Below are 57,671 nucleotides of genomic sequence, written 5' to 3'. Positions count from 1 at the left end.
CGTGCGTCACGGCAATGACTGTGCCCTTGTATTGTTGAAGATGCTGTTCGAGCCATTGCACGGATTCCGCATCGAGGTGGTTCGTCGGCTCGTCGAGGAGAAGAATATCCGGCTCTTGGATCATCAGGCGACAGAGTGCCACCCGACGCTTTTCTCCACCGGACAAGGTCCCCACCTTCTGGTCGGCGGGCGGACAGCGCAATGCATCCATCGCAATATCGAGCTGATTCTCGAGCTCCCAGCCATTCGCCGCTTCGATTTTCTCTTGCAGTTGTGCCTGCTTGTCGAGCAGCTTTTCCATCGTGTCCGGGTCAGCCGAGCCAATCTGGTTGCTCACATCCTCATATTCTTTCATTAAGGCAACGAGCTCTGCTTTCCCTTCTTCAACCACTTCCTTGACCGTCTTGTTCGGATCGAGCTGCGGCTCTTGCTCTAGCAGGCCAACGCTATAGCCTTTGGACCTTGTGATCTCGCCTGTATAGTTCGGATCAACCCCGGCGATGATTTTGAGTAAGGAACTCTTGCCCGAACCGTTCAAACCCAGCACGCCGATCTTGGCCCCGTAGTAGAAGCCAAGATAGATCTCCCGCAACACCTGCCGCTTCGGCGGATAGACCTTCCCGACATTAACCAGAGAAAAAATTACCTGTTTATCGTTCGTGGCCATACACTCCTCTATTTCGCTCGTGATGTGCTGCTGAATTGAACGGAACTACCATTATCCATAACCTGGTGCAAGAGCCCGCTACAGCGAATGTAGCACGTGCATACCCGCCTCCGCTTGAGCGGCCAAACCGGCAAGGCCAGCCCGAACTTCAGATGCGTTGCCCACGGGACTGGTAAACGCCACCCGTCCACCCTGCATGCGGTCTGGGGTAGTGAATCGAAGATGAAAGCCCAATCGATCCAGTGCCGTCACCGTCGGCTGCTGCGCGTCCGGATTGCCAAAGACACGGGCTAGAAGCAACAGCGTCTCTACCTGCTCCATATTAAGCTCATGAACCAGGCTCGCCGCGTCATTCGCCAGCGGATCTACTGTTGCCCTTGCATAGTCATTCGGCGCCACCCACCCCATCGACCCAAACCCTCCGACAAAGTAAATCTCCGCTAGCGCCATGCGGAAAAACCCGAAGTCTTGGTAATCCACCCAGTACGAGGCCTGAGCATGGCGTGCCAGATAGCACGTACGAACCTCGTCACGCTCCTCTTTCGGTACCTTGGTCACCGACCCCATCAACGTCACTCTGGCTGCACCAAGAGGATCGCGCCGACTCTCCGGCGGTGTTACCAGAAGGCTGGCGCGGGGATCGCCCAGCAGGTTTTGCGTATGCATGGCCATCGTGCTGATGAGAAAGACCGGTTGCCCCTGAGCATCCAGGGCGTAGGGCATCACCGATCCAAATGGCCAGCCTGGCTGCTTGCGGGAGAGCGTCGACAGACTGCCGGTCTGCTGAAGATAGACCAACGTCCTGGCCCGCTCAGCATGGGAGGGCTCCGGAACCTCAGGCCCGTCTGAATCCGGCCCGCTATTGTGTTGTCGCAAAGAGGACATGGCTGATCTCTTCTCCGAGCAATGAACCGGGGGACACCTTACCCTGGATCAGTCGGACATTTCCACTCAGAGAGACGTCGTGGAAGGAGATTTCATTGGATGCAGATCCCTTCTTGTCGGTCTACGCAGTTTCGTGTACCGTGTCGATTCCTAAAGAACTCGTTTCGCAAGCATCTGAGGCACACACATGCCTAGCGTCTTTCTGAGCTACTCCAGAGAAGATCTGCCGTTGATCGAACAACTTGCGGCACGCCTTCGAGCTTCGTCACCCGAGGTTTCTCTCTGGCGTGATCAGGAAAAGATCTACGGAGGACAGAAATGGCCCAAGGTCTTGGGCGAAGCAATTGCCGATCAGGATGTCTTTCTGCTGGCCTGGTCGAAGCACGCGGCGTCATCCCATTTCGTTGAGCTGGAATGGAATACAGCCGTCGCGCTCAAGAAGACCATCATCCCCTGCCTGCTGGATGAGACGCCGCTGGCTCCATCGCTCAGAGCATTTCATGGGTATCCACTGCAGGATGTCGCTGGGTTAACCACTTCCCTAGCCGCTGCGCTGCCGGCTGACCAGAGCAGACGAACGCCCGTCCTTGCCAAGCTGGATGACATCACGTCGCGAAACGAGACCGTTGTGCTCGCACAGGCCAAGGCCGTCTTCGCACAGCAACAATGGACGGTTCAAGGCAATGTCTACCAAGCCGGCGGCGACATTCACATTCACAACGAGTCTGCGACCGCACGTGTGCCCGAAAAAACTAAACCCCTTGTCGAGAAATGGCAGGCCTGGTCCGGCTTAGCCGTCGCGACTCTCACCGCCGTCACGCTCCTCCTGGATCTTCCAGCGAAGTGGAGTAGGGCACCGCCGCCGGCCGTGCCTTTCGAGCAGCCGCTCGCGGGGATGGTGCTGGACGAGGTGACACATGAACCCCTCCCAGCCGTCATCGTCTCCCTGCCCGATTTTGACATGAAGAAAACGACAGGGGCCGACGGTTTCTTTAGCTTTCGCGTGACAAGCCAGAAGCAAGCACGGGTGAAGTTCACCGCCCAGAAGAATGGGTACAACAGCTACTTGAACTACGCCAACTTGGGGAACACGGATCTCCGTTTCCCACTAGAGAAGGGGAAATAGTGCGCACACGAACCTCCTTTATGGCCCTCTTTTTGATGCTGACGCTGTCCGGAGGTTTCGCACATGCCGAGAACTGGCTACAGGGCCAGGTCCTGGAACATCACGGCGGCACCAAGAAGCCAGCGGTCGGGGCCCAGATCTGGATCGTGAATGTCGGCAATCCCTATATGACGCAGTCAGATGGCGGCTATCGTGTGCTGGTTCCTGATGCCATTCGAGTCGGCCAAACCATTGCGCTGTACGTCAAGCGTAAGGGCTGGGCGATTGCTATACCCCTGGCCGGCAAAGTGCAGCTCTCCCCCGAGCTCACAAGCGACATCGTGCTGGTGCCAGAGACCTCTCCGATATTTCTCTCTGCGGCCCAATTTGACAAGCTCCTGGAGAGCCTGCCGGAGAAACTCAAGAAGCAGGTCACGCCCAATGGCAAGGAAGGTGACGTCGACCCAACGCAGGTGGTGAAGGAGTACGCGGCCACCCACAGCCTGCCGGAACAAGAGGTCAGAGCCAAGGTCGAGGAGTTGGTCAGGCAATACGAACAATCGGCCGATCGAGGGAAGCAGTGCCTTGCCGCCATCTATAACAAGCACCTCACACAGGCCGCCACGTGCCGTCAGCAGAACACGATCAACAAACTGGACTTGCTCAAACGGAAAAGCCAGGAAGTTGACGCCCTGTCCCGAACGATCCGAAAAACTGAAACCCCGCGAGAACCCCGTATCGCAGGTAGATTTATGACGGTGATCCGAGTGCCGGCCGAATCCACGCCTATTTCCTGGACTGACTCACGGCACAATCGACCAGAAGTATTCCTTTCCGGTGAGCTCCCGACCAAGACCGCTGACCCCGCTCAATTGGAAGAGGCCAAGCGCCAGCTTATCCAACTCACGGAAGACGTTGTAGAGGATTTCCGACTCGCGGGACATGCCTATTATGCAGATTACCAATTTGACCAGGCGTTGGCTGCCTATCAGGAAGGCTTGCAACACGTGTCAAAACAAGAGATGCCGACCCTCTGGGCCACTCTGATGATCGATATCGGAAACACGCAGCGACACATTGCTGTCCGGTCAGAGGAGGAGGGCCTTCATCAACACTTCCGGGCTGCAGCCGTGGCATTACGAGACGCCTGTACCGTGTACTCTAAAAAGGATTTCCCGGAGCTGTGGGCCAAGATCCAGCACAACTTGGGAAACGCGCTCCAGGAAGACGGCGAGCGCACCAGCGGACCGGAAGGCGCAAAGCTTCTCCGCGAGGCGGACGAAGCCTATCGCAAGGCCCAGTCTGTTGCTCCAAGTCAGACGCCTTAACCCATATGATTCATGCATCCTTCTCCGGCAGTCGTCGGTTTCGGTACTACGACAGGTCTTCGGAGGGTGAGCTCGCCCCTCACGACCTCGGCGTACTGTTTCAAGTACACCTTGCTCCGTCAGCCCTCTGCTTGCCCGCCCTTTAACTCTGCCCAGAGCGGTAAGTATGTCGAACCGTCTCGCAATGCGACTTCACGATGACGAAGACGAACCGCCATGAATTAAGCCTACTAGATCCCCAGCTCTTCCGACAGCCGCACTTCCGACTCGTCGATGATCTCTTCGAGGCAGGTAAAGCAGGAGAAAGGGAAACGATCGACCGGAATCACACAGACTTCTCCGACCGGCGATTCTTCCAGCGCCGGGCCACCACATTCCTTGTGAATTAAGACGAGCATCGGGCTTTTCTCATCCTTTGGCGAAATTGTTCTCTGTGCTTGAGGCCACGAAGCCGATCATTGTGCTCTGGCCACCTACCCTGATTCGCAATACCATACGAACAGCGTTTCTCATTATATCGATCACTTTGGGACCCTGCACGGATTCGTTGCAGAAAGAAGAAGTCAGAAATTAGTGATTGGCGGAGAACTCCACTTTTGATACAGTGCGGCGCCATATTGAGGCGATGGGTTTGTTCAGTCCTAGGAGGGTCAGGCCAAGAATGAGACCGACAATTGCGTGCAGGCCGCTCGGGCCGTTACTGCCTATAGAGGGATGTGTGCTAGCCATTGCTTTAATGCTGGCTTCTGGCTGTGCCGTGGCCAAAGGTTCAACAGCCTCTTCGATGGTTCAGCCCGAGCAACATGCTCAACCCATCCTGCTTGCTGACGCTTCCCCTCAAGCGACACCGCCTGCGACGAGCAGCGATTCATCTCCGGACGAGCCATTCGATCCCTTCGCCAAGTCGGATGTTGAAGGGATGGAAGAGTATGATCCCTGGGAACCGCTCAATACCAAATTCTTTGAATTCAATCGGCAACTGGATCGGTGGATCCTGAAACCGGTTGCCAAAGGCTACAACTTCGTCGTACCGAACGTTGTCCAAGTCGGTGTCAGCAATGTCTTCTACAATAGCCGTGTGACCCCCCGATTGCTGAATAATCTGTTCCAAGGGAAATTCAAGGGCGCAGGGATCGAAGCAGGACGGTTTCTCATCAATACCACCGTTGGAATCGGTGGATTTTTTGATGTGGCCCAACGATTCAATCTCACCACACCAGAAGAAGATACCGGGCAGACGCTCGGATTTTATGGAGTTAAGCCCGGCCCCTACCTGATGGTACCGCTTCTTGGGCCCTATACCGTTCGAGATCTGATTGGGTATGGCGGTGACATCGTTCTCAATCCGATTTATTGGCTCATCGTCCCCGTCATGCATAACATCGATGCCATTCCAACTGTGGTTGATGTAGAGGAGCAAGCAGCCACATATGCCATCTCGCTTGCCGCGCGTGCGACAGAAATTGTAAACGACCGCTCTCTGAACTTAGAAAAGTTTCAAGGGGTTGAAGAATCGACCCTGGATCTTTACGCCGCAGTCAGAAACGCCTACCTGCAGAAGCGAGCAAAGGCCATCCGTGAATAGTTTTGGGCTATCGGTGGCTTCCAAATAGCTTACGGTTTTGACGATCCCAATGCGTGGCTTCCACTACCTGCCAGCGTTTCTTCCATATACGATACGAAATGGAGTGTGCCTGTTGAAGGCTGTCCTGCTGTGGAGTTCACAAAGTGATTCGACAAGGCTGGCAGGAAAAAGAATTCCTGAGCTAGTCTCAACGAGATAGCTCAATAATTCTACAGACACACTAAGTACACAGAAACAGGCCCCCATCCCGGCTACTTGATAGCCTTCAGCCGAGATGGGCCACCTCGCTCCGTCGCAATAGCCTACAGGGGAAGAAGCACAGGGTACTTCTACTGGCTTTTCTTCCACACAAACAGGCCACCGACAAACAGAATGAGCATCACGATGATGAACATGATGAGAGTATCCACAACTACTCCTTTCGTTCGGACCCGTCACGCAACGAACTCAGTAGAGAACAGCATACTCCCTAAGGGAGGAGACCGATGGACATCTTCCCCTGAACTAAGCTGCAGGAGACATCAACAGGGTTTGACGTCAAACAACAACTCGGCCCGCCGCACCTTCGGGAACCAATGTCGGGCCTATTTTTATTCCGCTCATATTCCAGTGTCAAGTTAATTGTATGCACTGTTGTATCCCTCTGCAGGGAAACTTCGCTGCAAGCGCCCCTGGATAACGTCAAGATGTAAGTGCATGAAAATACAAGCTGCTCACATAACTGACTTCACTGGAGTAGGCCTTGATCAACTCAGTTGAGTACTCCAGCGGCTTCTTTTTCTCTGCATTTTATGGAGTTCAATTGGATGTCGGCCATCTCAAGCCAATCCCATCCATTCCTGCAGAAAGAGCGGATTCCAAGTCGTATTTCTATCTACATGACAAAGATACTCGAGGCAATATTCATCAAGGCTGTGGAGCCCTATGGCTTGAGAACCATATTCCCTTCACGTTTCGGGAGGACATCCGCTGCACATTCTTCCACAACCTACCTGTTGTAGTTTTCTGCGAGGCGGATAAGCACGTTGTCCTAGAAACCAGCATTGAGACTGGACCCCCTCCGTCCTGTGCAACTCCTACCAAGAGAAAGACCAAATGGTTCATCCACGCAATAGCCCACGTGGAAGTCTTGAGCCTACGTTGCCTGGAAGAATTTGGAGGGGAAGGGTTACGATCTTGCTTACTTACGACGAAGCTTTTTGCACAGAACTTTGCTGGGACGCCACCTGCGGTGGTTCACTAAGCGCTGGATAAACTTGGATCATGTAAGTCCGATCCGGATCCAATGCGACACGGACCATACCGGTCTTGTTCAGATAGTCGATGGCCAAATAGACTTGATTCCACGTAAGGTCCGGGCAGAGCCCCACGACCTCCTCCATCGAGCAGTCCTTGCCATACTCCTGCAATGCCAGATGCACTCGCTCTATGATCGCTGCTACCAGCATGGCGTCTCCTAAACAAACAGAGGTGGGCACACTAGATCCTTTGCGTACCTCCAGTACCCCCTCGATCAGCACGACTCCGCATGGTAATTGTTGCAGACCGTCTACCACGCAGTGTCGTACCAGAAAATATACTTGGCCTTTGGCGTAACTGTGAACTAGGGAAGTCACTAGTAGAATCGTGAGATCTTACTAGATGGCTATGGATTGATTCGGTATGCGCAATATCTCTGCGTAATCTTCGCGGGACCGAGATTCCGCATTGAGGAGCAGTAATGCCCATTGCATAGCCCGCATGATTCATAGCGGTTCGTTACGAAATTGCCTGGGCGTCGTATCTCGTGGAGCGTGGGGCGTGAAACGTGACGCGAGTCGCGAGAAAAGCGCGACGGATTGAGGGGTCGTCGAGACGAGTCCCGCCATTCGCGCATGTCTCGCCACGTCTCGTAAGTACGAGAGACCAGTGACGAAGGTCGCCACAGCGGATCGGCGATGGCCGCAGAAGTGTTGATGAAGAATGCGGGTTAGGAGGAGACGCTGACGAGGCCTTCGGCTATCGCGTACTTAATTAATTCGGCAGTGGAATGCAGATTGAGTTCGCCCATCATCCTGAATTTGTGAAACTCTACGGTCTTCACTGAGATATTCAGAATGGAGGCAATTGTCTTGGTCCCCTTTCCCTCAGCCACAAGCTGCAAGACCTCGCGTTGCCGCTGAGTGAGGGCACTGACTAACGGCTTGGTTGATGGACCATCCGCGGACTGAAGCGTGGCGGCCAACACGTCCTTGGTAATGAGCGGGGTCATATAGTGCTGGCCTCGCATGACGGCCTGGATGGCTTGCTTGAGTTCCACGGCTGCGGATCGCTTGATGAGATACCCTGCGGCGCCCGCTTTAAAGGCTTCCGTGGCATACGTAGGAGTCGCATGCATGGTGAGGAAGATCAACTTGCTCTCCGGTACCAGCTTGGTCAACTGACGAGCCGCATCCAGGCCATTCAGGAGCGGCATCGAGATATCAAGCAACACAATATCAGGCCGCAGCTCTTGGGCGGCCTCGACCAGCGAACGCCCATCTTCCACCATTCCCACCACCTCACCCTCGGCTTCCACCAACTTCCGAAGCCCGGCTAGGACAATCGCATGATCATCTGCCATCAAGATACGTGGTCGCTTCATGGGGTCGCCTCCTCACAAGGCACCCAGGCGCACACCTTTGTCCCTCCGTCCGGTTGAGACTGAATCTGAAAATACCCGTGCAGTTGTCGCAACCGTTCCTCCATACTGCTCAACCCCAACCCCCGTCGGAGGGCTTGGTGATCACGGAGATCAAACCCCTTACCGTTATCCGTCACAGACAACCCAACTCCTTTCGATGATCCTCGAAGCTGGACCGTCACAACCGCCGCTTGGGCGTGCTTGACCACATTTTGCACACTTTCCTGCATGACGCGGAAGAGGCAGGTCGCATGATCGAGCGAAATCGCCGTCGGCACCCCGGCGATCTTGAGAGAAATGGGTACACCTGCGCGACGGGACACTTGTTGAATATGATCCTCAACTGCGGGACAAAGTCCGGCATGCTCGAGGAGCGAGGGGTGCAACCGATATGCGAGGGTGTGCACATCATCTGACAACTGTTCCAGCTGCTCTCGGATCGGTGCAAGCGCTGGGACACACTCACCTAATAGAGAGGCCGGATGTTGTTCCAACGAGGCCACTTCCAATACCAAGGCAGCCAAGCGTTGGCTCACATCGTCGTGTAGGTCCCGCGCGATACGTTGACGCTCACGTTCTTGCGCGTTCAAGAGTTTGGAGGTCAGCTCCTCCAATTGCACTTGTTGCTGATGCAGATCCAACTGGTTACGATGCAGCGTCTCGTCCGCACTCTTGCGTTCCGTAATATCACGATTGGACTCCAAGGCGTAGTCCGTTCCACCATAGGTGACTTGCACCAGCCGGCTCTCCACAATCACCCGCCGCCCGTCTTTGGTGACATGAGACAGCTCACCGGACCACCGACCTTCTCGAACCAGACAGGCTTCCATATCTGCGATCGTCGGCGATGGGTTCGTACTGAGCACCTCATGGCTCCCGCGACCAATCACCTCATGGGATCGCCAACCATAGAGCCCTTCAGCCCCACGATTCCAGTAGACGATCCCGCCACCGATCTTCCATGCCAGGATCGCATCGCTGGAATGGTTCAACATGTCGGCCTGCTGTTTGAGCAGCTCTTCCGTCTGCTGACGCTCGGTGATGTCGACGGCCACCCCCCCGAACAAGGCCGGCTCTCCTTGGTGATCAACGATGGGAAACTTACTGACAAGGGCGTGTCGAATCCCTCCCTGTTGGATGAAGACCTCGACGGTGTGCAGCGGAACTCCGGTCTCCCGTACCGTCCGATCGTTGCGCTCATAGGGTTCGGCCACGTGTGCCGGCCACAACTCCTGATCGGTCTTTTCTTTCCAGTCTCGTCCTTCCAGCAGGGATTCTTGAAAGAGTCGATTCACATACAGATATCGACCCTGGCCATCTTTGATCCACGCAAACCCATGCAAGTGATCCATAAAAGAAGCAAACCGGCGCTCGCTGATTTTCAGCGCCTCCTCGGCCTGTTTGCGTTTCGTAATGTCGATCATCGCACTTAATGTCCGAGCCGGACGGCGCTCCGGTCCGTCCAGGTCAAACAAGGTCCAGGCTCGAAAACTGATCCACCGCACCTGGCCGTTCGGCAAAACTAGACGGTGTTCGATCGAATAGAAATCATCGCCCACCGGGGCGGAAGCCTGCGCGATCGCCGCAACCATCATGGCACGGTCTTCCGGATGAATCAGTCGAATAAACGCATCAACCGAAGCAGGGACATCAGGCCCGACCCCGTAGATTTCCCGCATGACCGGAGACCAATAGATATTCCCCGTGCGATGATCCTGATCAAGGATCCCAAAGTTGGCTAATCGAACAACCTGATCAGACCGTTCCTCTCGTTCATGGAGCGCTTTCTTGGCTTTGACCCGAGCCGTCACATCTTCCGTGGAAATGATAATCCCACCCACCTGATCACCGCGGTACCAAGGGCGAACATCCCACGTGATCCATTGGCTGGAGCCATCGCTCCAAGAGAACTGGTCTTCATCGGCACTTAACATCTCCCCTGTCAGGCCTCGCTGATGGACATCCCTCCAGCGTGAGGGAGCATCTGGCAACACATCGTAGTGCGATCGACCGAGGATCTCATTCGTCAGGCGGTAGTCTTCAATCCATCGTCGACTGGCCGCCAGATACCGCATATCGCGATCAAACATCGCAATGGCAGCCGGCGCATGCTCGATGAACAAGCGAAACCGCTCATCACTCTCCTGCAGCGCCGCATTGATTCGCTTGAGATCCGCCGTTCGTTCTCGAACACGCTGTTCTAACTCCTCAGAAGTCCGACTCAAGGCCTCTTCAGCCTTCTTACGGTCGGTAATGTCGTTACCGATCGTCAGTAGGCAGGTTTTCCCTCTAAGCATAAGCAAGTTCGCCGAGATCAGGAACTGCCGCAGTGCACCGCACCTGGTCCGCATCGACACTTCGAGATTTGTGACGGTCCCTTGGGATCGAAGACGATCGACGAGTCTGGCCCGATCTTGCGCATCCGGCCAAATCCCCAACAGCAACGTGGTCCGACCGATGACTTCCTCACGACGAAACCCGAATGTATTGAGGCCCGCGTCGTTGATCTCCAGGCAAAGCCCGGTTTCAAGTTCCGTAATACCGATTGGGTGGGGACTGAGGCGGAAGGCTTCGGCGAAGAACTCGTCTCTTGCAGGTTCGACCGTGCTTCCTTGTCGATCGCTGGTCTGGTATACCGGTGCACGTGGACCCGCTCTGACCCAACGCTTCTTCTTTGTAGCTTTTGGTGTCATCGCCAGAAATGGATTCTAGTCCAGTTACGTACCTCCCGCAAGACCATATTCCTGGCACCGACTGAGTCGGATACCGAACAGGATGCCATCTGTTCATTACCGACGAGAAACCAACGATGCTGCATGGAGTCGTGGCCCAGTGATGAATCAGGATGCAGGATGCATGAGTGCAGCGGAACCAACCTTCTGTTAGGTCCGACTACGCAACTCCGGATGGCGATAGAACCGCGTCACTCCTGCCTCATCACCAGTCGCCGAAATCGCTCGAGATGTTCGGAGCCGCTGAGCCGATGATCACCTGGAATGAGGTTCAGGTTGAGTGGAAAGCCGGGATGTCGGCGCACGAGTTCGTTGGCGAACTGTCGACTCCCGTCTGGAGCAATGACTCGATCGTCCTGACCATGCAAAATCGTGGTGTTCACACAACGAACGACGTCAAACGTCTTCGCCCAATGCTGCTCACTTTCTTCTACCCACTTCCAGGACAACGGCCAGGCTCGATGTAACGGGTCTTCATCCCACGGCATCCATCCGGCCGTGTGCCAGTCATGCAGCTGTTCGCTCGAGATGGTTTTGGCGCGCTCGCCCATCATGTTAAATGCCGGAGCGATCAAGATGAGCTCTTCGACAATGGGAAATTGCTGCGCCACGAGCCAGGCGATCCAACTCCCGAGGGAATTCCCGACGATGGTGATCGGCGGACCAGTCTTGATGGAATCTAAGACCACGCGTGCATCAGCGATCCAATCAGAGAGCGTATAATCAGTGAACTGCCCCTCGGAGTCGCCGAAGCCGCGCACATCATAGCAGCAGAATCCCCACCCGTTCTCCTGACACCATCGCGCCAACGCCTGACTCTTGTTGCCCCACCGCTTCGAGAGAAACCCGGTGATGAAGAGAATCTGTCGGGCTGTTCCAGCAATTCGATCACCTTTGATACGTTTGCCATCGGTCCCGATGAGTTCAAGCGATGTCATCGTCTTATCCCAGCCGTTTCGTAAGAAATGACCCAAGTTGCCTCACCACTTGCCCTGGAATCTCATGCCCCCCTTTAAAACTGTGCCATTCCAGGACAAGGCCGGCTCGCTGCAGCCCGTCGCGAAGACGTTCCGCTCCAATGTGTGGGAGGATGTCATCTTCAATGCCATGGCTTTGAAAGACTGATAGACCTTTGCGCTTCGGCATCAATGGATTCCAGACAGTCTGCGCCAGCAAATTGCCGGACAGCTGGACCAGGCCCGTGAATGGATAGTCGGTATGGAGGACGGCATCGCAGGTGAGCATCGCCCCTTGTGAAAATCCACCCATGACTGCGTGCTTGTAATCGATCGGAAACTGCCTAGGGAGCTCTTTCAAAAATGCCTGGACACGCTCCCGTGCTAAGGCCAGACCCTGCGGAACCTCCACAGATAAATCTCGAATGCGGCCCGCAGCACGATCCGCTTGAATACGTGCAAAGTCGATAATCCACCAGGCCCGCGAATCGCCGAACCCCATATTAAGAGAGAGGGGAGCTTCGGGAAAGAGCCACCGGGTCCCACGGGGAACTTCGATCACATCTGCAAGCGGAACCAAGTCGTCGCCCGGTGCACCAAAGCCATGGAGCAGGATGACGACCGGACCATTGCCTCCGCCTCTTCCGTCCGAACCGCCGGTGAGTCGAACCTTCAATCCCCCGAGCAAGACTTCGTGCATGCAATCCCCTAAGTGAGATACAGATATTGCAATAACGCCACCAGGCCGTACAACGAAGATTCAACCACCGGCTGTTGATAGAGCGGTACGAACGCACCCTGTTCATTGTCTTCCACTTCGCTGATCACGTGCTGAATCTGCTTCACGCGAATATCGTGATCTTTCCCAACCCCCAAAGTCTGAACGATTTGCCGATTGAGCCCGGCCAGCATAGCCGCCTTCGCCTGACTGGCCGATTGATAGAGAAGGAATGCTCCGAGCAGCGCGACCAAGACATTGACCGACCAGGACAGCAGCAAGAGGAGGGGATAGTTCCAGATGTCGAAATACTCGTTGCGCGCAGCGATCACGATCAAGAGCGCAATAAAAGGATAGCGGATCAGTCGATTGATCACCTCGGTCCGCTGCGCAATAAGGTCGACGACGGCAAGGTACTTCAACTTCTCAAACTCGGCTTTCTGTGCTTCTCCCAATCCATAGTTGCGGAGATATTCTTCCTGGACTTGTTGGGACCACCCGCCCGTCGAACTCACCACCCACCCAATCCAGCGACGGCATAACATCACCGCATCGAACACTGCCAAGTTCAGCAGCACCACGATGGCGACACTGGCGAGCGTCATAAATGAGTCGACGTGGCAACTCAGGTATCCGCGGCAGGGATGGATATATTCCTCATCCAGCACGAAATGCCCGATGGCCCACATCGCTGCCATGTAGAGGATGAACAGCAGAAGTGCACGGACCGTTCCCTGGCTCAGCTGACTCGCTTCACGATAGCGTCCCCAGGCCTGATCGACCTTCATGAAGGCGACCGTGGCAAGCGGATGGTAGACCCGCTGGAGATTCGTCCAAAACGTCTTGGGTGAAAGCCGCTGACGCCTCGACGCGTCTTCGAACTGAAACTTTTCGTCGATCTGATCACCGTTCTTCTTGAGATCCCGGGCGCCCTTCACAAACAGAAGGACAGACAGCACGACCACCACGAATCGCAGCAACTCGCTCGGCCAGATACTGACGCCGGCCGTCCAAGAAAACGGCTCTCCTTCGTCATGCCCAGCCAATAGCGCATCGGCTCCGCCGGCTAAGACAAAGACTGCAAACAGCGCGACGAGCACGACGGCCGTGATGCTCAATACACGTGGGTACCGCACGATGCCGGACCAGAGGCGCTGATTGCTCCAGGCCACCACGATGAAGAGCGCAAACCCCACGACCGTCCCCGCCGCCACCGCAGCGTTGTTGAATCCGACACCTTGCCGTAGCTGACCATAATCATCCGTATAGGCCAGGTCAGGTCGTAACGGATGAATCGTACGGACCCCTTCTTTAGTGACGAGGCTCAAGTCGACGGCGCCGTTCCTTCCCACCTCGAACAATCTCGAAGGAACTCCGGCATCGTACACTCGGCTCTCAGGCGTCAGTGCCGCATGGTAGGTCGTCACACAGGGGCCGTTCGGCATCTCAGGCTGCCCACGGCGACACCTGACGTGGCCGACGGCCTGCAGAGTCGCGAAATAGGTCGACGTCTGATAATTGCTCCGGAAAGGCGGGACGTCGCGCTGCAAGCCTCCATCCAGCTGCAATCCAAACGGCGAGGCAATAACCATGTTGCGGGTCCATTTGTACTCGCTCGGATGCAGGTGTCGGGCATCCAGACCGACCGTAAAGAAAATGGCGTGCGGGAATGCAGGGCGAAGAGCTTTGATGATCAGGAGCGAATCATACGGATCGGTGCCAAAGATCCCGATGGCTCGAGCCCCTTCACCTTCATCCTGGATGCGATTCACCAACGCCCGTACATAGTCCACCTGACTGGTGCCTTCCGGACGTTCACGCTGGTTCTCTTTCGTGCCGTCGGCACGTGCTGTTTTGTTTTTGTCTTCCCCCGGTACTTCGCCGTCCAGTCCGCTCAGGTAGCTGTACCGCTGAACGTTGAGACGTAACGACTCATAGTCGGCTTGCCGTCGAATTTGGAGGTCGACGGCATGGGGAATATCGGAACACCACTGTTTGATCGTTACCGGAACATCAATCGTCCCCAGATCCTGTTCGGGAAAGCTTGAAATTTTCTTGCACGCAGCCGCTCGAAACTCGATCGGGAGCGTCCTCCCATAGAACGAATCCCATTCCCCGATTAGGATGACAGCATCCCAACCGAGGCGAACCTGTCGCCGCTCTAATTCCTCGACCAGTGATTCGAATAACTGGTCATCGGACCCGATGTCGTAGGCCAGCCGAATGTTCGCGCTTGTGAGTCGCCGGATAAATTCCTGCTCGCACGCGGTGTAGGAGTCACAGGCCGAACCTGTCCCGCCGATCGACTTGAGTCCGTAGGCCAGAAGCCCCTTCATCGCACTACTCCACGGGGAGTACAGCTCGATCCAGCCGTCAGCGTTTGGCCAGACACCGATTCCCATATGGGGCTTGCCATATGACTCTCCCGCCTCGTCTAAGAGCGCCCGAAATGCGGAGGAGCTATGCGGTCCGAGGATCTTAAAGGTGACAGACCGTTGGAGCTGCGGATTCAAGCGAACCAACTTGCGCGTATCGTCGGTGAGCAGACACTCGCTTTTCTTCTCAGCTTCTCGACAAACGAGCGACTGAGAGAAGGAGGTCAGGCCGGCAAAAAATCCTTGACTGAGTGCTTCATCAGGAAACCAAACGACCAGCACACTGTGGGAGCGCTGCGATTCCTCGTCACACAGCCTGGTTCGTCTAAGTCGGTACCACTCATACGGCAGTGCCGGGAGAGGGCTCTGGGAGTCCCATTCGACAAACGAGAGCTGCCCCTCCTGTTCCGGCGCATAACAGGACACTCCCAGAGCCGTTCCAACCGCATACCGATCTCGGATCCGCGACTCGGTGCTTTCGACATAGGGACCTCCACTGGTCGTCACCAGGAGGACCGTCACACGCTGGCCCTCCTTAACCCGCTCCGTAATAGAATGCCGAAGTGACCTGAGCCGTTGTGTGAGCGGAGACGGCGGAGTAGTGGCCGGTCGGTTCCCCTTTATTTCCCGAAGGCCTCGTTGAACCGCTGCGACAGGGTCTTCCCACAAACGCGCGCGTACCGTTTGCTCTTCAATCGTAGCCTTCATGTCCAGTCCCGTGCCGACCGGACGTGAACTACGCAGCGGTTCCTTGACTAGCATGGCTCCCGCCAGCGCCAACACCAAGGTCAAGGCACCTGCCACGGCAATTTTTGAATCACTTTGTTTCTTAGCCATCTCGCTTCTCAGAGAGGTGACGCGTCACAGAGATATTCGCGCAGAAGTCACGCGTGACACTCTACAACAGACCGTTGAGAGAGTGAAGCTGAGGTTCCCTGAAGTGCGACTGAACGGTTGAGAAGAGAGGCCATTGCCAGATTGATAGTTGCCGTCGTCTGTTGGTAGAGCTGCGAAGAAACCGCTGATTCGCTGCCTCAATCGTCTGCTCTCTTGAACAGCCGGCGAGTCTATGCCTGCCCAAGCGGTACGGTTTAGAGGACATCGCCTCGCGTCTCTCGCGATACCATATTCCTGTTTATCGCACGCTCCGCTCAGTGCTGAATCGCACAAGTCCGCTTTTCAGCTAGCAGGCTGTTGACAAAGTCCACCAGCGGCGTTCTCGCCTCGCTCAGAGGCTCAACGTACGGCAGAGAGTACGATTCGCCGCTTCGCTCGCTGCGGCCTTGCTGGATGGCCTTTCTGAACAGCCTGTGCGGTATTCTCCAGACGTTCGTGACCTCAGGCAGGGCTCCATTTCCGAGCTCGTTCTTGGGTTTGTCAACACACTGCTAGCAACACTCTATTGCAAATATTCACCTGAAAGTTGTCGGCGGCCACTACGCCCTATTGGGCAATTATCCGCACATCTCGCTCATTTCTAAGCTCATAACGCGATGCGCAGGGTGGGCGGTGCCATAGCAAGGTATCGGTTTTGCTTTCCCAAGCTAAGCAAGGCAGGAAACCGATTTCGAAATCGGCTCCACTCCTCTCCCAACCACTGAGGTATATCCTGATGGGTAACTCGACTGTTCCTCAAGCCAGCCCCGACAGCATCGCGATCCGCAACTTGCCCATACAACAACGAATCGACTGGCTGATGGAACATGCCCGTCGCTATGCCCAGGTATACCAAAGTCCAGAATCCTTTCTCGCACGCGAACGGTACAGTGCAAAGCACGACACCGCCATCATCGCGCTCAAGTGTATGGACGGGCGCCTCAATCTGTCCGTAGCCACCAATACCCCGCCCGGTATCATCCAGCCGATCCGCAATCTTGGCGGACGTTTCGACATGGGGTGGCCCCATTTTGGAGAGGTCATGACGGACCAGATCCAGCAGATGGTCCGACATGGTCGCCGGACACTGATCCTCATGAATTACCACTACTCCAAGGGCGATCAACATCGTGGCTGTGCCGGCTGGGGATACAACACCGATGCCGCCCGAGACCATGCGCTTCGGACCAAACGACAAGTAGAGGAGGTCTTTGGCTCGGCACACAGCACCGTGTACCCGCTAGTGTGTGGATTCGAGACCGACGAAGACGCCCTGGTTCTTCACGGAAGTAATCATCGTGACACCTTGGACCTTTCAACCGTTTCCGCTCAAGATCTCGCTTCCCTGCCTGCCTCGTTGTCCCGGCTGTATCCGGACATGCCCGAAGAGATGCAGGAAGATCTCTTGCCGCTCGTGCAGGGCAACATCGCCCATATCGAGGAAGTTAGAAAAAATGATCGGACTCTGGAGATCGTCCATCACGAATGGATGATCGGCATCGGACGAGGGTTTCATTGGCTCCACATGCCGAACCTGGCATTGATCATCGGGCCGCACAGCCCGGAACTGGCCGATCCTCTCAGCAAGGCCGGTGGCATTATCGCGGCCAACATGCGAGATGACCGCATCCCCGACGACGGCTTTCTGCTATTGTCCGTCGCCCCCTACCAAGAGGTCGGTGTCGACCGGGCACGTGCCACGCTCAAGAGCCGTTTCATGGCTGAATTCGCCGCTCACATCATCCGCTCTGACCATGCCAAGATCGCAGACAAGATCAACATACGCAAAGCGGTCCTCTCCTGGCATACACGCGCGCTGGAGCTGATTGTGTGAGCAAATCAACTCTAACAAAAAGATTGACCCATCGCGCAAACATTTGGCAGAAGTGAACTGATGCAAGACGGATAACAGGTCACCATAATCGGGGTGGTCAATGATGCACAAAGATTCTTGGTCTTGGACTCGCCGGGCATTTATGAAAACTTCCGTCGCTGGTGCACTGCTCGCCGGCTACAAGTTATTGTGGCCGTCGGCCACACAGGCCGGCAGCCTTCTCACCACAACCCAACGCGCAGACCACGAAGTCATCCACAATGTTGAGACGGATCCGTTTGGTGTGGCGGGGCTAGGAGAGGGTGGCGTGAGGAAATCACGACTCGGATTCGAACTCTGTCCTGGTCCCAGTGACCCCAGCAGCGAACGCTGACTTTGAAAAGTCTGCCCCCGGCTCTTCAGTCATATCCGCTCAACCGCGACCTACAGCCATATCATCCGTAATACGGAGCCTACCAGTGGTTCCTCGCAATACCGCCTGGTGAAGGCCGAGGTCTTTCATCGTTCACGCCACACCTAATGGCTAGCCCTGTATTGAAAACCCTGCGCCTCCTTCTGGAAAAATCGGTACGTTCGGTGGACGACCGAATCTGGATGCCCGCAGGCTGATTCAGGAGGAACAACTGACAGCCAAATGCTTGCCCCAATTCGGCGGAGGAAGGGCATAGGACTCCATGCCCTGCTGATCCTTGAAGGGATCTTGCAACAGGGTGAAGAGCCGGTCGATCTCGGAGAAGTCCTTGTTCTGTGCTTTCTCAATCGCGATCTGCGCAAGATAATTCCGCAACACATACTTAGGGTTGACACGATTCATTCGATTCCACCGTTCGTCATCGCGGCTGCGCTCACTCCTCAGTCGGTCCCGATAGCGCACCGCCCACTCGTCAAACCGATCACGATTGAGAAAATGTTCGCGCAAGCCGTCATTCGTCATACCTTCCGAAGAAGCAAACGTACCCAATTCGCGAAGCACGATCGTGTAATCGGCATGACTGCCCTGGAGCAGACCCAGAAAGTCTTGAATGAGGTCATGGTCTTCTGCTCGCATCTCGACCAATCCCAATTTCGCTCGCATGAGCTTCTGGTATTCCTGCTCAAACAATGACTGATAGGTCTCAAGGCCCGCTTTGAGCGCGTCTTTCTCCGCCAATGGCAACAGGGCTTGCGCCAAGCAGCTCAGATTCCAGAGCCCGATGTAGGGTTGCTGATTGAAGGCGTAGCGACCGTTATGATCCGAATGGTTACAGATGAAACCTGCGTCGTAGTCATCCATGAATCCATACGGCCCGTAGTCCATCGTGAGACCGAGAATCGACATATTGTCGGTGTTCATCACCCCATGAGCCCAACCCACGGCTTGCCATTGCGCGAGCAATCGGGCGGTGCGCTCGACCACCTCAGTAAAGAATTTCGCATACTTCTCATTGACGTCGCGGAGATGGGGGAAGTGCTGGTCGATCACATAGTCGGCAAGAATTTTCAGATGGTCATACTGCTTTCGGTAGTAGAAGATCTCGAATGTGCCGAAGCGGACGTGCGACGGCGCCATGCGGACCAGCATCGCGCCGGTTTCAATCTGTTCGCGATACACCTTGTCATCACTACCGACGAGACAGAGCGCCAGTGTCGTTGGAATCCCAAGGCCACGCATCGCCGCGCAACAGAGATATTCACGGATTGTCGAACGCAGTACGGCCCGGCCGTCCCCATCGCGTGAAAACGGCGTTAGCCCCGCTCCTTTGAGATGGAGATCCCACCGCTCCCCTTGCTCGTTCGTTGCTTCACCAAGGAGAATCGCTCGGCCGTCCCCGAGTTGCGGAACATAGACGCCGAATTGATGACCGGAATACAGCATCGCGAGCGGCTCCATGCCGGGCGCGAGTGCATTCCCCCCGAACAGCTCCGCGAACGCCGGCCGAGTCAATTGCCCTGGATCAAGATCGATCAACTCGGCGGCAGATCGATTGGCATGGACCAAATAGGGAGGTGCACTAAAGGAAGTCGGGTTCAATCGCGCATAAAAGGCCTGAGGAAGCCGGGCATAGGTATTGTCGAAGGAAAGCGTTTCAAGCGTTCGCCGGGGCATTCCATTCTGTATCACGAGCCTCACGGCCTTGGCTATGGCTCAAACGTGTCAAGCCAAACTCTCTGCTCGATCGGCTCCCCACCCCTCCTCGTGCCCCAGATCGCCATCCTATCCGTCTCTTTCAGCTCACTCGACGATATCTCGGCCATCTCGGTATACTATCCATTCGTGACGTGATGGGTTCCTACAACCGAGGCTCCGTGTGAAACGTCGCACGACATCTGTCTCTCAGTCCAAGAGCTCTATTCACGCCAGTCCGGAGGTCGCCGCAGCGGAAGTATTGGCTTGGGTGAGTGATTGCTTGGAGGGCGGACTGTGTTTCATGGCCAAGGGGATCCTGGTATTTGAGAATTCGCAGTTCGGCGAACTGGTTGAAGCCTCGGCTTCGCCATCAGGCGACCGGTCCGGCCATGATGCAACGCTTCGATCACAGCTCTTTGCTGATGCGATGACCTGGAATAGGGACAGCCTCGGTGCAAGAGGCAGCAAGACCTATCGTCTCCTCGATCGCCAAGGCCAAACGCTCGTCTACGAATGCCGATATCACGTGGTCCCCTACCATGGGGAGACCGGCGTACTGTTGGTCCTACAGGACGCCACCGAACATACGGAGTTGGTCCAGGAAGCCTCGCAGATCGCTCGGTTTCAGTCCGTGCTGGCCCGCATCGGAACGCTTGCTGTCACCGATGCACCGGCACAAGAACTGATGACCGAAGCGGTCAAATATACAGCTGAGGCCCTTGGCGTGGAGCTGTGCAAGATTCTTGTCCCACAAGAATCAGATGATCACTTAACCGTGGTGGCAGGAATCGGCCTTGACTCAACGGTGATCGGAAAGCTGACGATCGAGGGTGGCACCCATTCGCAAGCCGGCTACGCCATTCGTGAACGGCTCCCCGTGGTCGTCCGGGATCTACGGAGGGAAACACGGTTCAGTCCCTCCAAACTCTTAACCGAACATGGCGGGATCGCAGGCATGTGCGTCCCAATGTTGGTGGAGGATCGTGTCTATGGAGCCATGACCGCCCATTCCAGGTCGGTCCGAGATTATACGGTGACGGAACTCGAGTTTCTTTGTACGGTCGCCAATACCGTCGCGACGGTACTGGAACGACGACGGCGCGCCGATACGCAACGGGATCTCTACCATCGGTTGTTTATGACGGCGCAAGACGGGATCATGTTGACCGACACCGAGGGCCGAATCTTGGAGTGGAACCCCGCGCTCGAACGAATGACCGGATGGACCAGCGAAGAAGCATTGGGACAACGCCCTTCTATTCTCAAGTCGGGAAAACATGGGCAAGAATTTTACGACCGGCTCTGGCAGGCGCTTGGGGCCGGACATCCGTTCGTCGATCGGTTCGTGAATCGACGGAAGGATGGCTCGGAATTCCTCGTCTGGGAAAGCGTGAGCCCGGTGAAAGATCGTGACGGCACAACACAGTACTACATGGCCATCCTCACCGACTTGACCGAGCGCGAGCAGATGCTAGAAGCCTTACGACATGCGGAGCAAATCAAACTGGTCGGACAATTGACCGGTGGTATTTTGCACGAAGTCCGCAATCCATTGATTGGGCTCGGTAGCCTCGCAACCCACTTAGCCGATCAAGAACACTTGCCGCAAGCGGCTAGAGATCGCTGTCGGCTCATCGCACGGGAAGCCACTCGTATTGACGAGCTGTTGGAGTCTCACTTAAGCCAACTTCGACCACGTCCCTTTGATCTACATCCCTGCAATCTTCCCTCGCTCATCGATGACACCATGACCTTGCTGAAACCAAACTTGACCAAACAGAACATTCACATACGAAAGGCGATTGCTCCAGACCTGCCGCTCGTGGAAGCCTCTCGTGCGCATCTTCAGCAGGTCTGTCTCAACATCGCGATGAATGCGATCGACGCCATGCCGAATGGTGGAGAACTCACGATCACGATACGAATGGAACCCAGGCGAGGCACTGGTGTACTTCTTGCTTTCTCTGATACGGGAAAGGGGATTGACCCTGACAATCTCAAACGGATTTTCGAGCCGTTCTTCACCAGTGGGAAAGCCAAGGGCGTTGGGCTTGGACTCACCATCACACACGATATTATCGAACGACATGGTGGGCAACTGGTCATCACAAGTCCACCCGGCAGCGGAGCAGTGGTGGAAGTGTGGCTTCCCTTGAACCCCGAGCGATAACATGACCTGGCAACTCCTTCTCGTTGAAGATGAAACGTCTGTTCGCGAAGCCTTCGCGCTGCGCCTCAGCGATCACGGCTATATGGTCCAGACCGCGAGTTCCGGCGAGGAAGCGCTTGGGCTGCTCCGTACGACTGAACCGGATATTCTCGTGCTTGATCTGGTCATGCCGAATCTCACGGGCCTGGACGTGCTGGCCCGTGTCAAACAGAGCTCGCCAAACTTGCTGGTTATCCTCGTCACTGCAAGGGGCACGGTCAAAGATGCCGTCGAGGCGACGAAACTGGGAGCCTTCGACTTCGTGGCCAAATCCATCGACATGGAAGACCTCCTGCACGCGTTGAGCAGAGCGACGCAGCTGCTGACGTTGCAGCGCCAGGTTCATATGCAGAGCGGGCAAGACGCTGACCGATACGCGCTCGACCGGGTCATTGCCAAAAGCCCCGTCACTCAGCACTTCATGAGCCAGGTCCGGGAGCTCGCCAAGAACGACCGTGTCACCGTGTTACTCCAGGGCGAGACCGGCACCGGGAAACAATACATGGGCCGGGTGATCCACTATAACAGCGCCAGAGCCCACAAACCCTGTATCGAAGTCGACTGTCCATCGATTCCACGGGAACTCTTTGAGAGTGAGCTCGTTGGCCATGAGAAAGGATCATTTACTGGAGCAATAGGCCGCAAGACTGGCTTGATCGAACTCGCGGAGGGGGGAACCCTCATGTTCGACGAGATCGGTGACCTCCCCCTCCCGTTACAAGCGAAGCTCTTGCGGGTCATCGAAGAACGGACGCTCCGCCGTGTCGGGGGATCAGCCACGATCCCGGTGGATGTGCGTTTCATGGCGGCCACGAATCGCAATCTGAAGGATGCGGTTGCCAAGGGCGAATTTCGCGAAGATCTCTATTTCCGACTGAATGTCGTGACCCTCACAATTCCCCCGTTGCGGGAACGGCCGGATGACATCATCCTGCTAGCGAAGCAATTTTTAGCCCGCTCCGCACTGTCACTTCGGAAACCGGTTCGGGCACTGGGAACCAGCGCGGAAACGCTGTTACAGCAGTACCACTTTCCCGGCAATGTGCGTGAATTGAGTAATCTCATAGAACGGGCGGTACTCTTCTGCCCTGGTGAAACGCTTGAAGCAGGGCATTTCCCCTCTGACGTGCGAGAAACTCCCGTGCAGCCGATCGCTGATACGGCTCCTCCTAGATCGATGTCAGATACGACGGATCCCGCTCAGATCCACCTTTCATTCCACCTCGGTGAATCCTTAACGGACCTTGAGGACCGCATCATCAGCGAAGTATTACAACGGTCCGATGGAAATAAATCTCTGGCTGCCAAGCATCTTGGTATCACCCGCTGGATGCTGGACCGACGACGCAAGCCCAACAATCCCTAAGCGAGCACCGACGCACATTCACACGCAGGCTTGTGCGCTGACACACAATCTACAGCACAGTCCATAGACGCCTCCCTGATACCACCATCCAGCTCTTCCAGTTTATAGATGATATGTGAGCAACTGTTCCTCACTTCTTCCAACGCATCCTTGGGGCTGACGATTGCACGAATTTCTGACGCCACGATGATATCAGTAGGAATCATCAGGCCGATGCTCGCTCCTAGTTTTCCTACAGTCTCGGATCACGAACCATGCTGTTACAACCCATTGTATCTACCCTTCTCTTTGTAGGCGCATCCCAATTTCCCTGTTCATCATGAAGCAGCACCGCCCCCCCCACACAGACTGATGAGGGTGGGAAGAGAATGAAGCATTTACGGACATTGTAAGATCAAAGCGTCTACATTCTGCGCGAGGCCTACAAGCACTTTGCCGATCTGGCGATGCTGGTCCATAGGAAAAGACTCGATTGTGTTGTTGTGACTCGCACGCAAGGCCTTCTTTGGGTATGTGTCGTTCCCACTCGTTCACATCGATTCCGGCTACGAAATGCCGGAACTCATCGAGTGTCGCGAATGGCACCTCGATCTGGTCGTGGGTCAGAACTCCGAGGCACTGTCAGCAGGCATGGGCCCGGAACAAGGCCGTGTGACCTGCTATACGGCCATGAGGATCGAGGCCCTCAAGAAAACTATTGCCAAACACAAGCGGACCGCCATCATTCTGGGGATTCGTGCGGATGAAGAAGGAACACGCGCCAAAGAGCGTTATTTTTCATCGCGCGATAAGCATGGCGAATGGGATTTCCTGGATCAACCCCCTAAGCTCTGAGATTAATTTACTACGACCTTCCCGACCGGCTCCCATATCCGCGTGCATCCCCTCTTGGACTGGACGGAACTAAACATCTGGGAATATTTGGAGCTCGAACGAGTTCCTCTTCCTACACTCTACTTCGCTCAAGGTGACGGGATGCGATATCGGAGTCTCGGATGTGTGCCTTGCACCGGTACTGTGTCGTCGTGCCTCGACGATTCCACAAATGCTTTCTGAACTCCACGTCGCCACCATTGCAGAGCGAAGCGGTCGTGCCCAGGTGCAAGGCCGCGGCATTGAGACGCTTCGCAAACTTGGGCATATATAATTTCCTTACGCCCCCCTGGTCCTGAGCGTACCTATGCGAGGCATCATGAGATCTCGCTATGCGTCTTACAGAGATGAGCACAGGCGCACGAGGTTCCGTGCAACACGTGTATTGGCGCACGCCCCATAAGCCCAGCATGATCCCGGCACATCCATCCAGTCTCTCTTCTGCCCATATTTGCCTGTATTTTTAATACCCTCTTGACCCAGCGAGAAAATAATTCGGCTGGAATCGCATTTGCACTACTCATCCCATAGAAGAAAGGGGAGCGGATGGTCCGATCGCCCTTGCTGCTTAAGGGAGGTTTCAATGGGGAACCAGCATGTCGTCACGATGTTACCGGGAGAAGGCACCGGCCCGGAAATTTGCGAAGCGGTGCGGCTCGTCATCGATGCAAGCGGAGTCAATATTAAGTGGGAGTATGAGGACATTGGGCTCGACTGCCTCGAGAAGTACGGCACCCTCCTGCCTGACAAGACCATTCAAAACATCGCGAAGAACAAGGTTGCCCTGAAGGGGCCCACGACCACACCGATTGGAACCGGACATAAGAGCGCCAATGTGACCCTCCGTAAAGTCTTTGATCTCTATGCGAATGTGCGGCCGGCCAAACTCATCCCCGTCCTCAAGCGGCCTTGGGACAAGATCGACATCATCAACTTTCGTGAGAACACCGAAGACTGCTACGCCGCCATCGAGCACATGGTATCGGATGAAGTCGCGCAATGTCTCAAGGTCATTACCTGGCCAGGCTCCTACCGGATTGCTGACTTCGCGTTTAAGTGGGCGAAAGCCAACGGACGCAAGAAGATCTACTGCGTCCACAAGGCCAACATCATGAAGATGACCGACGGTCTCTTTCTCGATGCCTTCCGGGAAGTCGCTAAAAAGTATCCGGACATCGAGTCCGGCGACATTATCGTGGATAACTGCTGCATGCAGTTGGTGCGAAATCCTGCCCAGTTCGACTGCCTGGTGCTCCCGAACCTCTACGGCGACATCCTGACGGACCTCTGTGCTGGACTAGTGGGAGGCTTGGGATTCGCACCCGGCGCCAATGTCGGCGACGGATGCGCGATCTTCGAAGCCGTCCATGGCTCAGCGCCGAAATACGCCGGCATGAAGAAGGTTAATCCTTCAGCCGTGCTGGTCTCCGGCATCATGATGCTTCGTTGGCTCGGTGAAGAAGCTGCTGCTGCTCGAATCGAGAAGGCCATGTTCGCCGTGCTTGATGAGAGAAAACATGTGACATACGACGTCGGTGGAACCGCCAAAACAGACGAGTATGCACAAGCAATCGTGGACAAGATGCACGCAAAGGCCTGAGCTTCAGAGTCCGGACTGAATAAGGAGATATCCATGCCAACATTCACTGAAACTGCAAAGGCAACCAAAAAGAAGAAAGACATCAAACTCGTCGGAGTCGATATGTACATCATCGCGGACAAAGGCATTCCGAAGTTCGATGACATCGGACCGTTCAAATGTGAATTCATTTCGAACAGAGGCACGAAGGTCTGGCCTGGCTTCGTGAGTCCTGATCTGCTTCAGGTCAATTGGTACCGATGCCGGTTCATGGCCACCAAGGATGTGCAGGATGCGGACGTCAATACCTTCCTGGACGCCCTGAGCAAGAAGGGTTGGTGGTGGTCCGCAGCGCAGAAGTTATGGAACTACGACGGTGAGGCCGGCTTCAGCAAAGCTTACTAACACCTGCATCGAGGCGATGGACGTTCGCGAGAGCGCCATCGCCTCAGCCATAGAGTGGCACGCATCTCACCGGAAGTGCGGCATGAAAGTCTTGACGAGTGAAGACCTTGGAATTGCCGCGTGGGAAGGCATAGAGCCTCCTATGCTCGAGTTGGAGCCATCAGCTCCTAGCCCCCGTACAGGCTCAACGATACTGACCGAACGGCAAGAAGCATTTCTCCGTGATCGCTTCGGCATCAGACTCGAAAACCCCCAAACTGGACGGTGGATTCGGTCCTGGCGCACCGATGGGGAATAGATCATGGCTAGAGTTCTCTCCAACAAAGCGGAGATCGAATATGCGGTCATGCTCGCTGTTTTAGATTTTCAGACCGAGTTCATGAAGTCTGGCTATTCCCATGTGCAAGCCCACGCGTATGACGAACTGATCTACGTCACATCAGCCCGAAGCACATCCATTCCGGCGGAGAAGGAACTGGCCAGGTCAACTGACGGTCACGAGCTGCTCCGTCGATTTCATCGGGCTTTGTTTGACTCTTGTCAGCATGTGCTGCGAGGCCGCATTGAGCAAGCCATCGGTGTCAAAGTTCAAAACATCGTGACGGATCTCGACCCAGAAGCGGGTCTCAGCACTGTCGTTATTAAACTGCTTGAACCTATCACACAATCGTCTACACACTAATTCGCCACACCATCAGCAGCCGCTATGGGAGTATGTCCCGTCTTGCCACGATGAATGTTCAGATTTCCCAGGCCCGTTGAGCCAACATTACAGACTCCTGCTGGAGGCAAGTCTCAAACACCTCCGAAGATCTTTGAGCCCCCCATAAACTGTGCGAACAGTGTGTTGACAAACACGTTCACCAAACTGAAAACGCACAACTTTTAAGGTCTCCAACGGGAGCAGAGTGGCCCGCAGGCTGGTCAGAAAGGCCTCAGCGAGTGAAGAGGTGGATCGTACTCTGCCCTGTACGTTGAGCCTCTGAGCGATGCGAGAACGCTGCTGGCAGTCTTTGGCAACAGCCTGCCAGAAAAGAGCCGCAGGATTCGATGAGTTCGACTGAACCCGGAGAAGGCCTCGGCCAGGCAACTCACCCCTGGCATCAGGCATGGGAGAGCTACGTGGAGTCAGTTGGACCGATCTCTCTTCATTGTGGAGTAAAGTGCTCTCGTCGGCTGACTGCCACATCGCTCACGAACATGGCACCGGAGTGTCGATGGAAAAGTGGACCGAGCCCGGCCAAGATAGGCTCAACCTTGCTATCAGGCACGACCGTGAACACAATCACTTGGCTGCTGGTATCATCAAACACCAGGTGCCCTTCATGAAAACCATCATGTCCCTTACCGGATACGTTGTTGATGATGGTATAGCCTGTGGCGCCGGTTCGGTCTAAGAGCTCAGTGACAAATTTCAATTGCTCGCCCTGCACAACGATCTTGATTTCCTTCATCGGGTGCAATGTCAGTCCAGCCATGATTGCTGCCTCCTTGCTGCTGAGTTTCCTTCATCCAGCCCCTGACGCGATCATACCGATAGCATCGGTGGTCCGTCGGATCGAGCGAAATCAGGGTGATCCAACCCAGGGTAATCAATTGGTCCAAGAGGGGATGCTTGCCGATCACCCGGTCGATGCGATCCTTCGGTCCTTCGATAATAGTCAGTAACCTCATCGGTTCATGGTAGGGCACGGACCCGTTCAGGACGGTTTGAGCCGGAAGCCCAAGTCTGAGGTCGCTCCAAACTCCGGTCATAACCCCGATACGGCCCACAACATTATGGTAGACCTTACTGCCGCTGCCGTACACCTCGTTATCGACCGACGAAAAATAGTGCTCCATATTGATCCATTGCGCGACCACCAACGGAGCGGTCATAATCGCCTCCAGAATTTTGCCCGCCGCATCTTGCCTGTAGTCATACGAATGGAGGAACGAGCGACCTTCTAGATTCAGGCCTTGGGTCAAAGCGCGACGGCCGATCACAATCAAACTGTTTTTTGACAGCCCCCACTCAGGTCTCACTTCCGCCCAATCCTCACTCCTTCGTCTAGCTGACTGCCGAGCCGAACGGGCGTTATGGGAAGTTCGTGGCGCCAAGGCTTGAGCCCGTTCCAGCGACACCTGCCCCCCTGCTCGATCGAGATCGAGCAGTAATCGCTCGAGATCTTTCCGGTGAGTAGCCGGAACGTCTTCCAAATCGACGATGCGGACACAGTCTGTCGTCGTATCATGCTCTGCAGCCAAAAACTGTGTATCCGTAGGAATCACGATCCCACGTTTTTTCAGTAGTTCCCGCAATGTCGGTTTATTGGCCATCGCCGCGATCGTACGAGCGTTCGGCAATCCATGATTTCCACCGCAGGCGCCGCAATCCAGCGCCGCTTCGTATGGGTTGTTCTGCGAGGTGCTGCCGTGCGCACAGAACAGGACAACACGTGCGAAATTGGCTGTGAGACCCATGAGCCGTAAGGCCGCCTCGACAAGGTAGGCTTGTTCTCCCGCCGAAAATCCCGTATGTGTGAGACGTCCTAAGTACGCGGACACTCCTCTTGGACTGATCCGATGGCGATCGCGTAACTCTTGATAGAGGGCCGCCTGCGCTTCAGATGTCAAGCCGAGTACCCTCACAATGTCCTCATGACTATTTTCGGCTTCACCGATCGCTACTCGTCTGATTTTATCGAGCAGTGTCGGCGAGAGCACAGCGCCGTCGAGAGCGAGCCGTTGACGGACAACCTCCCGAATGATCGCTCGCTGTTCGGTGGCGACCATTTCCTCAGCCTCTTCCCGTTGCAGTGTCTCCACTGTCAGGGTGGTGGCCAGTGATGGCATGAACACTCGTCGGGCCCATCGTCTGACCTTGGCATACCAAGCAGGAAAGAGCGTCCTGCCTAGCAGCGGAACCCCAAAAAACCAGCCGATCGCCTCGACCATGACATAGGGTGTCACCACGTTGGTCTTCAAGTCATGCAGCAATTCAGTAGCCGTGCGAGCCAACTGTTCGGCTTGTTTCCGTTCTTCCACCAAAAGGCCTTGGTAACTTCGTGGAACCTCGCGGACCCGATTCTTTGGCTTCAGCAGAACAGGACAGTGCGCGACAGGCTGATGTGCGCCGAATGGCTGATAATCCAGCGGGACGCCGAAGAATCCCGCAAGACCGAATGTTTCATACCCACCCAACTGCTCCAAATGCCGACGAAACACTTCGGCACGCACGTCGATGCAGAAAACGACCTGGGCTAAGGCTCGCAATGAAGGAGAGACAGAATCCGCCTCACCTTGCCTGGGGCTTGCGGTCAACTCATGGAGGATTCGCCTTCTGTACCCTCCTTCGAACGCGTTCAACCATATGGAAGACTGCAGGGCCGATGAGCAGCCTTCCAGCCATTCGTATAATGTCTGCAGGTCTGACCGGGTGGTTGTTTGGATCGCCTCCGGATCTACCGCAAGTGCCTTCGACAGGCGCATGAGCTGTGAGGCCAGCCGATGATGGCGTTGGTGAACTTGGCGTGTACGCCAATGGGCCTCGTGCTGAAGGCCAAGTTCTTCCCAACTGTGATGCGCATGTCGAGTCTTCGGTTTCAGCATCTGCCGAACTTGCCGTTGGAATGGAGTCAGCACCTGTCCGTTGACCCAAGTCCGACGCAGGCGATACGCGTGTGGATAGGCTACGACAAAACGGTGGATCGCCTCATCCTGTCCGTCTATCCCCAAGGTATCCCGACAGGCCTCCTGCACAAGTTCTCGTTCATAGAAGAGTCTGACCGCCAGGTATTTGACGAGGTCAACCGGGTAGACCTCCTGATAGGGATGGTCCGTTTGCTGAGATCGCCACTTGAGATACCCTGTCCATCCCGGTAGGGCGGTTAACTGCGACGAGAGATAGGACTCCCACGCTTGTTTGGGAATACGCATCTGTGCAAGGTGTTGCAGCAGGGCATCATCAGGACGATCAGGCAGAGCGGCGATCTTGGCGGCCGCATCCTGAATGCCGATGAGACGCAGAGTACAATCATGGGCTGCAAGGGACTTCCACGCTCGGTAAAAAGTCTGCTCGCGCCCCGGCATGCTCCAACCTGCCTCGCCCTCATCGAGGAACGAGCTGCACCACTTCACCATTTCCTGGTTGATACGTTTGACAAGGGCGGTACCCAACGTTGCATCGCACCAAGCGCTGAGCGTTTCCCGTGCCGACAGATGCGATATTTCTGCCGAAGAGGTGGGATTGTCGAGTCTGATCTCTGTGCATGGCTGAGATTGAAGCCAGGTGAGCACCCCTTCCGCACTGGGCTGGCCGTCGACAGAATCGACGGCGCCATCTGAGTCGGTGAGACCAGACACCACGAGCGCCGCAAGAATTTCTTGATGTCTAAAACGTTTACCTGCAAATGTAATGTTCTCGTCTAGAGCAATCGACTCGAGTGCTGCCTGAAGATCTTCACTCATAATACGTCCAGCTCTGAAGTGACGGCGATACTCCTCGTTACTCAAATACCCTCGTCCACCGAACAACCGTTCTCCGTGCTCCACGGCCAGTTCAAACGGCATCCTCTCCAGTCCATGGAGCGGATTGTGATGAATAAACGTCCGCATGGGCCAATACTGAGAGACACACTCGCCCGCCAATTGGACGTATGAGCGCAGCTCCATTCGTTGTGCGTCAGTGAATCGATCCGTTCCGCACTGTGCCGTCACAGGATCCACTCCTCGTTCAGATACGATTAGGCTTTGTGAAACGCGTACGACTCGCAAACGGGTTCAGTGCACGAAAGATGTCCTCCACATACAGCGCGTTGAGGAAGGTCACGTACAGCGTTCGATGCAGTTGTTCCAACCAGCCGGGAAACAGCATTTTCATGCCATGGGCATTTGCGTACAACACTCCCCAGACAGTCACAATGGCCAGGGAAGTGACGGCAACGAAGGTTTCAAAGAAACCTTGATGCCATGCAGCGGCCTGAAAATATGTGACAGCTTGCCCGGAAGCCGGATACAGAAAGTGGGTAAAGGATTCTCCAGCCCAGAGGTAGGTGAATCCGACCAGCACCACTGTCATGATCATCGTGACAGACGCTTTCCACGAGGCAGGGGAACGCAACCGGTATAAGCTGAAAATTGCTTGGGCGGATGTGACCCACGCGAAGAAGAGGAAAATCATGGTGCCCTGGGTCTCGAACAATGGGATGTGAATGGCGCCATGGGCAAGTAACAAGATCACCAACGGCATGACCAGCGTAAGGAGTAATCCGACCACCCAGGGTGCAAGAGCAAAGCCGGCCGTTTCACGAACCGCATGAGATTCCGGCATGGTGAAATCAGTTCGTGCCTTGTGGATATTGGTGCCAGAATTGAGGAACAATGTCGCCTTGAAGAGCCCGTGAGCGCACAGATGAAAGACGGCTAAGGCAAATGCACCCAAGCCGCATTCCATGATCATGTACCCCATCTGTCCCATCGTGCTGTAGACCAAGGTTCGCTTAATGCTGGACTGTGTCAGCATGATCAAGGCCCCGATCAAAGCCGTCAGCGCGCCAATGGCGAAGAGGAGATGCAGTGTGGTGGGTGAGGATCCGTACAGCGGGGCCAGTCTGTTCACAAGAAACCCACCGGCATTGACGATCCCAGCATGCAGCATGGCAGAGACCGGTGTCGGAGCCTCGATTGTACCGGGCAACCAGATGTGAAACGGAAACTGAGCCGACTTTGTCAGAACGGAGAGGGTCATGATCAATGTAATGACCGTGCCGGCTGAAATCTCCCACCGAGTTCCCTCACCAAAGACTGGACCAGTCGCGCCGCTGTTCCACGTCTGGTACAGGATCGGTAGGTCGAGAGTGCCAAACATCATATAGATCAATCCAACGCTCACCAGCAGCGCCGCATCTCCCAATCCCTGTATACATACCGTTGTGCGTCCGGCTTCTCGAGCTGCCTGACTCTCTCGGTTAAATGCGAGCAGCGTTCGCAAGAGCCAGGTGACGGCATGCCAGGCCACAAATAACCAGAGGAGGTGCCCACTGGTGACGAGCATCAATAAAACAAAAGTCAAAAGGCTCAAGAGACTGAAGAACTTGATGTAACCTTGATCGCCCTGCATGTACCGGCTGGAATAGACGTGGATCACCAGACTGACCCCGGTCACCAGCACCATCATTACGCCAGAGAGTCGATCGATGAATAGCTGTGGCGCAATGAGATCAGGAAAACCGGGGAGAGTGAGATGAAGTGAGGGACCTTCCACCACCGCATACAGCGAGAACAGTGCCGCGCCTGTCGAAATAATCAGGCCCACTATTCCAATCCTGGCCACACGCTCCCCAAGAGTAGACCCGCAGAGCATGACCAGAGAACTCGCAATCAACGGTGAGAAGATCGTGACGAGCGCCGCAATCCATTGCATGGGACCTCGATTTGGTTTCTGCAACGCTCCTAAGATTCAGCAAGAAGAGTGCCCACAGAAATGTCGGACTCTTCACTGCTCTCTCTTGTCTCATAATGCGGTTTAAGTTGAAGGAGAGAGGGTCTTCAATCACTGGACTCAAGGCAGAGAGAGATAGTCATCGCTGTGTGCGGGCACACGTACTGTGTACTGACACACACATCGTGCGCTGACACACCTACACGGACTCCTGGGAGAAGCACGCTGCCTCCTATACTCCGGTTAGTAATGCAATACACAGGAGGACGCGCGGGTGGTGACTTGGGAAAGGCCTGACGAATGTCGATTCAGTTGCCCTAAAATACAGAGCGCTGGGGATCTGAGGGAATCCAGATGGCCATGTAGAATGAACCAGGCTGCTCTACGGCTTGACTCCTTCATGAAGAACCAAGTGACTTCGTCTATTTCACCGTGCCATGTTCGATTCCTGTCAACACATCCTCTGGGAGCAGATTGAGCAAGTCATCATGGTGAGGGCTCAAAACATCGTGACAGACATCGCACCTGAAGCGAGGCCTGGTACCGTCGTCATTCAATTGTTTGAGCCACGCACCTAATCGGCGACACATTGATCCGTCATACCATTTATCCCTATCGCCGCGATGCTACCCGGTATTTCTCCACAAGCTACAGCGCGCTCCACTAATTCTGTGGGATCAACCATCACGCCTTCGTTCAATTCACATAGCTCATTGCGAATGATTGTCACTCATGTGGAACCGGCCCAGTGGTTCCTAACAACTCCACAAGGCCTTGCACGGTTTTCGGCGCATTGCCCTCACTCCGATTGTTCACCAAGACATAGGCCGGCTTAGCTTGCGCGATTGATTGTTGAATGATCGCCACGGTCTCTCGTCGCATCTCTGGGAGTTCTGCGACAATCTTGGTATAAGGCGCTGCCCGTTTCTTGGCATCCGCATAACTCATTTTTAATGGCGTCAGTAGGCGAAGAACGGTGAAAGGAGCTGTGAACGTCTCCCGCATCCTTTTGTGTTGTTCAGCCAGCGCAGGCATATAGGACCAATGGTTGTACACGTGCGCAACGCCGTGAGTCTCCAACACCTTTCGATACTCGGGCCCAAGGATCCCGGCATTACGGATCTCGACGGCATATTTGAACTCGTTCGGGAGTTCGCTGAAAAAACGATCCAGTCTGGAACAGAACTCACCGATTGAAAGCCCATGACGTTGAAACTCAAATAGAAACGGGCCGGTGCAGTCCTGGAACTGGGCCTCTCGAAACGAATTCAACACGAGGTCGTTGAACAGCTGCGCATCAAGAAAACGAGGATTCGGCTTACCAGCCTTTAGCCCATACCGTGGATGCTGGGCGAAGACCGGCACGGTGATGTCCTCCCAGACTTTGAAACACATCTCAACCCGCTCCGGCATCTGGTCGCGGTAGGCACGAAGCTGCTGGCTCGTCGGTGGCCGATAGAACGTGGAGTCGTTACCCACGGTATGGAAGAGTGGTGAACCGTTGTGCAGGAATCGCCAATACTCCGATAGGCACTGTTTGGTAAAGGTGCCCTTAGAATAGTCCTTGAGATACACCTGGCCTTTCCACCCCTCGTAGGTCCAGGTCGAAGTGCCGAATCTGACCAACGATGCCATCATGCCCCCGCTACATTCATTCGTGGGGCACCCAGCTCCGCCGGAAGCGACCCACGGTTACCGGCACATGGTGATGGAAAGACAGATGGATGAGAGGTTTCGACCCTGCGGCCGCCGGGTCGATTATCCGGTGGTCTTCTACCGCGCTCCGTTTTGCAGTTCTCGATCCACCGTAAAGACAAACACTCGTTCCCCGAGCTGGACATCAATATCAGTGAAGAGACCGAGAATCTTCGCTCCGGTAATCTCACCAATCTGTTCGCAGAGCTTGTCTCGCCCTTGGGCAATCAGGTTCTGCCGCAGCCGCTTGACCATTTCGATACCCTCTGCGGTCTTCGCCAGCTGGCGCTCGGCCGGTGTTAAGACGCCTTTGAGCCGCACAACAACCAGATCGCGTGCGACCAACGCACGGACTTCGTCAGGGCCACGCCCAAGAAACTCCTGCTCAAACTTAATGATGGCATTACGGATCGAATTTTCCATGTCTCTATTCTTTTCGATTATAGGTACCTGTCCCGTGTGAGAACAAGTGTAATCCTAGCCCGCATTATTCATGACTGTTCGTGGCGAAACCGCCCAGCCGCGTTGTGAGATCGGCGCGCGGAGCCCGGAGGTCCTGAGGTGTACTCATGCAGTACGTCGAAGGTCTAGAGGGCGAGCCCGTCGGCCGCAGGCTTGTCGCAACAGCGGATCGGTGGTTGCCGCAGAAGAGTCATGAATAATGCGGGCTAGGTCTTTTGTCTGTTCCATGAATGAGTACTGAGTCTTTCGGCCCTACTTACCGGACAAGGAAGGGCTGAACGACCATTTCGAACTTGACGCTATACGTTGCCCCATATTATTGATGAAGCTACATTTTTGTCACAAGGCAGTGTTGCTTCTCTCACGATTGTGTGTGGAGAGGTAAGACGGCTTTTTTTGTCGGAGGCCGTAGGGCGACCAGCAGTTCATTTTGAAAGGCCGGTCGCAGTACAAGCCAACTGCTTGGGTCGACCATTGGTCGACACAGGACGGTTGGCTTTTGTGTTTTCTGAGGTAATACTGAACTGATGTGGGCTGCTCTACTGATCCCCTTGCTTCCCCTCGTCTCGGCGCTGATCGTGGTCTGTGCGGAAGACTCGACCCGTTATGCGCACGCCAAGATTGCTGCGATTTTGATGGGGGCCGCTTGCCTGGGAGCCGCGACCACCCTGTATGCCGTGACGGTCTCGGGGCCGATTACTCTCCAATTCTATAACCCTGCCACGGTTGCGTCCCTCACGATCCCCATCGGGTTTTACATCGACCGGCTCAGCGGCGTCATGATGACACTGATTTCCGCCGTCAGCCTGATCATCTATACCTACTCCGTGAATTACATGTATCAGGACCGCCATTACCGCCGGTATCTGACACTGATTTGCCTCACGGACTTCGTGCTGCTCTGCATGGTCTCCAGCGCGAATCTCATGATGCTGTTTTTGTTCTGGCAACTGCTCAGTTACTTACTCTACATCCTCGCGCACAACCATAGTCATAATCAGACACTGGACGGCGCCTACAAGACGTTCACCGTACTGCGCGTGGCCGATATGGCCTTTCTCATGGGAATTATCCTTACCTACCAGGTGTACGGAACGCTTGAGATTCCCGAGTTGTTCGCCCGCGCGACGGCCTCCGCCCACACCGTTGCGCTCTGGCCCGGTATGGACATCGACGCCGCCACCGCCATTACCTTGCTGATGTTCATTGGCGCGATGGGGAAATCCGCACAGTTTCCCCTTCACCTGTGGTTACCGAGTTCGCTCTTTGCGCCGACACCCGTACACGGCTTGCTCCATGCCGGCATCATCAATGCCGGCGGGTTCCTGATCAATCGCATGGCACCACTCTTCGGCATGAGTTCGGTCACTTTGCACGTCGCCTTGGTGGTTGGAACGGTGACCGCGGTGCTGGGGGCCTCCATGATGCTGGTGCAGAGCGACATCAAGAAGACGTTGGGACTGTCGACGATCGGTCAGATGGGGTACATGATTATGGAGTGCGGGCTCGGCGCATTTTCACTGGCGGTCTTCCATCTGATCGCACATGGTCTTTTTAAGGCCACGGTCTTTCTCAATTGTGGAAACGTGATTCAAAAGGCCAGGGTTGAGCCACATTTCCCCCATACAACCCATACCCATCACGAGGAGGAAGAACTGTCAAACCTCACCTGGTCGACGGGAGTTCTGACGAGCTTGGTGATCCCCTTGCTCATTCTCCTGGTAACCCACGGGGTGTTGCACATTCCCTTATTGGAGTCTCATGGGACCGTCATCATTCTCTTCTTCATTTGGATCACCTCCTCGCAAGCCATTCTGACACTCACACGATTGCGCGCAGTTGCATCGTGGAAAGTATCGTCCACCATGCTGGTGATACTGCTCTTCGTCGTCTTCATCTATCTATTTGCTGTGGAATCGTTCACCGCATTCCTCTATCCCAATCCCAGCGAAGTTGCCTCTTATTACAAGGCTGCCGACCTTCCCGACTGGCTGTTCGACCTGCTTCTCGTAGGGGCGACCGGCCTCACCGTGCTCGGCTGGGTCTATTTGTACTTGAAGGCCCATGGACGAAGCGTGTGGCTACCGGCTTGGGTCGACAGGATTCGTCATTGGATATATGTGGCGCTCATCAACAGGCTGTATGCCGACGACTGTTACGGTCGTCTCGGACAAGTCATCTTGCGGTTCGTCCACTGGGTCGACAAACAAGAAGAAGGGTGGTCGCGGCGATGACGAGTGCGGTTCTTTTTTCTTGGCTTGCCACCTGCATTCCGCTCATCGGCGCCTTGGCCGGTCGGCTGCTCTGGGAAGACGTGCCACAGCTGAAGAAATCATGCATCATCTGGTCCCTCATCACGGTAGCCCCGATTCTAAAACTTAAAACGAACTTACCGGAAGGCGCCTTACTCCTTGGTCTGCTCCCGGTCGTGGCCATGATCTCCATCTTGGGGCAGCCGGTCCAGAAGGACCACCGTCTGTCCTGGCTGATGACCTTGATCTGTCTCGGACTGGGAATCGGTGTCATCGCCCATCCGGCTCCCTTGAGTCAGCTGTTCCTCTTGGCATTATTGGTGACCATGGCCGGCCTTTTGATGCGTTACCATACGATCTTGTGGCCGATTTCATGGTGGGGGATCAGCCTGTTTTATCTCACTGCACTTGGAGTGGTCGTCACACTGACGAACCCTTCGCTTTCGTCGTTTGGTGCCTTGATGACGGCGGCAGTACTGATCCCGCTCCTGCCGTTCCATATCGGCTACTTGACGGCGCTCACCAGACTGCCCGGCAATCTTCCCTCTTTCTCGGCATTTCTTCTTCCCGCCGTCGGCCTGCACGTCATGGCCTCAGCCCTTCAGACCGTACCCACGGCGGTCACCGGTATTGTCGGCCTCCTTGCGTTGATCGGAGGGCTGTATGGCGCCGTCAAGGCCCTGGCACAAACTCGTATTCGGCTCATGCTGTCTTATTCCAGTCTCTCCTTCTTTTCCATGCTCTGGTGGCATACCGCAGCATCGAGCCTGGCGACGTCTCGCGCCGCCGTCTTCGTCGCATCCATCGGCCTTGCTACGTGCGGACTACTGATTGCCTGGCAAATCATTCGGACGCGATACGGCGACGACGTCGATCCGTCCTCGATCAGCGGATTGGCCTCCTCGATGCCGCGCTATGCCGTCCTGTTGTCTCTTTTGGCACTGGCCGCGATGGGGCTTCCCCCCTTCGGCGTCTTCGCCGGATTGATGGGATTACTGCTCCACTCACCTATTCCCTCACTCATCGGCCTGATGATCATGTTGTCGGCCTGGCTGGCAGCTTCCTGGTATCTCCTGAGTGCGGTGCAACGATTGTTGTTCGGGACCAGGCGAGGTGATCTTCGATATCGTGATGTGGTGCAACAAGAATGGGCTGCACTAACCATGACGATCGTCATCCTCACCGTGTTGGGACTTGCCCCCATTGAGTGGTGGACGTCGACGGCAACTCAGTCGATGGCTGGAACTTTCTCGCGAGCGATTCCATGGCACCAGTGAATGAATCGATGGATCTTGAGTCGAAACGGATGGAACTCCGCGGCATCGTCCGCCTTGCGGGCGAAATCATCGCGCAATACTGGCCGATGCGGACATTCGTCCACCACAATCCGTTGCATAGCCTGGAATACCTCCCCTTCGAAGAAACGGTCCGGCGCGGCAAGCAGTTCTTGAATGGGGACGGCTATCTCCCAAGCAACCTCTATCGTGCCTACGTCACATCCGGTCGCATTCGGGTGGAGCACCTGGACGCGGCCTTGCAGCCGCTGGCAAGCGATCGAACGATCGTCCTGGGATCTCGATCAATAACCCACGGAGAAGTCTTGCGGGCTTGCCTGACGGAAGGGATCTGTTCCTCGGTGCGAGAACCACTCGACGATCAGCTGGAAGATTCTGACCGGGATCTAATTGAGCGGATTGCTGGGAAGCTGGAGCATGTCCTTGAGACTCCTTCCCTTGACGATCGCGTGAAAAAAATCGTGGAGACCAACCATTCCGCGCTCTGCCGGTGGCTCACCCTGTCTCACTGGTGTGACGACACCCTTGGCACCTCAATCGTCCAAACCATCAATGATCAAATGATCAAGTGGTGCTCGGCCTTTCTTGACGAAGGGCATGCCGCGTGGGCCATGTCCGACCGTGACGAGGGACTGTACCAGTCGTGGAAACGCCTGGCCGCTCAAGAATGGTCACTCATCGGGATTACCAACAGTCGACGCAAGATCGCAGCACTCCCGGATCATCCAGAAGACACTCTGCTGGAAAGCCTGGACCTGTTGGGCATTCCGATGGAACTGCGACAAGACTATTTATCGCTCCAGTTGACCGCCCTACCAGGGTGGGCCGGCTTTATCAAATGGCGAGGAGAAGAACGCGACTATCCCTGGCAGCAAGCCCACCCGGTCGGTCTTGTGAAGTTCCTCGCCATTCGCCTGTGGTATGCCCGTGAGCTCGTGCAGGCGGCCTGTCGAGAGTACTTGGATATTCAAGGACGATTCGACGAGATCGTCGCCTATATGCGTGACTATTCAGAGGAGTACTACTTGCGACGACAGCGGATCGCCGGCCATCTGCCCGCGCTCTACGCTGAAGAAGTCGATCGGCTTGCCCATCGGAAAGGACAAGGCTGGAACACGGTACTCACGCGCTATCGTACGGAGGTGGTTCCCAGGCACCAAGCCGCGCGTCGGCGTGGAAATGCTCGACGACTTCTCGCCCTGAGCCGATCTCTCGAGATTCTCGATGAACAACTGGTCGAGAGTGAACCACAGGCATTGAAACAGGTCATCGAATGGATCGAAGCTTTCCCCGAAGCGGACCATGGAATCGTTTGGCTGAAGGCCTTTGAAGCCGGCTATCATGCGCCATTGCTTGAACAACTCATTTCCGCGTCCAAACAGGAGCGCACGGAGAAGCCGACAACGCTTCCCCTTCGCCCCTATTCACAGTCCGTGTATTGCATCGATGTCCGATCCGAGCCATTTCGTCGTCACCTGGAGTCAATCGGCCCGCATGAGACCTATGGCTTCGCCGGCTTCTTTGCCGCCTTCATCCGGTACCGCGCCTGGGGAAAAGAGCATGAGACGGAACAGTTCCCCGTTATCATGCGAGCCAAGAACGAAGTCCGGGAGATCCCGCGAAGCTATCTGGATCACAAGGTCTCGCAACATCAGGTTTGGACGAAGTGGGTCCATGCGGGCCACACATTGCTGCACGACCTGAAGGAAAACGTCATTACCCCTTACGTCATGGTCGAGTCCATCGGCTGGTTTTACAGCCTTCCAATTTTCGGGAAGACTCTTCTTCCATTGCTCTATCGGCGTGTCACGAGATGGCTACAACGACAATTCGTGCCCTCCCTCCCGACCACCCTGACCGTCAACAAGTTGTCCCCGACGGATACCTCTGAGATGCTGACAGTCGAGCATCAAAAGCTGATACGGGTGGCGATTCAGGAGCGCCTTGGATTACGGAGTATTCATATCACCCCGTCGCTTATCGAAGGGCTTCGCCAGCGGGCCCTTCAAGCTGGAGGCGAGCAGGATCCCAGTTTCCTTGCCGAGGCAGAGGTCGCCGGCTTGAAGGCAGACGCGCTCGACACGTTTGTTCTGGTACTCCAACGAGAGTACGACGTGAACCCTCGTGCGTCCTCACGGCACAAGGAACGGCTGACCAGAACCGGCTTCACCCTGGAGGAGCAGACTTTGACCGTCGAGACCGCCTTGCGGATGATGGGACTGACAAAGAACTTTGCTCGGCTCATTCTGTTCTGTGCACATGGCAGCACATCGGACAATAATCCCTATGAGTCAGCGCTCGACTGTGGCGCGTGCGGAGGGAATGAAGGACAACCCAATGCCCGCGTCCTCGCCATGATGGCAAATCATGACAAGGTCCGTGCACGTTTACGGAAGGCCGGGCTTGATATCCCTTCCGACACACACTTCCTCGCCGGCCAGATGGATACCACCACAGACGCTGTCCGATTATTCGACCTCGAAGATGTGCCTCCGACCCATCGCGCCGACCTTGCGCGACTCCAGGAAGATCTCAGGGAGGCTGCGGAATTGGCGAGCCATGAGCGATGCGGACGATTCCCGGAGATTCAGCAGCCGCTGGACGAATCACAAGCCACCGCCCATGTGCGCCGGCGCAGTGTGGACTGGAGTCAAGTTCGCCCCGAGTGGGGGCTCTCCGGCAATACCACGTTCCTGATCGGTCGTCGCGAACTGACGAAAGGACTAGACTTCAATGGTCGGATGTTTCTGCACTCGTATGACTATCGAGAGGACCCGACGACTCGTTTCCTTGAGGTCTTGTTGACCGCTCCTCAGGTTGTTGCACAATGGATCAACATGGAACACTATTTCTCTGCCGTCGATAACGAAGTGTACGGCAGCGGCAGCAAGATCTATCACAATGTGGTTGGACGGTTCGGCATCATGTCCGGCCCCTGGAGTGATCTTCGACTCGGATTGGCGCGACAAACCGTGATGAACGGGGAGATGCCGTACCACGAGCCGATGCGGTTACTGACAATCGTCGAAGCGCCTCGGCGCGGAATCGAAAAACTGATTGCCCGGCATGAAGTTCTTCAGCATTATTATCACAACGAATGGGTTCACCTGATCGTCCTCGACCCAGAGGGTGGAGACTGGTATCGCTATCGACCAAACGGGGAATGGGTTCGGATCGTGCAGGAAGAATCGGTGGTGACATCGTGATCACATTGGAGACCGGAAAGGAGTAGATCGATGGGCGGGCTACGTTTGCATCCGATGAAAGAAATTCGTGTGATCATCGCGGGCGAACACCGGGCGTTCGTGACTGAACTACTGGATCGCGTGCATGCCAGCGGGTACACGATTATCGGCAATATCTCCGGCAAAGGACACCATGGGGTGCGGGAGGCGCATTTCATGTTCAGCGAGCAAGAAAGCCTCGAAATGATCCTGACGGTCGTCCCGGAAGAAAAGGTGGAACCCATCCTGGCCGGGCTGAAGCCCCTTTTCGAGCGGCACTCGGGCTTCATGTATGTCGCGGACGTCGCCGTGAGCAGACAAGAATATTTCGGCAAAAAGAAGTCGTCTCAGGCCTGATCGACAACGCGGGTTGGGTCGGCGCTGGATTAGTACTCGGTAATGAGTCAAGCGAAGGCTCCCCCGCCTTGGTGAGTGCCATCCGACGAGTCACCGATCGCTGTCGTTCGTTACGATCGCCCCCCCTGCATCAATCCCTTCACTCGCTCAAGCACATCACAGGCACAAAACTGATTGCGATATCCATGCGCTGCCGTTCAGTTGTATTTTTTCAACCGTCGATCTAACGAAAACCGTGTGAGCCCCAGCTGTTTGGCCGCGAGACTCTTGTTGTAGTCCGCTAGCCGTAAGGTTTCTTCGATAATCGACTCCTCGATTTGCTCAAGCGTTTGTTTCCCGACTTGCATTTCGATACGGATCAGTCGTTCTTGTCCGACCGATACGGAACTAGTCGTCTGTTTCACCGTGTCGTGCAATTCACGAGGGAGGTAATCGGCCGTCAATACATGCCCGGAGCAAAAGATCATGGCCCGTTCAATAATATTCTCGAGTTCCCGAATATTCCCCGGGTAGTGATAGCGCTCTAAAGTCAAACGTGTGTCAGCATCAAGCTCCGGAACCGGCTTACCAAACTCATGGGCAAACCGCACCATGGTCCGCTGGCAAAGGGGAATGATATCTTCGACTCGTTTACGAAGGGGCGGGATTTCAAATGTAACGACATTGAGTCGAAAGTAGAGATCTTCCCGAAACCGCCCATGTTCTACATCTTTTTTGATTTCTCGATTTGTCGCCGTAATTAGGCGGAAATCGACGCCCAGATCGTCGGTGCTTCCGAGCCTCCGAAACGAACGCTCCTGGATCACCCGCAGCAACTTGGCCTGCATCGACATATCCAAATCACCGATTTCATCGAGAAACAGGGTGCCGCCCTCCGCCTTTTCCAGGAGGCCTAATTTGCGCTGGTTGGCGCCCGTAAATGCCCCTCGCTCGTACCCGAATAACTCGCTTTCAAACAAATCCTTAGGAATGGCGGTGCAATTAACCCCTACAAAGGGACCGCCTGATCTCTGCCCATTGTGGTGGATGACTCTCGCCAGGAATTCTTTCCCTGTCCCTGTTTCACCCAGCAGCATGACAGAAGACTTAGGATTCTCGGCTACGCCTTGAACCTGCTCCAACAAGTGTTTCATCGCTGGGCTGTGCGCTTCGAGACTACTCAGATGAAACTGATTGGCCTGCCCGCTGAGCTCGGCTTCCAGACGACGCCGCAGCTGAAGCATATCGATCGCCCGACCGGTGACGGCATCGAGTCCTTCAAGATCGACTGTCTTGATCAGGAAGTCATACGCCCCCAACTTCATCGCGTCTACAGCGTCTTGCACCGATCCATAGGCCGTCAGCATGATCACCAGGGCCGCGGGAGCGAGGTGACGGACATGCTTGAGCGCTTCCAGGCCGCTCATGCCGGACATCTTGAGATCAAGAAGCACAAGATCGGGGTGCGTATGCTGGAGACCCTCCATCAAGGCCTCGCCGGATTCGTACCCGACGGCAGCATGGCCCTGTCTGGCCAGACGCTTGACGATCGCCGTGCGAATGACATGCTCATCGTCTGTCACAAATACTGTTGCACGCATTGATCAACCCTTCGCTGAGACCGGTTCTTGCTCGAGCGGCATCCAGATACCGAGAATTGTCCCTTTTCCTATCTCACTACTGGCGTAAATATCTCCCCCGTGTGCCTCTATGATATTTCTGCAAATTGCAAGCCCCAATCCGGTTCCAGTACGTTTCCCAGAAGTGACGAACGGCTGAAAGATCTGCCCAATCAGCTCCTGAGAAATTCCATGTCCGGCATCTTTTATTTGAATCATAATCCCTGGCCGTTCTTCTCGGAATAACTCATCCGCCGTGATTTGGATAGGAGGGCCTCCATCGGAGGTTGCCTCCAGTGCGTTGTGCACTACGTTCAGGAGTACTTGTCTCAGTTGGTCACGATCCGCATGAATTTCACTGATCATGGGTGAGAGGTTTGCCTTGACAGAGAGATGCTTCTGTTCCAATTGCAGCTTCAGCAGGTTTGCCACTTCATCGACCAGTTGGATGAGATCGACTCGGGTCGGAGTAATCCGGCGAACCCGGGCAAAATCCACGATTTCATTGACGATTCGATCCAACCGACGCGTTTCCGATAGGATCACCTCGACCTCTTTTCGCTTCGTGTCGGTAGGCTCGAAGTCATCCAACAACCCTTTGGCCGTCGAACCGATTCCGACCAATGGATTTCTAAGCTCATGGGCGATGCCTGCCGCAACCTGACCCAGTGTCGCTAAGTTTTCCGCCCGACTCAATCGCACCTGTAGACTTTCAAGGGTCGTAATATCAATATTGAAACCCACATAGACAATATCGGAAGAGTCCAAATCCATGATGGGAACATGTCGGCTGAGGATCTTGCGTACGTTGCCGTCTTCATGGACAAATCGGAAAATCGTTTCGCACGGTCGACCTTCCGCTACCGCCTGGGCAAAAGCCATCAGGACCTGACTGCGGTCGGCGGGATGAATGTGTTGAAGGAATGTGGTGGGCGCAACCTCCTTCTCAGGGTCAAGGCCTGCTAACTGCTGATTGTATCGATTGCTGAAGGTGACCTTCACGCCTTTCGTGATGACGATGCCGACGGGGGCGTGATCCACCAATCCTCGATACTTCGCTTCCGAGGCGGACAAGGATGCATTCAACTTCCTGAGTGAATACTCGGAGTGTTGGAGTTCTTCCACATCTTGACGAATCCGTTCGCTCATCACTCCCATAACCTTTGTCAGCTCCCCGATTTCGTCTCTGCGCTCTAGCGCGGGAATGTTGGGAATCGCTTCCCCCGTTTCCGAGCTCACGGCCTTAGATAGTTGGACGAGCGGAGCCACGATTGATTTGGCGATGGCGGCGAGGCCCAGAGTAATGAGCGCGAGGGTCACGACTCCACCGGTCAATATGATAAAGATAGTTCGGATCTGATCGTAGTTCAACGCAGACAGTTCCCGTTGCGTCGTTTGCTGTTCCATTTCCTCAAAGCGTCTCATCCAGGTGCGAATCTCAACCATGACTTCTCGACTTTTCCCCTCTTGAATATACCGAATAGCCTCTGCTGAGGATCCCGCCTTAATCGCCCCAACAAATTCTTCCTTTTCCTCAACCGATTTGGAGACCACTCTTTGCAGTTGCTTGAATTGCAGGTCTTCTTCTTCTGGAAGTTTGCCGACCAGTTCTCGTTCGAAAGCATAGAGAGTCGCTTGTCTTTGTTTAAATCCTTCGAAGTAGTTGTTGTCACGTGTGATTGCATATCCGAGAAATGCCGTCTCCAGATCGGCCACTGATCGCATGTACTCAGCCGCCGTCTTCTGAAGGAGATAGCGCTCGTTCAGGCGTTCTTCGTCGTGGAAAAACGTGAGAACGTCCATCGAGAGCATCGCGCCTAACAGGAGAAGGAAGAGCAACGGAACCGCAGGAATAAGAAGGAGCTTGGGAAGAATAGGAAGATTATTGAGGAACTTGTAAAGGATTTGCATGTGCGTGACTATTCTCCCGCCACGGGTTCATACGAAAGACCGTGCAACCAACCTTCTTGCAGGCACATATCCAGCGAAGCCTCGACAACCGTCAAAACCTAATAAGCACCAGGGAGGTCACCGGGAGTCAAGGTTCGACCGACAGACAACATCATTGCTCGTTCTATCATGTTTTGCAGTTCACGCACATTGCCAGGGAATTCATACTGCTGAAGGGTCTTACCGGCTCGAGGATCGATATCGGTAACCTCCTTTCCAAGCTCCACGCCATACTTCGTCATAAACAGCTTGGCGAGCGGTATGATGTCCTCTCTACGATTTCTGAGCTGCGGCACAACAAGCGGCACGACGTTGAGGCGATAGAAGAGATCCTCCCGAAATCGCCCTGCCGCAACTTCCGTCTTGAGATCACGATACGACGACGCAATCACACGAAAATCTCCCACGATATCCTCGGTTCCACCCAGTCTCCGATAGGATTGGTCCTGCACGATTCCAACAACTTTCCCCTGCATGGACAAGTCGAGATCGCCGATTTCATCAATAAACAGGGTGCCGGTATCCACCTGATCCAACAAGCCCAGCTTCCTCCGCTCTGCCCCGGCGAACGCCCCTCGTTCATATCCGAACAAGTCTCGCTCAAACCGCTGAGGAGAAAGCGTCGTACAGCTAATCTTCACGAACGGACCTTTCCCGCGTGCGCTGCTATGGTGAATGACCTTGGCCAAATACTCTTTTCCGGTTCCGGTCTCTCCCATTAACAGGACGGGCACATTGGGTAGTTGCACCAGGTGCTGTAGTTGCCCAACCATCGCCTTCATTGCGGGGCTTTCTGCAATGAGGTCACCGAGGTTGTATTGTTCAGCTTGATGTTGATGGTCATAGAACACCCGCCGCCGCAATTGAATATGTTCGACTGCCCGATTGACCACGCGTTCAACATCGTCCAAATCAATCGTCTTAATGAGAAAATCAAAGGCCCCGAGCTTCATGGCTTCGACGGCGTCCTCTACTGTTCCGTACGCTGTCAACAGGACTACGAGTGTCTCCCTCGTTTTTAATCGAAGCGCCTCTAGAACTTGGATGCCATCTAACCCAGGCATTTTGAGGTCCAGAAGGATCATGTCCGGGGGGTCATGCTCAACAGCGGCAAGGAGTTCCTCGCCGGATTGGAAGGCCCGTACCCGATGTTGCATACGAGATAGGAGTTTCTCCAGCGCAGCACGAAAGGCAGGCTGGTCATCGACAACGAAAATACTGGCCTGCATCAGGTGATGTTCCTTTTCCAGGGTAATCCGCTGGCGGAATATAATGCCTCGCGTGTCTCTCTCCTTCCCAAGACTGAGCGTTTCGAGTTTGGGTCGTGGCATCTCTCTGCTCAGCTAATTCCCAGGTCCCTAGCCGCATGGACATCCAATGAGTCGCTGGTTCTCCACCCAGTGCCCTAAGCCCGAACCATTTCAGAATCGCTCTCGTCGTCTCACACATACGCCATGCTGTCATGCATCTGCGTCACTCGATAGGCCAGTGCGTGTTTTGAATGGGCAACAAACCGTTCATTACCCAGAATAATGCACCTATGACCGGTCTGACGACAGCGCTCCCTGAAATAATGCACATACTCCATCGCCGTATGGTCGACGACATACCCTCGAAAGATAAGGAGAAACGTGTGTTGTGCCTGCGTCTGTGTCAAGAGAAGCTCAAGTCGCTCCTCAAGCTTCATGACGTTCATGCAGCTAACCGATGAAAGGTAAATCTTATACGGATGTTTCATATGCCCACCTGATTCCGTCACCACAAGCGTACTTTCCGGCCCCGCACGACCATCCCCGATTCGAATGACGGGATCACGGAACAGTTCCTTGATGGAACCCATGAGGGCAGATGGGAGGGATTCGTTCTGGACGGCGCGGAATCGTCGGTCCAGAGTCAACCCCACTAACACATCGCGACACAGAAGCATAATCTTCGCCGCAACTCCGAGTAGCACGCCCAACAAGAGGTTGGATGTGACGATGGTCCCTATCACGCAAGCCCCGGCAATCAGGATCTGCTCTCTCCCGATCGCCCACAAACGGAAGAAGACGATTGGAGCGCAGAGTCGCCAGCCAATGAAAATGAGTAAGGCGGCCAAGACCGTGACAGGAATCCGATTGATCAGTTCGGGCCCAATCCATAGGAACATTGCCATAAACCCGGCATAGTATGCGTTCGCCCACAACGTTCTTCCCCCAGCAAAGACGTTTGCCGTGCTTTTGATTCCACCGGGGATGATCATGAGTCCTCCGGCGAGCCCTGAAAGCATGGTAGATACGCCCACCGTACACAGAGTGGCATTAGGATTCGACCTCCTCTTGAAGGGATCAATCTTATCGATCGCACGAATCGTCGCAAGTGACTCAGTGGCATTGATCAGTGTCAGGATGATAACCGTTGTGAAGAGAGCAAACCATAATTCCGGCCGTGCCCACACAGCGGCGAATTGTGGAAACTGAACTCCTTGGGTCAAGATCTCATTCGGGACAGAGATCAGGTTCTCGTTAGGTATCTGCATCGCCGATCCAGCCACTACCCCCCATAAAACCACCAGCAGTGGGGATTGGGTCCTAACCCACGGATACTTATTGAAGAGGGAACTGTTGAGGAGGAAGAGAATAATGAGTCCGATGACTCCGATACTAGACACATGGACATTAAGGTCTGAGATTTGTTCAGGGAGACGATGGAGGGCTTCTGAAATGTCCCTCGTATAAGAAAAGCCTGAGTGCCCAAGGAGAGCAGGAGTTTGTTGGATGATAATGAGTATACCAATAGCCATTAACATCCCTTGCAGCACAGAACTCGGGAAATACATTGCTAGGCGACCGATGTCGAATCTACTCAGGAGGACCTGAATGGCTCCGGAGAGACAGACGGCCACAAGAAAGAGAGGATATCCCGCGTCCACATTTCCTTGCCCTAGGATAAATATTCCGGCCAGGGACGCAGGCGCTAGACCCACCGCTGGCCCACCAATCGTGATATACGTCCCTCCGAGCAACGGAAAGGCGAAGCCCGCAATGATGGCCGATATCATCGCTGCTACGGGTGGAGCTCCCGAAGCGAGTGCGATACCAAGTGATAGTGGTAAGGCCAGTAACGAGACCTGTAACCCCGCGAGAAGATCATAGCGCCAATATTTTAGGCCAGGAATCCCGTTTGGCGGTTTTTCGCTTCTCGGGTGTAGGGTCTTTTCCAATGGACTATTTCTCCCTTATATGAGGCAACACTTGGAGCTTCTCCACTCCGTCTGAGACTGTCCATTAATTTTGTAATAGAACTTGTGGATTTTCCTTTCACCGAAATTACAGCCCAGAGCCCACTCTCGCCACGAATGAGGACAGTCCCTCTCCCTCTCTTCTTAACAAAAGCATATGTAATGCCAGGGTCCACTATTCCAGCTCAAAGTGGACTACCTCCCTGATCCCATCGTTAGGTGCGCTCAATTCAGAAGGTCCGAGACGAATTCATGATCACCATGATGGTTTACGGATTCCATAACACCGTGGGCATCATTAATGTGCTAAAACGCACCGCGCCATGAGTGCGAATACGCTCGTAATGTGGTCCCGTCAAATGAGTCTGCTTGGGTCAATTTCAATAGACATAACAATTGTATACATTTTACGGTTCATCATAGGATGCTCGGCTTCAAGTATTCTACCTTCTCACGTAAGGTAATCCCCTAGTTCCATTGAAATATGCTCTGAGTACAGCAGGATTATCATCGGAATAAGCTGTATTTCTGCGGTTGCTGTATTGCAACACCCTCAATTTACCCTCGCTAGGGCCTCGATACGCCAGGCAGGTTTCCTGCTGCCGATGCTGAGTGAACTCTACTGAGATCACCCGTAAGCTCCTTTCCTTCTACACTCATTCCGATGATGCCGCCATTACTGTGCAGGCAGCGCACAAGGAGCTCGAACCTAACCGCATGAGGCAAGAATGCAATAAACAAAAGCATCTGACTGAGCGCATGCGCACTCAACGCACTGTGCACCTGACAGTTGGGACGCAATGATACTGATTGATTCGGGACATACTGATTCATCATCCATCGATATATCCAAACCTTTGTCATTCAAATCAGTATGATCGACGCGTAAAGACTATTCGGTTGAGCGGCTCACTTCTTGCTCCCTCTCAGTCAATACCGGGGCTCTCGAGAGAAAATAAAAGCAACTGGTCGTCCGACCTCCCGTGGCGGACGATCCCTCGAACAGAAATTCGTCTGTACTGTAGCAACGATTTTCTGAGGAAAGAGAGGGTTTATCATGTTACGCCTGGCGACTAGGACAGAACGGAGAGACCGAAGAACACAAGCGAGTTGCATAGGTGGGATTGCGTTGGTTCCCCTATTTCTCATGTTGAATGTCGTGCTGGGTTGTGCGGCTGTGCTCACACCGATGACGCCGGGGACGAACGATTCACTAAGACCTGACGAGGGTTTGGTACTTGGCCGTATCCACATCACCGACAGTAATGGCGACGCGTTCACGTCTCCAAGGCAACTGTTTCGTACTTCATTCCACATGCAGTGGCGACTGAAGGATCAGAAGTCGGGAAAGGAATTCGTAATCGATTCTCTCCCCAAGGACGGACCCTTCGCGGTGAAATTGCCAACCGGTTCTTACGAGCTCACAGCGTTGAGCTTCGATACGGCATTGGGGATCTGGCAAGCAGCGTTACCAGCGACGTTTACTGTCAGTTCGCAAGCCTGTACTTACCTTGGGATGTGGGAACTCCGTACGAAAGCGGGCTTCTTTGATGGATCCATTGTTCGCCATGTCATTGATCAGCACGCCCTTGCCGAGAACGATCTTCAAACCTTCGTGAGTGATCGACTAGTGCATCCAATGGTGACGGAGCTGAGTTCATCCACAACGAGCCCGTTGTTATTAACGTTTAGAACGCAAGGAACGGAATTGACCTCACCACCATAATGGAATGTAGGATTTCAGCAAGCTCCGTTCTCGCGTTGATGAGCGTACAGATATGATGAAAAGAGGTGTGGTGCCCTGGGTGTGTCTGAATCTAAATTTCCAATTGCTTCAGATTTCACGGCGAGGTTGGCCTATTGATTGGAGCAAATCATAACGGAATTCACTTTCTAGAGGATAAGGACTATTTATGGTTGCACTATTAATCGTGTATCGTTCATCAATGACGGGTGATCTCGAAGAAATGATGCGTAAAAGTGGTATTGATCATTATACTGTTATCGAGAATGCTACGGGAAAAGGAGAGACCGGAAATGTAGTCGGGTCATTCTTCTATCCCGGAAGAAACTCCATCATCTTTGCCGTACTCCCAGATACGCAAGTTGACCAAACCATCAGCGACTTGAAGACGTTTCACGCAGAGCGGCTACAGAATACACAAGGGCGACCGATCCCCTTCAAACTGTTTTCCTTTCCTTGTCGGGAAGTGATTTGATGCCCATGGGGATTGATCTCTGATGGTAACTTTCCGCTCGCCGGTATTCCCGTGGAGGCATTACTGGGCTGATCGGGTTAATGGCCTTGCCGCCAGACAGCCTAGATCGGCAATGAGCGAAGTGGTTGTGCTCCCGGCCACTCTGCTGGCTTTACCACACCCTAACAAACTTCATTAGGCGCGTATCAACTCAGAAGCGCCCCTAGTGTCAGCCAGCCCCCGTGCTTATTTGCCAAATGGATGAATGGCTTCTTCACCAGGGTGGTCGGTTAGGCCTCGGCCCCGAACTACCTGGTGTCGGGTACGGCTCGTCGTGATCTCTAGCGTATCAGTGAGATCTCTGTTCCTTCGTGGAGGGAACGCTACATCTACTGCCGATGTGACAAACGGTGGGCTGCTGGTCGGTGATTATTCAACGTTCGTTTGCCTGCCAATGTTCTAACCTGCATTCATATCTAAATCTGGTAACGATCAGCAGATGACGAATCCCGATTTTGTCGTTGAGATCAAATTGCCATTGACGCACGACGCATTTCAAACAAAAATAGGGAGGCACTCCGCACATCATTCATCAATATATAATGCAAACTCGCTTAGGGGACACGCGGACTACTGAGGATTCTTGGATACACCATGATGCCATGACCGAGTCATTGGATCTGATTACTGGAATTCGAACCCTCACTTGTTCAAGGGGATCGAATTAGCGGAGGGTATCGCAGGCTTGGTTCACTTGAAAACCGACAATGCGGCACCCCCGCCAGGATTCTCCAGGGTGATTTACCGACTGCCCACTGGAAACTCGATGACTAAGCCACCCATCACGTCACCAATTTGGTAATCCTTTTTCGGACTATCCGGATGGCTGTTATGACAGGCCACACAGGTTGGACTGAGCGCGATATCGGCATAAATGGCGCGAAAATATGACTGACCATCGATCTTGACGGTACGTGTAACCGGACGTTCTGGTTTGGCCCTGACGGTTTCCAGACTGGTCTTATCGATCTGGTCACGGGGACTATTTTTCCGATTAATCGGCCACAGACTGATCAATTGGTATCGAAGTCCCGTGGATTGAGTCGTGAACATTTGGCTGGTCTCATTCACGATCTGAACAGGCAATGGGATGGCTTTTTTCTGATCGCGCCATTCACCACTTGCCTTGGCTGCGTCCTGCTCCTCCAGGGAGGCCACGACATGAGCCGTGTAGAACGCCCGATGGCTTTCCACAACTGCATGAATATAGTCTGCAACCACTTCCGGAGACAAACCACGTATGTCCGCCGCCCATCCCTGCATCGGAAACCAAGACGGGACAATAAGCGGGATCACGACAAGCCCCACAAGCCATTTCATCTTCGTCATGTTACTCGTTTCTCCCAGACTTCACGTATGTGGTTGCCTGCGACATACGTGCACCACAGCTTTGTCCGGGTGTGAAATAGTCCCCTTTCCGAATCTCGGCCTCATGACCAGGCCACCAGTTATCACATAACACGATAGTGCATTCACGGCTTGCTCCCGGATGTCGTCGGAGCCTTGGGAGCTGTCAGATCGTTGTAGGGCTTCGCCGCTTCACCAACATTGACGTCGATCCCCCCCACTGGATTGGGCTTATCGAGGTCGGAGTATTGGAGCAGGCCAAACGGCTGAATCTGGTCATCAGTCGGTAATTGATTTCGATTCCATCCGCCGCCAAACGCACGGACGAGCTCAACGGATGACTTCAGCAGTTCCGTTTTAACCTCAACCGAGCTGATACGAGCCTCCAGCGTGGCAAGCTGGGCATAAATCACTTCTAAACTGTTGGCCAAGCCGCCACGATAGAGCTGCATCGTAAGATTTTGCGTTTTGAAATTCGCCCCGACGGCTGCATCTTGCCGATCTGCTGCCACCGTTAATCGGTTCGTCATAGTCAAGTTGTTCGCAACCTCCCGAAAGGCCTTTAGGACGGTCATGCGGTACAGATCTTCTGTTTCACGATAGGCAGACCAAGACTGTTGCAATTGGGCTCGACGATACCCACTCTGGAATAGTGGCAACTCAAAGGCCGCCCCATATGACCAGAAACTGTTGGCAATTTTAATGAGGTCTAGGCCCTTCTCTTCAAATCCCCCGCTGAGCCTGAACGAAACATTTGGGAAAAAAGCCGCTCTCGCAATCCCAATGACGCGGTTCGCTTCCGCCATGCGCCGCTCCATCATGGCTACATCCGGCCGGCGCTCCAGCAAGGTAGCTGGGAGCGTGGTGGGTATGCCGAATTTGGCAACTCGAAGTTCATCCAATGGTTCGAGCTTGAAGCTATCCGGCGTCAAGTTGATCAAAACGGCGATGGCTTGTTCGGCGATTTGGCGTTGGCCTTCGATTCTCGCCAATCGCGACTCTGTTCCGTAGAGCAATGACTCGACACGAGCCACATCAAGTGCCGAGGCAATCTTGCCGGCAAACTGGGTCTTGACGACATTGAGCGTGTCTTTATAGAGATCAATGGACTGCTTGTAAATTGCCGTCTGTGCATCGAAGCCACGGACCGTAAAGTAATTTGCCGCTATCTCGGCCTGCAGACTGAGCCTAGCAAGGCCATATTCCGCCGCGCGCTCTTCTGCGCGGTAGATCTCTGCCTGAGCGGCATTCCGGAGGCGCGACCAAAAATCAGGTTCCCAGGACGCGATGCCTCCTGGTTCCACGGTGCTGGATTGAAGTGGACTGTTCTCTGGACGGAATAACCGATCGAACGATTGCCTATTGTGAGAAGCCCCCATCTCAAGGCCGAGCCGTGGGAAATACTCGGACCTCGCCGCCATCATAATATCCCGAGCTTGGACAAACCGTTCGGCGGCTGCCTGCAGATCAGGGTTGGCCGCCAGGGCCTGGTCAATGAGCCGATCGAGCACCGGATCGTCGTACAGTTTCCACCAATCCGGACGAAGTGCTTCATCGGACGGTTTGGCTACGACAAAGGGACTCGCCCCCTGCCAAGAATCCGGAACGACGTATTGAGGCGGCTCATACTTCGGCGCAAGGTTGACGGCCGGAAACCAGCCACAGGCTGGCAGACTCAAGATCGCCAGCAGGACAGTACTGCTCCCAAACCAAGAAAGAACTACGCGCGTCAGGGTCTGTTCGTTGGCAAACGGATGGCGATAACTTTGATTTTTCATAAGATAACTGCCGTTATGTTGTTGAGGGTCAGTGTTTTGAGTCCGTCGGCTCCGGTGCCTTGGCTTGGGTACCCACGACATCATAGCCGGCTACCGGAGTGACGACCCGTACCTTGTCACCTTCGAGCAATGCTGCACTGGGGTTGTTGACGATCCGATCGCTCACGCTGAGCCCTTCGGACACTTCGATGAAATTGTCATAGATCTTGGCAACCGTAATTGGTTGGAAATGGAGACGGTCCTCGTCTACCACCACAGCCACTTGGGTCCCGTGTTCTTGGAACACTAGTGCACTCGTCGGTATGGTCATGACTTTTCTGTCAACCGGGGCGGTGAGGTGAACGCTGGCATAGGAACCTGGCCAGAGGGCCCGATCCTTATTGTCGATGGTGAAGACCGTCACCGCCGTGCGGGTGTTCACATCAAACCCCTTCGCGACGGTGAGAAACTTGAAATTAAAATGACGACTGGGAAGTTGGGGAACCGTCACGTTGGCCGTCAAGCCAGAGGCGAGGAAAGGCCCGAAGGTCTCCGGCACGTTCACAAAGAGACGGAGCTTATCTACCTCGGCTACAGTAAAAAGGTTATTCTTGGAATCGGTTCCGCTGAGATTCCCCTCCTTACTCACCAGGTCACCGACATTGATGTTTCGTTGAGTGACGACTCCGTCGAACGGGGCCGTGATCTTTTTAAAGCCGATGAAGGCCTCGATGTTCTTCACCTTTTGTTCGGCGGCCTTGACCTTCGCAGCCGCCGCCTGGGCCTCGGCAAGCTGGACAGAGATGGCTTGTTCAGAGAGCGCCTGGTGTTCTCGCATCGCGACGTAGCGTTGGGCGGTCAGTTGAGCCAAGGCATTTCTCGCACGCTCGGATTCGAGATCAGCATGTGCCTGTCTATACTCGGCATCGAGATCCGGCGTGGTGATTTCGGCAAGCACATCGCCTTTCTTGACGATGTCTCCATAGTCCTTGTGCCAAGCCTGCACATAGCCTTCGACACGCGCGTAGATAGGCGCTTCGTACCAACCCACGATATTTCCGGGAAGCGTAATCGACTCGCTTGGGTCTACCACCTTGGCCCGGGTGAGGGCCACTGGGGTAATGCCGGTTTCCACCGCGCTCTTCTGTAGAGCAACCGCTTCGTGCTGGCCCTCATTGATACGGTAAAATAGGATGGCAAGAAACCCAACGATGACAAGTATGAGAAGGACTTTTCCACCTAGCTTATTCATATTAGGCATGCTCCTTTTGGAGAACCGTTCGACGGTGATAAATGATGGCGTAGATGCAGGGCACGAAAAACAGGGTGAACAGAGTTGCAACTGTTAAGCCGCCCATGACGGCTCGACCCAGCGGTGCGTTCTGAGAATTAGCCATAGCCATTGGGAGCATACCGAAAATCATCGCGGCAGCGGTCATAAGCACCGGGCGGATACGGCCCTTCCCCGCCTCAACCGCAGCTCGCAGCGCATCACCGTGAACTGCAAGCCTTTCACGGGCGTATGAAACAAGAAGAATTGAATTGGCCGTCGCCGTACCCATCGTCATGATCGCGCCTGTCAAGGCCGGTACGGAAATATAGGTGTGAGTCACGAACAGCGACCATGCGATACCAGCGAAGGCGCCCACCAAAGCCGTGACGATAATGAAGGGGTCGAGCCAGGATTGGAAATTGACGACGATCAAGAGATACACCAGCACAATCGCAATAAGCAGACCACCGCCGAGTTCGACAAAGGCGTCGTGCATGACCTCGGCTTGGCCATGGACTTCTACTTCCGCACCGCGCGGCAGTTCGGCCTTCATGCTTTCTGCAATATGCTTCACATCCTCCAAAACCCCGCCGAGATCTCGTCCCTCCGCCGATACCAACACATCAATCATGGGGAGGAGATTGCGATGGGTCACGACACCTGGCGTGCCGATCAAGGACAGCTTGGTGACATTGCCGAGCAAATGCAGCTTCGCTTCCCCACCGTCTGACGCTTCCCGCTCTTCTGGGGCTACCGGGATGGTCTGGAGATCTCCGATGCTCGCCAGCTGTGGCTGGGGCGTATAGACATTGAGCCGATAGGACTGTTGGGTCGAGCGATCAAGCCAATATTTCTGGTCGATTTGCTGGCTGCCGGCTGTTGCCAAGAGCATATTGAAGCCGAAATCTCGTTGGTTCAGATTCAGGCCAAGCGCGAATCTTCGGTCCCCTTCAACCAGAATGGTCGGCTGAAACATCGTCTGATAGATATAGACATCGGCAGCTCCCGGAATTTGCCGGAATTTCCCGGCCAATTTTTGGGCGTACTCATAATTGGCATAGAGATCAGGGCCGTTAATTTGCAGGTCGATCGGTGCGAGAGAGCCGAAGTTCAAAATCTTATCGCTCAGGTCGGCCGGCTGAAATGTGAATTCTGTTCCTGGATAGCGTTCTGACAATCCTTTACGGAGCGTATTCCGAATGTCCCAGACCGGAGACTTTTCATCCTTCAGCGTGATGGTGAGATCACAATCCTGAGTGCCGATCGTCGGAGTTGGAATAAAGGCGAGGTTGTGGGCGCCGACCGGGAGGCCGCAATTGCTGACGACCGCATCCACATTACCCGGCAACATCTCCCGAATGTCGTTCGAGACGAGTGAAGCCACTCGACCTGCGGCCTCAATGCGTAGGCCGAGAGGCGCCCGCATGTGCATCTGTAACAATCCCCCTTTGATCTGAGGGAAAAACTCCTGCCCTTCGAACGCAAACAACACAAGAGATACGAGTGAAACCGCTACAGAGATCGCCACGAAGCCCACCCGATGCGCCACCGCTTGCTCAAGCAGCACAGTGTATCGATCCCGGAAGCGTTCGAACGCTTCTTGAAATCCATGCTGGAAACGCGCAAACACCCCGCCCCCTGGCCCACTCGCATGGTGAGCCTTCAGTACATACTTCGCCATGGTCGGGACCAGGGTGTACGTCAGAATAAAGGAAGCCAGCATCGCGAAAACGACCGCCTCGGCCATGGCCGGGAAGATCCATCCGGCAATACCGGTTAAGTGGAATAACGGAACCCAGACTATGGAGATAGCTAGTGTGGCCACGAACGTCGGAAGAATGATCTGGTTAGCCGCGTCGATGATCGCCTCCTCCAACGGTTTACCCATCGCAAGATGCGTGTCGATATTTTCGATCATGACTGCCGCATTATCGACGAGAATGCCCACGGCCAACGCGAGCCCACCGAGTGTCATGATATTGATGGATTGCTCAAGGAGATGGAGACAGATAATGGAACTGAGAATGGAGAGCGGAATCGAAGTCAGCACGATGACGGTGGGCCGCCATGAGCCGAGCATGAGCAAGACGATGAAGCCCACGAGGGCCGCGGCAATCACCATTTCATGGACCACGTCTGCGATGGCATCCCGCACAAAGACCGAGGAATCGCTCAGCAAACTCACTTTTACATCAGCAGGCACCACCTCCTGAATACGCGGAATCATTTTTCGGATACCGTCCACGATATCGATAGTCGACGCTTCACTGCTCTTCATGACGACGACAATGACGGCCTGC

The 57,671-nt window shown here is 54.6% G+C and carries 39 protein-coding genes and 1 pseudogene (2 of these 40 running past the window's edge); 17 read left to right on the top strand and 23 right to left on the bottom strand.

Annotation, left to right across the window (positions count from 1 at the left end; all coding sequences use genetic code 11):
- Positions 1 to 667, bottom strand: the beginning of a protein-coding gene (gene ettA / locus COMA1_RS05385; protein WP_090744855.1) for an energy-dependent translational throttle protein EttA. Its footprint begins 1,016 nt before the window's first position; only the first 667 of its 1,683 coding nucleotides appear in the window; the start codon lies at positions 665 to 667; its stop codon lies beyond the left edge, outside the window.
- Positions 668 to 745: 78 nt separating this feature from the next.
- Positions 746 to 1,552 (bottom strand): HugZ family pyridoxamine 5'-phosphate oxidase, encoded by an 807-nt coding sequence (locus COMA1_RS05380; RefSeq protein ID WP_090744852.1) that lies wholly within the window; start codon positions 1,550 to 1,552, stop codon positions 746 to 748.
- 187 nt (positions 1,553 to 1,739) lie between these two features.
- Here COMA1_RS05380 and COMA1_RS05375 point away from each other — a divergent pair, with 187 nt between their 5' ends.
- Positions 1,740 to 2,678 carry a TIR domain-containing protein gene (locus COMA1_RS05375; RefSeq protein ID WP_090744849.1) on the top strand — a complete coding sequence of 313 codons (939 nt, stop codon included), beginning with the start codon at positions 1,740 to 1,742 and terminating at the stop codon, positions 2,676 to 2,678.
- Complete coding sequence (locus tag COMA1_RS05370) at positions 2,678 to 3,985, top strand: hypothetical protein (RefSeq protein WP_141654230.1); 1,308 nt, start codon at positions 2,678 to 2,680, stop codon at positions 3,983 to 3,985. The genes COMA1_RS05375 and COMA1_RS05370 overlap by 1 nt, the downstream gene beginning before the upstream one ends.
- A gap of 230 nt (positions 3,986 to 4,215) precedes the next feature.
- Here COMA1_RS05370 and COMA1_RS21005 read toward each other — a convergent pair whose 3' ends face one another.
- Positions 4,216 to 4,383 (bottom strand): hypothetical protein, encoded by a 168-nt coding sequence (locus COMA1_RS21005; protein WP_176697868.1) that lies wholly within the window; start codon positions 4,381 to 4,383, stop codon positions 4,216 to 4,218.
- Between the two features lie 320 nt (positions 4,384 to 4,703).
- On the opposite strand from COMA1_RS21005, the gene COMA1_RS05365 reads away from it, so the two are divergent.
- On the top strand, positions 4,704 to 5,570 hold the full coding sequence (locus COMA1_RS05365; protein ID WP_176697867.1) for an MlaA family lipoprotein: 867 nt from the start codon (positions 4,704 to 4,706) through the stop codon (positions 5,568 to 5,570).
- 1,184 nt (positions 5,571 to 6,754) lie between these two features.
- Here COMA1_RS05365 and COMA1_RS05360 read toward each other — a convergent pair.
- The 6 genes from COMA1_RS05360 to COMA1_RS05335 all read right to left on the bottom strand — a co-directional run bounded on the left by COMA1_RS05360 (position 6,755) and on the right by COMA1_RS05335 (position 15,850).
- Positions 6,755 to 7,018, bottom strand: coding sequence for a hypothetical protein (locus COMA1_RS05360; protein ID WP_090744840.1), 264 nt, complete (start codon positions 7,016 to 7,018; stop codon positions 6,755 to 6,757).
- Between the two features lie 521 nt (positions 7,019 to 7,539).
- Positions 7,540 to 8,193, bottom strand: coding sequence for a response regulator (locus COMA1_RS05355; protein ID WP_090744837.1), 654 nt, complete (start codon positions 8,191 to 8,193; stop codon positions 7,540 to 7,542).
- Positions 8,190 to 10,925 (bottom strand): PAS domain-containing sensor histidine kinase, encoded by a 2,736-nt coding sequence (locus tag COMA1_RS05350; protein WP_090744835.1) that lies wholly within the window; start codon positions 10,923 to 10,925, stop codon positions 8,190 to 8,192. Before COMA1_RS05350 ends, COMA1_RS05355 begins: the two co-directional genes overlap by 4 nt.
- A 230-nt stretch (positions 10,926 to 11,155) precedes the next feature.
- Positions 11,156 to 11,902 carry an alpha/beta hydrolase gene (locus tag COMA1_RS05345; RefSeq protein ID WP_090744832.1) on the bottom strand — a complete coding sequence of 249 codons (747 nt, stop codon included), beginning with the start codon at positions 11,900 to 11,902 and terminating at the stop codon, positions 11,156 to 11,158.
- A 4-nt stretch (positions 11,903 to 11,906) separates the two neighbouring features.
- Positions 11,907 to 12,620, bottom strand: a complete 714-nt coding sequence (locus COMA1_RS05340) for an alpha/beta hydrolase (RefSeq protein ID WP_090744829.1) — start codon at positions 12,618 to 12,620, stop codon at positions 11,907 to 11,909.
- Between the two features lie 8 nt (positions 12,621 to 12,628).
- Positions 12,629 to 15,850: a hypothetical protein gene (locus COMA1_RS05335; RefSeq protein WP_090744827.1), complete on the bottom strand. Its 3,222-nt coding sequence runs from the start codon at positions 15,848 to 15,850 to the stop codon at positions 12,629 to 12,631.
- Between the two features lie 775 nt (positions 15,851 to 16,625).
- Between COMA1_RS05335 and COMA1_RS05330 the strand changes: the two genes are divergently transcribed.
- Both COMA1_RS05330 and COMA1_RS05325 read left to right on the top strand, forming a co-directional pair.
- Positions 16,626 to 17,723, top strand: coding sequence for a carboxysome shell carbonic anhydrase domain-containg protein (locus tag COMA1_RS05330; RefSeq protein WP_090744824.1), 1,098 nt, complete (start codon positions 16,626 to 16,628; stop codon positions 17,721 to 17,723).
- A 142-nt stretch (positions 17,724 to 17,865) separates the two neighbouring features.
- A complete protein-coding gene (locus tag COMA1_RS05325; protein ID WP_090744821.1) occupies positions 17,866 to 18,096 on the top strand; it encodes a hypothetical protein in 231 nt (76 codons plus the stop codon).
- Positions 18,097 to 18,333: 237 nt separating this feature from the next.
- Here COMA1_RS05325 and COMA1_RS05320 read toward each other — a convergent pair whose 3' ends face one another.
- Positions 18,334 to 19,809 (bottom strand): protein adenylyltransferase SelO, encoded by a 1,476-nt coding sequence (locus COMA1_RS05320; protein WP_090744817.1) that lies wholly within the window; start codon positions 19,807 to 19,809, stop codon positions 18,334 to 18,336.
- A gap of 202 nt (positions 19,810 to 20,011) precedes the next feature.
- On the opposite strand from COMA1_RS05320, the gene COMA1_RS05315 reads away from it, so the two are divergent.
- The 6 genes and pseudogenes from COMA1_RS05315 (at position 20,012) to COMA1_RS05280 (ending at position 26,944) form a co-directional block, all read left to right on the top strand.
- Positions 20,012 to 22,000: a PAS domain S-box protein gene (locus COMA1_RS05315; protein WP_141654229.1), complete on the top strand. Its 1,989-nt coding sequence runs from the start codon at positions 20,012 to 20,014 to the stop codon at positions 21,998 to 22,000.
- 1 nt (position 22,001) lies between these two features.
- Positions 22,002 to 23,405: a sigma-54-dependent transcriptional regulator gene (locus tag COMA1_RS05310; protein ID WP_090744811.1), complete on the top strand. Its 1,404-nt coding sequence runs from the start codon at positions 22,002 to 22,004 to the stop codon at positions 23,403 to 23,405.
- Positions 23,406 to 23,812: 407 nt separating this feature from the next.
- A pseudogene (gene cysD, locus COMA1_RS21510) lies at positions 23,813 to 24,552 on the top strand (sulfate adenylyltransferase subunit CysD).
- 309 nt (positions 24,553 to 24,861) lie between these two features.
- The gene (locus tag COMA1_RS05295; protein ID WP_090744805.1) at positions 24,862 to 25,878 is read left to right on the top strand and encodes an isocitrate/isopropylmalate dehydrogenase family protein; all 1,017 of its coding nucleotides are present in this window, start codon (positions 24,862 to 24,864) and stop codon (positions 25,876 to 25,878) included.
- Between the two features lie 33 nt (positions 25,879 to 25,911).
- Entirely contained in the window at positions 25,912 to 26,262 is a 351-nt protein-coding gene (locus tag COMA1_RS05290) for an isocitrate dehydrogenase (protein WP_090744802.1), read from the top strand.
- Between the two features lie 301 nt (positions 26,263 to 26,563).
- On the top strand, positions 26,564 to 26,944 hold the full coding sequence (locus COMA1_RS05280) for a Na-translocating system protein MpsC family protein (RefSeq protein WP_090744798.1): 381 nt from the start codon (positions 26,564 to 26,566) through the stop codon (positions 26,942 to 26,944).
- A 466-nt stretch (positions 26,945 to 27,410) separates the two neighbouring features.
- Here the strand turns inward: COMA1_RS05280 and COMA1_RS05275 are convergent, their stop codons facing one another.
- From COMA1_RS05275 to COMA1_RS05255, 5 genes are all read right to left on the bottom strand, one after another.
- Positions 27,411 to 27,740, bottom strand: a complete 330-nt coding sequence (locus COMA1_RS05275; RefSeq protein WP_090744795.1) for a P-II family nitrogen regulator — start codon at positions 27,738 to 27,740, stop codon at positions 27,411 to 27,413.
- Entirely contained in the window at positions 27,664 to 30,960 is a 3,297-nt protein-coding gene (locus tag COMA1_RS05270; protein ID WP_090744791.1) for a DUF2309 domain-containing protein, read from the bottom strand. Before COMA1_RS05270 ends, COMA1_RS05275 begins: the two co-directional genes overlap by 77 nt.
- 16 nt (positions 30,961 to 30,976) lie before the next feature.
- Positions 30,977 to 32,665, bottom strand: a complete 1,689-nt coding sequence (locus tag COMA1_RS05265; RefSeq protein WP_090744788.1) for an NADH-quinone oxidoreductase subunit 5 family protein — start codon at positions 32,663 to 32,665, stop codon at positions 30,977 to 30,979.
- A gap of 744 nt (positions 32,666 to 33,409) precedes the next feature.
- Positions 33,410 to 34,321: a DUF72 domain-containing protein gene (locus COMA1_RS05260; RefSeq protein WP_090744784.1), complete on the bottom strand. Its 912-nt coding sequence runs from the start codon at positions 34,319 to 34,321 to the stop codon at positions 33,410 to 33,412.
- Between the two features lie 135 nt (positions 34,322 to 34,456).
- A complete protein-coding gene (locus COMA1_RS05255; RefSeq protein WP_090744779.1) occupies positions 34,457 to 34,801 on the bottom strand; it encodes a Na-translocating system protein MpsC family protein in 345 nt (114 codons plus the stop codon).
- A gap of 566 nt (positions 34,802 to 35,367) precedes the next feature.
- On the opposite strand from COMA1_RS05255, the gene COMA1_RS05250 reads away from it, so the two are divergent.
- The 4 genes from COMA1_RS05250 to COMA1_RS05235 are packed head-to-tail and all read left to right on the top strand — an operon-like array spanning position 35,368 to position 41,968.
- A complete protein-coding gene (locus COMA1_RS05250) occupies positions 35,368 to 37,074 on the top strand; it encodes an NADH-quinone oxidoreductase subunit 5 family protein (protein WP_090744776.1) in 1,707 nt (568 codons plus the stop codon).
- Positions 37,071 to 38,369, top strand: a complete 1,299-nt coding sequence (locus tag COMA1_RS05245; RefSeq protein WP_141654228.1) for a proton-conducting transporter transmembrane domain-containing protein — start codon at positions 37,071 to 37,073, stop codon at positions 38,367 to 38,369. The genes COMA1_RS05250 and COMA1_RS05245 overlap by 4 nt, the downstream gene beginning before the upstream one ends.
- Positions 38,357 to 41,593 carry a DUF2309 domain-containing protein gene (locus COMA1_RS05240; protein ID WP_090744771.1) on the top strand — a complete coding sequence of 1,079 codons (3,237 nt, stop codon included), beginning with the start codon at positions 38,357 to 38,359 and terminating at the stop codon, positions 41,591 to 41,593. The genes COMA1_RS05245 and COMA1_RS05240 overlap by 13 nt, the downstream gene beginning before the upstream one ends.
- 30 nt (positions 41,594 to 41,623) lie before the next feature.
- The gene (locus COMA1_RS05235) at positions 41,624 to 41,968 is read left to right on the top strand and encodes a P-II family nitrogen regulator (protein ID WP_090744768.1); all 345 of its coding nucleotides are present in this window, start codon (positions 41,624 to 41,626) and stop codon (positions 41,966 to 41,968) included.
- Positions 41,969 to 42,165: 197 nt separating this feature from the next.
- Here the strand turns inward: COMA1_RS05235 and COMA1_RS05230 are convergent, their stop codons facing one another.
- The 4 genes from COMA1_RS05230 to COMA1_RS05215 form a co-directional block, all read right to left on the bottom strand.
- Positions 42,166 to 43,548 carry a sigma-54-dependent transcriptional regulator gene (locus tag COMA1_RS05230; RefSeq protein WP_090744765.1) on the bottom strand — a complete coding sequence of 461 codons (1,383 nt, stop codon included), beginning with the start codon at positions 43,546 to 43,548 and terminating at the stop codon, positions 42,166 to 42,168.
- Positions 43,549 to 43,551: 3 nt separating this feature from the next.
- On the bottom strand, positions 43,552 to 45,477 hold the full coding sequence (locus COMA1_RS05225; protein WP_090744762.1) for an ATP-binding protein: 1,926 nt from the start codon (positions 45,475 to 45,477) through the stop codon (positions 43,552 to 43,554).
- A 98-nt stretch (positions 45,478 to 45,575) separates the two neighbouring features.
- Entirely contained in the window at positions 45,576 to 46,847 is a 1,272-nt protein-coding gene (locus COMA1_RS05220; RefSeq protein ID WP_090744758.1) for a sigma-54-dependent transcriptional regulator, read from the bottom strand.
- 110 nt (positions 46,848 to 46,957) lie between these two features.
- Positions 46,958 to 48,718 (bottom strand): SulP family inorganic anion transporter, encoded by a 1,761-nt coding sequence (locus COMA1_RS05215; RefSeq protein ID WP_090744755.1) that lies wholly within the window; start codon positions 48,716 to 48,718, stop codon positions 46,958 to 46,960.
- Between the two features lie 1,075 nt (positions 48,719 to 49,793).
- Here COMA1_RS05215 and COMA1_RS05210 point away from each other — a divergent pair.
- Positions 49,794 to 50,462, top strand: coding sequence for a hypothetical protein (locus COMA1_RS05210; protein WP_141654227.1), 669 nt, complete (start codon positions 49,794 to 49,796; stop codon positions 50,460 to 50,462).
- Between the two features lie 187 nt (positions 50,463 to 50,649).
- Positions 50,650 to 50,955 (top strand): PG0541 family transporter-associated protein, encoded by a 306-nt coding sequence (locus COMA1_RS05205; protein WP_090744750.1) that lies wholly within the window; start codon positions 50,650 to 50,652, stop codon positions 50,953 to 50,955.
- 780 nt (positions 50,956 to 51,735) lie between these two features.
- Here COMA1_RS05205 and COMA1_RS05200 read toward each other — a convergent pair.
- The 4 genes from COMA1_RS05200 to COMA1_RS05185 all read right to left on the bottom strand — a co-directional run.
- Complete coding sequence (locus COMA1_RS05200; protein WP_090744747.1) at positions 51,736 to 52,323, bottom strand: Tll0287-like domain-containing protein; 588 nt, start codon at positions 52,321 to 52,323, stop codon at positions 51,736 to 51,738.
- Between the two features lie 143 nt (positions 52,324 to 52,466).
- A complete protein-coding gene (locus COMA1_RS05195; RefSeq protein WP_090744744.1) occupies positions 52,467 to 54,119 on the bottom strand; it encodes an efflux transporter outer membrane subunit in 1,653 nt (550 codons plus the stop codon).
- Between the two features lie 28 nt (positions 54,120 to 54,147).
- Positions 54,148 to 55,350 (bottom strand): efflux RND transporter periplasmic adaptor subunit, encoded by a 1,203-nt coding sequence (locus COMA1_RS05190; protein ID WP_218055306.1) that lies wholly within the window; start codon positions 55,348 to 55,350, stop codon positions 54,148 to 54,150.
- Position 55,351: 1 nt separating this feature from the next.
- On the bottom strand, positions 55,352 to 57,671 hold the 3' portion of the coding sequence (locus tag COMA1_RS05185; RefSeq protein ID WP_090744738.1) for an efflux RND transporter permease subunit. It continues 836 nt past the right edge of the window; 2,320 of the gene's 3,156 nt are visible here — the last part of the coding sequence; its start codon lies beyond the right edge, outside the window; the stop codon is at positions 55,352 to 55,354.

It is taken from the genome of Candidatus Nitrospira nitrosa, from assembly GCF_001458735.1.
Classification (GTDB): domain Bacteria; phylum Nitrospirota; class Nitrospiria; order Nitrospirales; family Nitrospiraceae; genus Nitrospira_D; species Nitrospira_D nitrosa.
Note: the sequence above shows the minus strand (reverse complement) of the source record. Positions and strands in the feature narration are given on the sequence as shown.

What these genes read in the sequence shown, in the direction of transcription:
- COMA1_RS05380 (WP_090744852.1), bottom strand. Translation starts at nt 1,552, where the DNA reads ATGTCCTCTTTGCGACAACACAATAGCGGGCCGGATTCAGACGGGCCT.
- COMA1_RS05375 (WP_090744849.1), top strand. Translation starts at nt 1,740, where the DNA reads ATGCCTAGCGTCTTTCTGAGCTACTCCAGAGAAGATCTGCCGTTGATC.
- COMA1_RS21005 (WP_176697868.1), bottom strand. Translation starts at nt 4,383, where the DNA reads ATGCTCGTCTTAATTCACAAGGAATGTGGTGGCCCGGCGCTGGAAGAA.
- COMA1_RS05360 (WP_090744840.1), bottom strand. Translation starts at nt 7,018, where the DNA reads ATGCTGGTAGCAGCGATCATAGAGCGAGTGCATCTGGCATTGCAGGAG.
- COMA1_RS05355 (WP_090744837.1), bottom strand. Translation starts at nt 8,193, where the DNA reads ATGAAGCGACCACGTATCTTGATGGCAGATGATCATGCGATTGTCCTA.
- COMA1_RS05350 (WP_090744835.1), bottom strand. Translation starts at nt 10,925, where the DNA reads ATGACACCAAAAGCTACAAAGAAGAAGCGTTGGGTCAGAGCGGGTCCA.
- COMA1_RS05345 (WP_090744832.1), bottom strand. Translation starts at nt 11,902, where the DNA reads ATGACATCGCTTGAACTCATCGGGACCGATGGCAAACGTATCAAAGGT.
- COMA1_RS05340 (WP_090744829.1), bottom strand. Translation starts at nt 12,620, where the DNA reads ATGCACGAAGTCTTGCTCGGGGGATTGAAGGTTCGACTCACCGGCGGT.
- COMA1_RS05335 (WP_090744827.1), bottom strand. Translation starts at nt 15,850, where the DNA reads ATGGCTAAGAAACAAAGTGATTCAAAAATTGCCGTGGCAGGTGCCTTG.
- COMA1_RS05330 (WP_090744824.1), top strand. Translation starts at nt 16,626, where the DNA reads ATGGGTAACTCGACTGTTCCTCAAGCCAGCCCCGACAGCATCGCGATC.
- COMA1_RS05325 (WP_090744821.1), top strand. Translation starts at nt 17,866, where the DNA reads ATGAAAACTTCCGTCGCTGGTGCACTGCTCGCCGGCTACAAGTTATTG.
- COMA1_RS05320 (WP_090744817.1), bottom strand. Translation starts at nt 19,809, where the DNA reads ATGCCCCGGCGAACGCTTGAAACGCTTTCCTTCGACAATACCTATGCC.
- COMA1_RS05310 (WP_090744811.1), top strand. Translation starts at nt 22,002, where the DNA reads ATGACCTGGCAACTCCTTCTCGTTGAAGATGAAACGTCTGTTCGCGAA.
- COMA1_RS05295 (WP_090744805.1), top strand. Translation starts at nt 24,862, where the DNA reads ATGGGGAACCAGCATGTCGTCACGATGTTACCGGGAGAAGGCACCGGC.
- COMA1_RS05290 (WP_090744802.1), top strand. Translation starts at nt 25,912, where the DNA reads ATGCCAACATTCACTGAAACTGCAAAGGCAACCAAAAAGAAGAAAGAC.
- COMA1_RS05280 (WP_090744798.1), top strand. Translation starts at nt 26,564, where the DNA reads ATGGCTAGAGTTCTCTCCAACAAAGCGGAGATCGAATATGCGGTCATG.
- COMA1_RS05275 (WP_090744795.1), bottom strand. Translation starts at nt 27,740, where the DNA reads ATGGCTGGACTGACATTGCACCCGATGAAGGAAATCAAGATCGTTGTG.
- COMA1_RS05265 (WP_090744788.1), bottom strand. Translation starts at nt 32,665, where the DNA reads ATGCAATGGATTGCGGCGCTCGTCACGATCTTCTCACCGTTGATTGCG.
- COMA1_RS05260 (WP_090744784.1), bottom strand. Translation starts at nt 34,321, where the DNA reads ATGATGGCATCGTTGGTCAGATTCGGCACTTCGACCTGGACCTACGAG.
- COMA1_RS05255 (WP_090744779.1), bottom strand. Translation starts at nt 34,801, where the DNA reads ATGGAAAATTCGATCCGTAATGCCATCATTAAGTTTGAGCAGGAGTTT.
- COMA1_RS05250 (WP_090744776.1), top strand. Translation starts at nt 35,368, where the DNA reads ATGTGGGCTGCTCTACTGATCCCCTTGCTTCCCCTCGTCTCGGCGCTG.
- COMA1_RS05245 (WP_141654228.1), top strand. Translation starts at nt 37,071, where the DNA reads ATGACGAGTGCGGTTCTTTTTTCTTGGCTTGCCACCTGCATTCCGCTC.
- COMA1_RS05240 (WP_090744771.1), top strand. Translation starts at nt 38,357, where the DNA reads ATGGCACCAGTGAATGAATCGATGGATCTTGAGTCGAAACGGATGGAA.
- COMA1_RS05235 (WP_090744768.1), top strand. Translation starts at nt 41,624, where the DNA reads ATGGGCGGGCTACGTTTGCATCCGATGAAAGAAATTCGTGTGATCATC.
- COMA1_RS05230 (WP_090744765.1), bottom strand. Translation starts at nt 43,548, where the DNA reads ATGCGTGCAACAGTATTTGTGACAGACGATGAGCATGTCATTCGCACG.
- COMA1_RS05225 (WP_090744762.1), bottom strand. Translation starts at nt 45,477, where the DNA reads ATGCAAATCCTTTACAAGTTCCTCAATAATCTTCCTATTCTTCCCAAG.
- COMA1_RS05220 (WP_090744758.1), bottom strand. Translation starts at nt 46,847, where the DNA reads ATGCCACGACCCAAACTCGAAACGCTCAGTCTTGGGAAGGAGAGAGAC.
- COMA1_RS05210 (WP_141654227.1), top strand. Translation starts at nt 49,794, where the DNA reads ATGTTACGCCTGGCGACTAGGACAGAACGGAGAGACCGAAGAACACAA.
- COMA1_RS05205 (WP_090744750.1), top strand. Translation starts at nt 50,650, where the DNA reads ATGGTTGCACTATTAATCGTGTATCGTTCATCAATGACGGGTGATCTC.
- COMA1_RS05200 (WP_090744747.1), bottom strand. Translation starts at nt 52,323, where the DNA reads ATGACGAAGATGAAATGGCTTGTGGGGCTTGTCGTGATCCCGCTTATT.
- COMA1_RS05195 (WP_090744744.1), bottom strand. Translation starts at nt 54,119, where the DNA reads ATGAAAAATCAAAGTTATCGCCATCCGTTTGCCAACGAACAGACCCTG.
- COMA1_RS05190 (WP_218055306.1), bottom strand. Translation starts at nt 55,350, where the DNA reads ATGAATAAGCTAGGTGGAAAAGTCCTTCTCATACTTGTCATCGTTGGG.